Below are 46,341 nucleotides of genomic sequence, written 5' to 3'. Positions count from 1 at the left end.
TAACAGTATACACAAAAACCCCCGCGTAAGCTCGTAAAAGCCAAGAGGCGGGGGCCGTGTTGCCATTAACAATAGAGCACAGCCATGAAAAGGTCAAATTTGCCCTTTCCAACCCAGACCTTCAAAACATAAGGCTCGCGGCTCAGCTCAATACAGCAGGAGCGCTTTGCAGCTCCTTACCTGTGCCCTTGATCAGATCGCCCCCGACACACCGGGCAGTCGGGATCTCTGGGGAGTTTGAAGTGGCGCCACTCACCGCTCAGGGCGTCGAAGGCGGCGAGGCCGCGATGTACGCGGCCCGCGCCGCTGAGCAGTTTGAAAGTTTCCACCGCCTGGAAGGTGCCGACCAGGCCGACCAGCGGGGCCATGACGCCGTTTTCCGCGCAGCTCATGGCTTCGTCGTCGCTGTTGTCGGGCGGGTAGAGGCAGGCGTAGCAGGGGCATTCCGAGTCGCGAGGGTCGAATACCGCGACCTGGCCGGAAAAGCGGATGGCAGCGCCCGAGACCAGCGGCACGCCGGTGGCCTGGCTGGCGGCGTTGATCGCGTAGCGGCTGGAAAAGCGGTCGGTGCAGTCGAGCACCACATCGGCGGTGGCGACCACGCTTTCCAGCGCTTCGCCCAGCAGATGATCGCCGATCGCCGTGACCTCGCAGCCGGGGTTGATGGCAGTAAAGCTGTCGCTGGCCGATTCGGCCTTGTTGCGGTCGATATCCGCCTGGCCGTGGGCGATCTGACGCTGCAGGTTGGACAGCTCGACGTCGTCGGCGTCGACCAGGGTGATGCGCCCGACGCCGGCGGCGGCCAGGTAAAGCCCGGCCGGTGAGCCCAGCCCGCCCGCGCCAATAATCACCGCATGGGCGTCGAGCAGGCGCTGCTGGCCGCCGATATCCACTTCGGGCAGCATGATCTGGCGGCTGTAACGCAGTAGCGCCTGGTCATCCATCATGGGTCACTTCTCCTCCAGATCAGCAATCTCGGGCAGGTGCAGGCTGCAGGTTTCCTTGACTTCTTCCATCACCACATAGCTTTTGGATTCCTTGACGCCGGGCAGCGTCAGCACCACGTCGCCCAGCAGCTGGCGATAGGCCGACATCTCGGGAATCCGGCATTTGAGGATATAGTCAAACTGGCCGGAGACCAGGTGGCACTCCTGAATTTGCGGCAGCTGCTCCACCGCGCGACGAAACTCGTCAAACACGGCGGGAGTCTGGGTTTCCAGGCTGATTTCCACAAACACCAGCAGGTCGGCGCGCAGCGCGCAGGGGTCGAGCATGGCCTGATAGCCGCGAATGACCTCGGCGCGCTCCAGCCGCTTGACGCGCTCCAGGCAGGGCGTGGTGGACAACCCGACCTCGGCGGCCAGGTCGACGTAGGAGATGCGGGCGTTTTCCTGCAGGCAGCGCAGGATCTTGAGGTCGATACGGTCCAGCGTCTTGTTTTTGGCTTTCATGGCGGGATTCCATAGCGTCAACGGTGGAAAGGAACGATCAGTCGCCGGGCTGCCGGCCCAGTGTCACGCGCTCGTGGCCGCCCAGATCGCGCAGGCTGGCCACCCGGGCATAGCCGGCCTGGTCGAGCATATCGCGTACCGCACGGGCCTGGGTATGGCCGTGTTCCAGCGCCAGCCAGCCGCCGGGGGTCAGATAGCCTCCGGCGCGGTCGACCAGGTGACGCAGATCGGCCAGGCCGGCCTCGGCGGCCACCAGCGCCGAGCGCGGCTCAAAGCGCACATCGCCCTGGCGCAGGTGCGGATCGGCGGCATCGATGTACGGCGGATTGGCGACGATCAAATCAAACGCCAGCAACGGGTCATCTGCCAGGGCCGAAAACCAGTCGCCGTGAACGAAACTGACATTGCCGATCTCCAGCCGGGCGGCGTTGTCCCGGGCCAAGGCGACGGCCTCCGGACCGATATCCACGCCGTCGACCTGCCAGCCGGGGCGTTCGCCGGCAAACGCCAGCGCGATCGCTCCGGTGCCGGTGCCCATGTCCAGCAGCCGGCCGCTGGCTGCTGTTGCACGCTCAAGCGCCGCCTCGACCAGAGTTTCGGTATCCGGCCGGGGAATCAACGTCTCCGGCGAGGTAGCAAGCGCAAGCCCGTGAAATTCACGCTCGCCGGTCAAATACGCCACCGGCATCCCCTGCGCCCGGGCGGCAATCAGCGCGTCAAAACGCGCCTGCTGCCAGCGCGCTTCGGCGCTATCGACTGCCGTGCGGTCGCCCCGAGTACGATCTCCCCAAGTGCGATCACCCCAGGTATATAGCCAGGTACGGTCGCGGCCGGTGACGTGCATCCACAGCACTTCGGCGTCCAGGCGCGGGCTGGGCGAGCCGGCAGCTTGCAGACGCAGCGCGGCGTGGCGCACCAGCTGATCCAGCGTCATGGGCGGCTTCCGGTGGTCATGCGCTGTCCTGAAGCGCGGCCAGCTGGTCGGCCTGATATTCGTGGATCAGCGGGTCGATAACGTCGTCCAGCTGCTCGCCGCCGATCACGTCGCCCAATTTGTACAGCGTCAGATTGATACGATGGTCGGTCACCCGCCCCTGGGGGAAGTTGTAGGTCCGAATACGGTCGCTGCGATCCCCCGTGCCGACCAGCGAGCGGCGCTCATCGGCCTGCTGCTGGCGCTGCTCGTCCTCGGCGTTCTGCTTGAGCCGGGCGGCCAGGTGCGACATGGCCCTGGCGCGGTTCTTGTGCTGGCTACGTTCTTCCTGGCACTCTACCACGACGCCAGTGGGCAGGTGCGTAATGCGAATGGCGGAATCGGTGGTGTTGACGTGCTGGCCGCCGGCGCCGCTGGCGCGGAAGGTATCCACGCGCATGTCGGCCGTCTGGAGGTCGATATCGCCGACGTCCTCGACCTCGGGCATCACCGCGACGGTACAGGCCGAGGTGTGAATGCGCCCCTGCGATTCGGTAGCCGGCACTCGCTGTACGCGGTGCGCGCCGGACTCGAACTTGAGCCGCGCATACACGCTGTCGCCCTTGATACGTGCAATGATTTCCTTGTAGCCGCCCATTTCACCGTGGTTGGCGCTCACCACCTCGACCCGCCAGCCGCGGGACTCGGCATAGCGCGAATACATGCGGAAGAGATCGCCGGCAAACAGCGCCGCCTCGTCGCCGCCGGTGCCGGCGCGGACTTCGAGAAAGACGTTGCTGTCGTCATCGGGGTCCCGGGGAACCAGCAGGCGCTTGAGGTCCTCTTCCAGCGTTTCCAGCCGTTCACGGCCGTCGCTGATTTCCATCTCCGCGAGTTCGCGCATTTCCGCATCGCTATCCTGGCGCATGGGCTCGGCGGCCTCGATGTCGCCTTCAATGCCGCGATAACGCTGCCAGGCGGCCACCAGCTCTTCCAGCTCGGCGTATTCTCTTGAATAGTCACGGAAGCGGCGCTGATCACTGATCACGTCGGGGTCGGCCAGCAGCATGGCCAGCTCCTCGAAGCGTTCCACAAAGCCGTCCAGACGTTGGCGCAGCGTGTCTTTCATACGGGCTTTTCATCCTGTTGGCAGGGCGCATCCGCAGCGCGGGACGCGGCCGTCGTTTCCTGGGTTTCGAACGCGGGCCTGGGCGGCATCAGCAGGCGCGGGACCGCGTCAAGCAGACCATGCTCCTCATTCGAGGCGGCATCGCGGATGGCCTGGGTGGGCTGATGCATCAGCCGGTTGCTCAGCTGGTACGCCAGACGCTCGATGATTCTGGCCGGGTCTTCTCCTCGTGCCAGACGCGCCAGCGCCTGATCCCGGGACAGGTCGCGCAGCGCCTCGCCATGCTGGCGGTAGGCCTGAATCAGCTGGCCGCCGCTGCGAATGCGCCGTTCATGCAGCCAGCTGCTGACGCCGTGTTCAATGATCGATTCGGCCTGGTCGGCGGCCATCTGGCGGTGGCGGCGGTTTTCCTGGATAACCACGTCGAGGTCATCCACGGTGTACAGAAACACGTCGGCCAGGTCGCCGACTTCGGGTTCGATATCCCGTGGCACGGCGATATCCACCATGAATACCGGGCCGTGACGACGGCTTTTCAGCGCGCGCTCCATCATGCCCTTGCCCAGAATCGGCAGCGGTGACGCGGTGGACGAAATCACGATATCGGCGTTTTCGAGCGCGTCGGGAATATCCGGCAGGGCGATGGCCTCGCCGCCCAGCGCCGCCGAGACCGTCTCGGCGCGCTCGCGGGTGCGGTTGGCGACTGTCAGCTGGCGCACACCGGCTTCGTGCAAGTGCCGTGCGACCAGCTCGATGGTCTCGCCCGCGCCGATGAGCAGCGCCCGGGCGCGGCTGAAATCGTCGAAGATGCGGCTGGCCATGCTTACCGCTGCGTAGGCCACCGACACCGGATTCTTGCCGATGCCGGTTTGCGTGCGTACCTGCTTGGCCACGGCAAAGGTGTGCTGGAACAAACGATCCAGCTCGCCGCCCAGGCCGTTGGCGTCGCGCGCCTGCTGGTAGGCCTCCTTGAGCTGCCCGAGGATCTGGGGCTCGCCCAGTACCATCGAGTCCAGCCCCACGGCAACGCGCATCAGGTGGCGAGCGGCGTCGTTATCCAGGTAGTGGTAGGCACAGCGCGTCAGGTCGTCGATATCCAGCTGATGAAAGCGCCCCAGCCAATCGAGCACGACCTGTTCGCCGGCGGCATCGGTAACGCAGTAAAGCTCAGTACGATTACAGGTTGACAGCACCGCCGCTTCTTCAATCTGCGGCAGCTCGTGGAGCTCTTCAAGCGCCTGCGATAGCTGTGTCGGCGTAAAGGCCACCTGCTCGCGCACGGCAACCGTGGCGGTACGATGATTTATTCCCAGGGCAAGAAGCGTCATGCGTTATGCGTCTTCGCTAGTGTATCGGTCATCCGGTTTGACGCCCGACAGGGCGATGCCAGTCAAGTTAATCCGGTATTCTATCACAGCCGCATCGGCTCTGACCCACACCGCTTTGGTGCAGCAGGACTATCGCCTTTATCACTCGGGCTGAACCGTCATCACCCGGGTTGAGCCTTCAACCGGTCGGCGAACTGCAGCGCAGGCGTTGAGCGGATCAAGGCGCTGAGCGGATAAAAGCCCCTTTGCCATCATCCGGCAAACGGCTATGCTGAGCCCCCTGCCAACGGATCGAGGGCTGCATGCCACTTCGCGCGACGTTACCTTTATCGGCCCTTGTGCCATCTGCCATTCGGCGGCTGCCGTCGGTGCCCGGGCGCCCGGCGGTGCTGGCGACGCTGGCGGCGGCTGCCCTGGCGGGTGGCTGCCAGGCGGTGCCGCCCGATGCGACCGGCGATCACTCTTTGCTGTCCTCGGCTCCGCCCGTCACTCGCGGGCTCGACGCCGACGGCCTGAGCACGCTGTTGACCGCCGAGCTGGCCGGTCAGCGCGAGCGCTATCGCGAGGCCACCCGGGGCTACCTCAAGGCGGCCGAACGCTACCCGGACCCCGAGCTGGCAAAGCGTGCCACCTTCGCCGCCCGCTTTGGCGATTCTCCCGACCTGCTCAAGACGGCGGCCACCCGTTGGCAGGCGCTGGCCCCCGACAGCGCTACCCCCAACCGGCTACTTTCCGCCCTGGCAGTCCAGCGGGGCGACTGGCCGGAAAGCCTCGACCGGCGTCTGACGCTGGCTGCCCGGGGAGAAAGCGCCGGCCTGACCAAACTCGCCGAGCAGGCGATTGCCCAGGGCGCTGCGCCGGCCCCGCTGTTGCAGCGCCTGGACGACGCCCTGGCCGACGATAACAACCTACCCGCCGCCGGCCGGGCCGATGCCCACCTGGCCGCCGCGCAGCTGGAAAAAGCCGCGGATCATACGGCCAGTGCCCGGCGTCACCTGAACCGCGCAGAGTCGCTGGTGCCGACGTCCCCGGCGCTATGGCGCACCCGAGCGCACCTGGCGCTGGAACAGGGCGATAATCGCGCGGCACGCCGGGCCGCCCGCCAGGGCATGCAGCATGCCCCCGACGACGCCCGCTTCAACCTGTTGCTGGCACAGGCCGAGATCCGCCTCGACAACCTTGACGCCGCGGTGGCGCAGACGGATGCCCTGCTGGAGCGTCACGACGGCGGCAGCGAACTCCGCCTGGCACTCGCCCGGCTGTATCTGCAGGAAGGTGAGCCCGGCGCCGCCCGAGAGTTACTGCGCCCACTGGCAAGCAATGACGACCTTTCCGCCACCGGCTACTTCCTGCTGGGCAGCGCCGACAAGGCCCTCGGCAACGTCGATAGCGCCCTTTTATACTTCCGCCAGGTCGAGGAAGGCGACGAATTTCTGCCGGCCCGCGCCGGGGCCGCCTGGATGCTGGTCGACGCCAACCGCCTGGCCGATGCCCGCACGTTTCTCAAGGCTCAGCGTCAGCGCTTCAGCGGGCACTACAACGCCCTGCTGATGCTGGAGGCCGAGCTGCTCGACGACCGGGGCCGGCATGCCGACGCCGATGCGCTGCTGGCCCGGGGGCTGGAAAAGACCCCGGACACCGCCGGGCTGCGTTACCGGCGGGCCATGCGCGCCTGGCGGGCCGATGATCTGGCCGGCATGGAGCATGACCTTCAGCGCGTACTCGAAGACGACCCCGACAACGTCATGGCGCTCAACGCCCTGGGCTACACGCTGGCCGACGAGGAAGTGCCCGGCCGCCTGGACGATGCCCGGGAGCTGGTCGAGCGCGCCCACGAGCTCACACCGGACAATCCGGCAATACAGGACAGCCTGGGCTGGGTCTATTTTCGTCAGGGGCAGCCGCAAAAAGCCCTGCCGCCGCTGGAGCGCGCCCACGACAGCATGCCGGACCAGGAAGTGACCGCTCACCTGGCCGAGGTGCTGCACGCTCTGGACAAGACCGCGCGTGCCCGCCGGCTGGTACGCGCGGCCCTGGCCGGCGCCGATGAACACCCGGCGATCGACGCGCTGCTCGAGCGCCACCCGGAACTGTCACCCGACGACCGCGAATAGAAAGCATTCAGAACAGAAAGTACCGAGAATAGAAAGTACCGAGAATAGACAGCAGCGACAATAAAGGATGCCGGCTGCCCAAAAGCTTACGCCGTCATCCATTCACGACACCGCACAGCCAAGATCACCATCAACACTAAATACCGTATTGAGTCCTGGAACCCATCATGCAACGACTTGCTTCCCCACGCCCGGGGCTGAAAATGCTCTTTCTTTCCGGCCTGGCCTCGCTGGCGCTGCTCGCCGGCTGTGCCAGCCAAACTCCAATGGACAGCGACGGTCGCCAGCGCGGCGACTGGGACGATCAGCAAACCACGCTCGAGGATCTGCAACGCTGGTCGCTGGTGGGCAAGGCTTCATTGCGCACCAGCGACGAACGCCATAGCGCCAACCTCGACTGGAACCAGTTTCCCCACTATTTCCGTATGCTGGTCAGCGGGCCCTTTGGCAGCGGCCGCACCGTTCTCAAGGGGCGCGAGGGGCGTTTCTCACTAACCAACGGCGACGGCCGCTTTGAGGCCGAAACCCCCGAGGCGCTGATGAACGATCAGCTGGGCTGGTCGCTGCCGGTGCGCGACCTGCCCTCCTGGGTACGCGGCCTGCCCGGCGAAGACGACAGCTACCGTCTGGAAACCGATGCCTTCGGCTTCCCTGCCCACCTGGCGCAAAACGGCTGGACGATCGATTACCGCGACTGGGTCAACGTCAGCCGTAAAGCAAAAGCCGGTCGTGAAGAAGACACTCTATGGCTGCCGCGCAAGTTAACGCTGACTTACGACGACATGCGGGTGATTCTGGTGGTCAATCGCTGGCAGCCCGATCCCGACGCCCCGCAGACCGGCGATTGATCCCATGACCGACTCCCGGCTTCCCGCGACCCTGAAGCTGCCCGCACCGGCCAAGCTGAACCGAATGCTGCATATTATCGGCCGCCGCGCCGACGGCTATCACGAGTTGCAAACTCTCTTCCAGTTTGTCGACCTGAGCGATTCGATCACCCTGACCTCGCGCCAGGACAGCAAACTGCAGCTGGACAACGCCCTTGACGGAGTGGCCGACGACGACAATCTGGCGCTGCGCGCCGCCCGGCTGCTGAAAAGCCGCGTACCGGCCGCTGCGGGCTGCGGCGCTGGCATCCACATTGACAAGCACCTGCCCCAGGGCGGCGGCCTGGGCGGCGGCAGTTCCAACGCGGCCACGGTACTGGTCGGGCTCAATTCGCTCTGGCAGCTCGGGCTGTCTCCCGCCAAGCTGACGGCGCTCGGACTGACGCTGGGCGCCGACGTTCCGGTTTTTGTCAAAGGCCACAGCGCCTGGGCCGAGGGTGTCGGTGAAAAGCTCACGCCGGTGACTCTGGATATCCCCTGGTTCGTGATCGTTCACCCCGGTGTGAGCGTGTCGACGCCCGGGGTGTTTGGCGATCCGCAATTGACACGCCATACCCCGCGCATTAGTATGGCGCGCGCACTGCAGGGGGGAGCGACTGCATGGCGTAATGACTGCGAAGCCGTGGTCAAGGCACAGTACCCGCCGATCGCCAGAGCCTTGAGCTTTCTTGCCCGTTTTGCCCCCGTCCGGCTCACCGGCACGGGCGCCTGCGTCTTCGCCGCCTTCGAGGGAACACCCCGGGGCCGACAGGAAGCCGGGCGCGTCGCGCGGATGGCCGGCCAATACGGTGCAGTATGGATCGCTCAAGGGCGTAACGTCTCTCCTCTCCACGATGCTCCGGGCGGCCAGACGCCTCCCGTTAATGCTGGAAGCTCTTTTGGGGTATAGCCAAGTGGTAAGGCACCGGTTTTTGGTATCGGTATGCGCAGGTTCGAATCCTGCTACCCCAGCCAGCCAACGGTAGAAAAACCCGGATTTACCAACACTGCAAAGGTGGCTGCGCGTGTCAAAATTGATGGTTTTCGCCGGGAACGCCAATCCCGAGCTCGCTCACAAGATTGCCGATAGTCTGGACAGCCGCATGGGCAATGCCACGGTTGGTCAGTTCAGCGACGGTGAGACCGCAGTCGAAATCAACGAAAACGTACGCGGCAAGGATGTCTTCATCCTCCAGTCCACCTGTGCCCCGACCAATGAAAACCTGATGGAGATGATCCTGATGGTTGACGCCCTGCGTCGGGCGTCGGCAGCGCGCATTACCGCCGTTCTGCCGTATTTCGGCTATGCCCGCCAGGATCGCCGGGTGCGCTCATCGCGCGTGCCGATTTCCGCCAAGGTAGTCGCCGACATGATGGTCAAGGCCGGTGTTGACCGGGTCATGACCATGGACCTGCACGCCGACCAGATCCAGGGATTCTTCGACGTGCCGGTCGACAACGTCTACGGCTCGCCGATCCTCCTCGACGATATCGAGCGCCAGAACTATCGCGATCTCGTCGTCGTGTCTCCCGATGTGGGCGGCGTGGTGCGCGCCCGGGCCATTGCCAAGGCGCTGAACGTGGACCTTGCCATCATCGACAAGCGTCGCCCCCAGGCCAATCAGGCGCAGGTGATGCACATCATCGGCGACATCCAGGACCGCACCTGCGTGGTGGTCGACGACATGATCGATACCGCCGGCACCCTGTGCAAGGCCGGCGAAGCGCTGAAGGAGCGCGGCGCCACCAATGTCGTGGCCTACGCCACCCATGCGATTCTCTCCGGCCCGGCGGTCGACAACATTACCGGCTCGGTTCTCGACGAAGTCGTCGTGGCCGATACGATCCCGCTGTCCGAAACCGCACGCCGCAGCGGGCGCATCCGCCAGCTGAGCGTGGCCGGCCTGATCGCCGAAGCGATCCGCCGTGTCAGCAACGAAGAATCCGTCAGCGCAATGTTTCACTGATTGCCTGACCCCGTAGCGGACAAGCGCTCCCGGCGCCCCTGCCGCTTTTGAAAGCGCCGTTGCCTGGTCGCGGGCGGCGGCGCTTTCCGACTTTAACCCAAGAGGCACATTTCATGTCCGATTTTATCCTTAACGCCAGCGTTCGTTCCGACCTGGGGAAAGGTGCGAGCCGCCGCCTGCGTCGTGCAAACGAACAGATTCCCGCCGTGGTTTACGGCGGCGACAAGGCCCCGCAGTCCATCGCCGTGGAAAAGACCGTTTTCTACAAGGCGATTGAAGACGAGGCCTTCTTCTCCTCGGTGGTTGATCTCAACATCGAAGGCACCAAAGAGCAGGTTGTCGTGCGTGACCTGCAGCGCCACCCCTTCAAGCCGCTGGTGACCCACGCGGATTTCATGCGCGTAGACGCCAATCAGGAAATCACCATCAATGTGCCGCTGCACGTCGTCGGTGAAGATCAGTGCGTGGGCATCAAGGACCAGGACGGCGAGCTCCATGCTCTGGCCGTTGAAGTCCAGGTCTACTCGCTGCCCAAAGATCTGCCGGACTATCTGGAAATCGACATTGCCAACGTGGAAGTGGGTACCACGCTGCACCTGTCCGATATCCGTATGCCGCAGGGCGTTCGCTCGGTTGAGCTGTCCCACGGCGAGGATCACAACGCCGCCGTCGTCAACATTGCCAAGCAGAAGGTTCGCGGCAGTGACAAGGACGATGACGACGCCGAAGACGCCGGCGAAGGCGAAGACAACAGCGCCGAGTAACCCGGCATGCTCCCGCGGGCCGTGCCCTCGCACGGCCCGCACCATGTTACGATCAAGCGCTCCGGCGCTTGATTTTTTTTGGAGGTGACAAAATGAGCCAGGTTATGGCGCTTATCGGCCTGGGCAACCCCGGGCCCAAATACGCCGCCACGCGACACAACGCCGGTGCCTGGCTGGTCGACGCGGTGGCGCGGGACATGCATACCGAGCTGCGCCCGGAAAAGAAGTTTTTCGGCCTCCATGCCAAAACCCGGCTGGGCGGCGTCGAACTGCACCTGCTCAACCCCACCACCTTCATGAATCGTAGCGGCGCGTCGGTGGCGGCCCTGTGCCAATTCTTCAAGCTCAGCCCCGACCAGCTGCTGGTCGCCCACGACGAGCTTGACCTGCCCGCCGGCCAGGCGCGCTACAAGACCGGCGGCGGCCACGGCGGCCACAACGGTCTGCGCGACACCGTCAGCGCGCTGGGCAACCGCAAGGATTTTCACCGCCTGCGCATCGGCATTGGCCACCCCGGGGATGCCAACCGGGTCGTCAACTACGTCCTCAACCGGCCGGGCAAGACCGAGCAGTCCGCCATCGACACGGCGCTGGACGCCTGTCTGACTACCCTGCCGCTTGCCGTCGGCGGCGACTGGGCTCAGGCCATGAACCGGCTGCACAGCTTAAAATGACGCGCCCCTGACCGGCACCGTCCTGGCCCGCGTCGCACTTCACATCAGTTTTCAGGAATCATCGTTATGGGTTTCAACTGCGGTATTGTCGGCCTGCCCAACGTCGGCAAGTCCACGCTTTTCAACGCGCTGACCAAGACAGGCATCGACGCCGAAAACTTCCCCTTCTGCACCATCGAGCCCAACGTCGGCATTGTGCCCATGCCCGACCCCCGGCTGGACGCGCTCTCGGCCATCGTCAAGCCGGAGAAGGTGCTGCCGACCACCATGGAGTTTGTCGATATTGCCGGGCTGGTGGCCGGCGCTTCCAGGGGCGAGGGGCTGGGCAACAAGTTTCTCGCCAATATCCGCGAGACCCAGGCGATCGCCCACGTTGTGCGCTGCTTTGACAACGATAACGTGATTCACGTCTCCAACCAGGTCGACCCTCGCGCCGATATCGAAATCATCAACATGGAACTGGCGCTGGCCGATCTGGATACCGTGGAAAAAGCCATCCAGCGGCTGGCACGCGCGGTGAAAGGCGGCGACAAGGATGCCGTGGCCACCAAGGCTGTGTTGGACAGGGTCCAGCCACACCTGGCCGAGGGTCAGCCGCTGCGCAGCGCCGGGCTGGATGACGAGGAGCAGCATCAGGTCAAGAGCTTCGGCTTTTTGACGCTGAAGCCCACCATGTACATCGCCAACGTCAACGAAGACGGCTTCGACAATAATCCCTATCTCGACGTGGTCAACGAGATTGCCGCCGAGGAAGGCGCGGTCGTGGTACCCGTCTGCAACCAGATCGAAGCCGAAGTGGCCGAGCTCGACGATGAGGAACGCGCCATGTTCCTCGACGAAATGGGCATGGAGGAGCCGGGCCTCGACCGCGTGATCCGCGCCGGCTACGGACTGCTGGGCCTGCAGACCTACTTCACCGCCGGGGTCAAGGAGGTCCGCGCCTGGACGGTACGCGAAGGCGCATCGGCGCCGGAAGCCGCAGGCGTCATTCACTCGGACTTCCAGAAGGGCTTTATTCGCGCTGAAGTGGTTGCCTACAACGACTTTGTCAGCCTGAACGGCGAGCAGGGTGCCAAGGATGCCGGCAAGTGGCGCCTGGAAGGCAAGGACTACATCGTCAAGGACGGCGACGTCATCCACTTCCGTTTCAACGTCTAAGCCAGTACAGCATACTTGACGTTGCTACCCCCGCCGGGTAGCATCCGCCTCCGTTGAATGGCTACGTAGCTCAGTTGGTTAGAGCACATCACTCATAATGATGGGGTCCCCTGTTCGAATCAGGGCGTAGCTACCAACCCGATTACCGAAAAAAGCCCGCCCTTGAGCGGGCTTTTTTGCGTGGGCGATCAGCGAGTCAGCGAAAGCGACGGCCGATCGAGAAATGTCCGCAGCGCCCGGGTCAGATGGTGGATATCCCGGGCGCCGGCGGTTTCGCGGATGGAGTGCATGGCCCACTGGGGCACGCCGACGTCGAGCGTGGGTACGCCCACCTCGGTGGCGGTGATCGGCCCGATGGTGCTGCCACAGCCCATGTCGGCGCGGGTGACAAACGCTTGCACCGGCACATCGGCGTCGCGGCAGACATCGCGGAACAACGCGCCGGTGGCGCTGTTGGTGGCGTAGCGCTGGCTGGCGTTGATCTTGATCACCGGCCCCTGGTTGATGGCCGGGCCGTGGTTGGCATCGTGCTTGTCCATGAAGTTGGGATGCAGCGCGTGGGCGTTATCGCAGGAGATCATGCACGATGACTGGATCAGCTGGATCAACGACGCTTCGGTACCGCCGCCCACCTGTTCGTTGAGACGCCGCAACACGTCTCCCAGAAACGGCCCCTGGGCGCCGCAGGCGCTGGCGCTGCCGACTTCTTCGTGGTCGTTGGCTACCAGCAGGGCCCCCTGCTCGCCGTCACACTCGAGCAGGGCTTCCACGCCCATGAAGCACGACAGCAAATTATCCAGGCGCGCGCTGGCCACCAGCTCCTGTTCAACGCCGACCAGCGCGGGCGGCTGAACGTCATAGAACGCCAGTTCGAAATCCACCACCTCAACGTCTTTCAGGCCGTGCTCCCGGGCCAGCCAGGTCTGCACCAGCGACGTCAGTGTGGCGCTCTCGCCTTGCATCAGCACCGGCGCCATTTGCGTCTGCGGGTTGATCGCCCGCCCCTTGTTGGCCTCACGATCAAGATGAATGGCCAGGTTGGGAATAGTCGCCACGGGCCGATCGACGTTCATCAGCCGGCTTTCCAGACGACCGTCGGCGTGGCGTACGTGGACGCGCCCGGCCAGCCCCAGATCACGGTCAAACCACGGCGCCAGCAGCGCGCCGCCGTAGACCTGCACGCCCAGCTGCAGCCAGCCGGCGGCGTGCTCGGTGGCGTTGGGCTTGACGTGCAGGCCGGGACTGTCGGTATGCGCGCCGATCATGCGCAGCGATGCCAGCGAGGCAGCCGGCAGCTGGAAGGCAATGATCGAGGAGTCGTTGCGCGTCACGTAGTAGCGCCCGCCCGGCGTCAACGCCCAGTCGCGGATTTCTTCCAGCCGCTGAAAGCCGGCGCTTTCCAGCCGCGCGGCCATGTTGCGGGTGGCGTGCCACGGCGTGGGGGAATCACGCAGAAAATCCTGCAGACGGCTAATGGCATCGGCATCGCGGCCTTCGGACATGATAATCTCCCTGAGAGGAATCGATGTTGGAGTCTCGGCGAGGCAGGCGACCTGCTACAATGCCTGTTCGGTTCACGCGACACCTCTGCCGCTTGCCGTGCAAGGGCATGAGTCTACCTAACCCCGGGAGAGCTTGATTGATGAGCTGGTTTGCCACCCTTTCGCGTCTGGTCGTCCTTACCCTTGTGCTGGTACTGACCGGCCCGGCGGCCCTGGCGCTGGAATCGACCGATAAACAGCGTCAAGCCGCCGTGGAAATCGCGGACTCGCTACGCTACGGGCACTATGCCGACGTCACCTTTGACGCGGCGTGGTCCAAAGACACCTTTGATCGCTATCTGGATATTCTAGACGGTCAGCGTGCCTACCTGCTACAGGCCGACATCAAACCGTTCAACCACCTGCGTAGCGAACTCGACCGGGTGCTGGAAAACGGCGAGCTGGACGAGGTCTTTGCCCTGCACGAACGCGCCACCCAGCGGCGCAAGGCACGCCTGGAGTGGCTGCTCGACCGCCTGGACAGCGGGCTGGATTTCAGCTTCGACAGCCATCAACGGCTCGCCCTGGACCGCGAAGACTCTGCCTTTGCCCGCAGCGAAGAGGCACTCGACACGCTCTGGCAAAAACGCCTGCAAAACGATGCGCTGACGCTGGCGCTGACCGACCAGGATCAGGAACAGGTAGAAGACACCCTGCGCCAGCGCTACGAAGGCCAGCTGTCGCGTCTGGAACAGACCGAGCCGGAAGACGTCTTCGGCCTTTTCATGTCGGCGGTCACCGGCAGCATTGAGCCGCACACTGCCTACCTGTCGCCCAGCCAGGGCGAGTCGTTCGACATCCAGATGAGTCTCTCGCTGGAAGGCATCGGGGCGCTGCTCCAGGCCGACGGCGAATACGTCAAGGTCGCCAGCCTGGTGCCCGGCGGCCCGGCCGAGCGTGCCGGGGTTCTCAAGCCTGCCGACCGCATCATCGCCGTGGGCCAGGAAGACAACGAAGACATGACCAACGTCATCGGCATGCGCCTGGATAACGTCGTCGATCTGATTCGCGGCCCCAAGGGCTCTGACGTCCGGCTGGAAGTGATCCCCGCCCAGGCGGTGGATACCACCCGCTCCCACGTCGTTACCATCACCCGCGATACCGTGGACCTGGAAGACCAGGCCGCCAGCAGCGAGGTCATCGAGGTCGAGCGCGACGGCGACACCCACCAAATGGGCGTTATCACCGTGCCCACCTTCTACGTGGACTTTGACGCCTGGCAGGCCGGCGAGGACGACTATCGCAGCACCACCCGCGACGTGGCCGATGAAATCAAAAAGCTCAAACAGCAGGATGTCGACGGCATCATGCTCGACCTGCGCAATAACGGCGGCGGCGCCCTCCAGGAAGCCAACTCGCTGATCGGTCTGTTTATCGACCGCGGACCCACCGTGCAGGTGCGCGATGCCCAGAGCCGCATCCAACTGTACGGCGACAGCGACGCCGGCACCCTCTATGACGGCCCGCTTGCCGTGCTGGTCAACCGCCTTTCCGCCTCGGCATCGGAGATTTTTGCCGGCGCCATCCAGGATTACGGCCGCGGCCTGATTCTCGGTTCCGGCACCTTTGGCAAGGGCACGGTGCAAACCCTCGACGAGCTCAGCCACGGCGAGCTCAAGCTGACCCGGGCCAAGTTCTACCGGATTTCCGGAGAAAGCACCCAGAACCGTGGTGTCACGCCGGATATCACCTTCCCCGGCCTGACCGACCCCGAGCGTATCGGCGAAAGCAGCCTGGACAACGCCCTGGCCTGGGATACCGTCAGCGACGTGCAATACCGCCGCTACGGCAACCCGGACGCCTCGCTGCCGAAGCTGAAAAAACGCCACGCCGAACGCGCCGATAGCAACCCCAACTTCCGCTACCTTGAGCGCCAGTCCAAACTGGCCCGCAAGCTGCGCGAGCAGCACACCAGCGTCAGCCTCAACCGCGAACAGCGGCAGAAGGAAATGCAGGCCCAGGAAGCCGAGCAACTCTCGCTGGAAAACCAGCGCCGCCGGGCGCTGGGCATGGACGAGCTGGAGGATTGGATCGACGCCCGGGAAGACAGCGATGACGACGCCATGCCCGCGGAACGCGCCCAGGTGATCGAAGCCGTCAGGATTCTGCTCGACTACGCCGGCATGGCGGACGACATCCGCCTGGCCAACGACTGACCCGCTGACGGGCAACGCCACGCCGGCACAGCACAACTCGCCGGCATACTACGCCCCGCCCCGGCGGGGCTTTTTCATGCCGCGCACTCAGGCAGCGCATTCAGTCGCGCACAGGAACAGCCGCCTCGGTCGTCGGCGCGCTCGGCCAGCAGCAGGAAGGCACGACGAACACAAAAGCAGACGCCAGACACAAAAGCAGGCGTTTAAAACGGCTATGTGCAATATCCGGTTGAACATCTAGAGCGCTCGCTTTCGCTCAATATGTCCGTCATGTGCAATATATGGTTGAAGCTATAGCAGTGTGCTAGGCTGTGCCGTGCAATAACCGGTTGGAGAACTGCATGGCAAACGGGAAGAGTTTTGGCGCCTCACTGGCAGCCGAGTGCTGGAAAAACGCTGACGACCTGTGGGGGGATTTCAAACACACCGACTTCGGCAAGATCATCTTGCCGTTTACACTGCTTCGGCGTTTGGAATGTGTCCTGGAACCGACCCGAAAGCAAGTGCGTGAGAAATACGCCGAGCATAAGGACAGTGGCATCGACACCGATCTGATCCTGCGACAAACCAGCCAGTATCCGTTCTACAACACCTCCAACTATTCGCTGGCCACGTTGGGCAGCACCAAGACCCGGCAGAATCTCCAGGACTACGTTGCTCGGTTCTCGGAAAACGCCCGTGTAATCTTCGAGCAGTTCGATTTCAGCAACACGCTTGTTCGACTGGACAAGGCCAATCTGCTTTACCGAATCACGCAGAACTTCGCCAACATCGACTTGCATCCGGAGGCCGTGCCGGATCGGGTGATGAGCACCCTGTACGAGCACTTGATTCGTCGCTTTGGCGCCGAAGTCAACGAAGGCGCTGAGGATTTCATGACGCCGCGTGACGTGGTGCATCTAGCGACAACTTTGGTGCTCGATCCTGATGCAGAGTTGTTTGAGGCCAAGCCCGGTTTGATTCGCACGTTGTACGATCCCACTTGTGGCACGGGCGGTTTCTTGTCCGATGCCATGGCGTATGTGGCCGACTACGGCAACACAGAGAAGGTGCCGCCGGTACTGATACCGCACGGTCAGGAGCTGGAACCGGAAACCCATGCCGTTGCCCTGACCAGCATGCTGCTGCGCCAGCACCCGTCCGATCCCAGCCGGGATTTGAGCCAGAACATCGCCGGGCCGTCGAGCACGCTGTCCCGCGATGCCTACGCCGGCCAAAAATTCCACTATGGCTTGGCTAATCCGCCGTTCGGCAAGAAATGGGACAAGGACAAGGAAGCAGTCACATCCGAACACGATGAGAAAGGCTACGCCGGGCGCTTCGGGCCGGGTCTGCCGTCGGTCAGCGACGGCTCGATGCTGTTTCTCATGCACCTGGCCGACAAGCTAGAAACACCCGAGAACGGCGGTGGCCGAGCGGCCATCGTGCTGTCGGGTTCCCCATTGTTCAATGGTGGCGCCAACTCTGGTGAATCCGAAATCCGGCGCTACCTGCTGGAAAACGATCTTGTCGAGGCCATTGTGGCGCTGCCGACAGAGCTGTTCTTCCGCACCGGGATCGGCACCTATCTGTGGATTCTGACAACCAAGAAGGCCGAATCTCGCCAAGGCAAGGTGCAGTTGATCGACGCCACCGACCAGTGGGTGCCGATGAAAAACGAAGGCAACAAGCGTCGCCGGATCAGCAGCGAACAAATGCGCACCATTGCCGACATCCACGCGGCCTTCGAGGAAGGCGAACACAGCCGCGTCTACGACTACCAGCACTTCGGCTATCGCCGGATCAAGGTGCTGCGCCCGCTGCGGATGCACCTGGAAATTACGGAGTCCGGGTTGGACGCCTTGACGCAAAACAAGCAGTGGCAGAAGCTGCCCGAAGATCAACAGGATACATGGCACAGCGTTTTGTTGGAACATCTGGGCAAAACGTACCGCTACGGCTGGGCCGAGGAATTTGCCAAGGCCACGGAAAGCGCCGTCGCCACAGGTTCGGTCAAGGCAACCAAACCGTTCATCAACGCCATGCGCAAGGCATTCGGTGTGCGTGACCCCGGTGGCACGCCGGTCACCGACAGCAAAGGCGACGTCCTGTCCGACAGCGACCTGACGGACTACGAAAACGTGCCGCTGGACGAGGCCATCGAGGACTACTTCGCCCGCGAAGTGCTACCTCATGTGCCTGATGCGTGGATTGACGAATCCTACACGGACAAACGCGACGAAAAGACAGGCCGCGTGGGCTACGAGATCAACTTCAACCGCTACTTCTACCAGTACGTGCCGCCGAGATCGCTGGAGGAAATCGACGCCGATTTGGACAAAGTAGAAGGCGAGATTGCCGATCTACTGGCGGAGGTGACGGAATGAGTCGTTACAAGGCGTATCCCGAGTACAAGGATTCCGGGGTTGAGTTGGTTGATTCAATCCCCGAGGAGTGGGACATAAAACCATTTTGGACTTTGTATAGCCCGATAAAATTGACCGGGTACGCGGAAGAAACGCTATTGTCTGTCTACCGCGATCATGGAGTTGTATTCAAACACTCGCGAGATGATAACCGGAATAGAGCTTCATTAGACCTGTCTCCGTATCAGCTTATAAAGCCGGGTTTTTTGGTGACGAACAAAATGAAGACTTGGCAGGGATCAATCGCTGTCAGTGAAATACGCGGTATCGTTAGCCCAGCATATTTCGTATATGAGCCAGTCGGCGGCATGTATGGCAAATACGCACACTATTTATTGAGAAGCCTTCCTTACATCGCTGGATACATTTCGATTTCAAAGGGGATCAGAGTTGGACAATGGGATTTAGACCCCGATCATTTTCGAGTATTTCCCATTCTTGTTCCCTCTAAGAATGAGCAGATCAGGATCGCAAACGAGATTGACCGCGAAACCACCCGCATCGACACCCTGATCGAAAAGAAAACCCGCTTCATCGAACTGCTCAAGGAAAAGCGCCAGGCGTTGGTTCACAAAGCACATGTTCACCCCGAAACATATCGCGATCGGATCCAGTGGAATGTGGTTCGCATTGACAGGCCTGTTTGCCGAGTCGATGACCAGTCCTATATACGTCTCGGGCTTTATAACTGGGGACGGGGCATATTCCAGAAGCCCGAAGCAGCAGGCGATGAGCTTGGATCATCCTCATTCCTTTGGGTTGAAAAAGACGATTTAATTTTAAGTGGACAATTCGCTTGGGAAGGAGCCGTAGCATTGGTTACTTCAAATGAAGATGGCTGCATTGTGTCCCATCGCTACCATGTATATCGCGGAAAGCCCGATATTCTTAACACGCGATATTTATGGGCGTACTTCACTTCGCATGAGGGGCATTTTCTTCTCGACGATTGCTCCCACGGGTCGGCAGGGAGGAACCGCCCATTAAACATCGACGATCTGGCGAAGAAAAGAATCCCCATCCCGCCGATGGCATTACAAAACGAAATCGCCCGATTGGTAGAAATGGAATATCGCTTCAAAGAGCTAGAAAAACGATCTATTCGATTACTCAAAGAAAAACGCTCGGCCCTGATAACCGCTGCCGTCACCGGCAAGATTGACGTGCGCGACCAACAAACGGAGGCCGTATGAACGGCGACACCGCCCACCGGGAAAAGCACTTCGAGAACTACATCGTCAGCCAGCTCGAACAGCAAGGCTGGAAGGTCGGCACCACGTCCGAGTACGACACCGAAACCGCCCTCTATCCAGCCGACCTGATGGCCTGGCTCAAGGCGACCCAGCCGGACAAGTGGGACAAACTGTGCGAGGACTACCCGGACAGCCCGCAAGGCGCGCTCATGTCGCGTCTGGCCCAACATCTGGATCAGAAGAACACCAGCACAGTGCAGACGTTGCGCCGAGGCTTCAAGATCGCCGGTTGTGGCCACATTGACTTATCCGAAGCGGCGCCCGAGGACAAGCGCAATGAGGACGTGTTGCACCGGTATGAGGCCAATATCCTGCGGGTGGTGCCCCAGCTTCAATACCACCCGCCCCGCAACCTGGCCATCGACCTGGTGTTCTTTATCAACGGCCTGCCGGTGGCCACAGTCGAGGTCAAGACCGACTTCACGCAGTCCGCGGATGCGGCGGTTCAGCAGTACAAGGAAGACCGGCTACCCCAAGACCCCAAGACCAAGCGGGTCGAACCGCTGCTGACCTTCCAGCGCGGCGCAGTAGTGCATTTCGCGGTGTCCGAGTCGGACATTCAAATGACCACGAAACTGGATGGAGCCAATACCACCTTCCTGCCGTTCAATCAGGGCAACGACGGCCATGCCGGGAACCCGGCCCGTGACGATGGCGAGTACCCGGTGGCCTATTTCTGGGAACAGGTTTGCCAACGGGATGCCTGGCTGCGTGTCTTTCACAGCTTCGTGTATCTGGAGAAAAAGGACGTTGTTGACCTGAAAGGCAATTGGAAGAAGAAGGAAACGCTCATCTTCCCACGCTTCCACCAGTGGGATGCCGTCAACAAGATGATCGCCGACGCCGATGTCAACGGCGCAGGTATGAATTACCTGTGCGAACACAGCGCCGGTTCCGGCAAGACCAGCACGATTGCCTGGACGGCGCATGATCTAGTCAAGCTGCGGCACGACGATGGCACCCCGAAGTTCAACAGCGTGGTCATCGTCACCGACCGCACGGTGCTCGACAGCCAGCTCCAGGATGCGGTCAAACAGATTGACCACCAATCCGGCATGATTGCCGCGATTGATCGCAGCAAGGGTAGCGAATCCAAGAGCAAGAAACTGGCGAAGGCCCTGACCCAAGGCACGCCGATTGTGGTCGTGACGCTGCAAACCTTCCCGTATGCGATGGAAGCCATGGTCACGGATGACCGGCTCAAGGACAGCCGTTTCGCGGTCATCATCGACGAGGCGCACAACTCGCAGACCGGTACGGACGCCGCCAAGCTGCAAGCTGCTTTGTCGTTGTCCAGCCAGGACGACATGGCCAACATGGACGTGGAGCAGTTGCTGGAACGCTTGCAACAAGCCCGGCACCGGCCCGACAACATCAGCTATTTCGCTTTCACGGCCACGCCCAAGCACTCGACGATGATGCTGTTCGGACGCACGCAGGATGGTCGCCGCGCCAGTGACGATAATCTGCCGGTGTCGTTTCATCGCTACCCCATGCGTCAGGCCATCGAGGAAGGCTTCATCCTGGATGTGCTGACCGGCTATACCCCTTACGAAACCGCCGTGAACCTGTCCACGCAGTTGCTGGACAGCAAACGTGTCGGCAACAAGGCGGCTCGTCGGGCATTGGCGCAGTGGATCGACCTGCACCCGACCATCATTGCGCAGAAGGTGCAGTTCATCATCGAGCATTTCAGCCGCAACGTGGCCCACCGGCTGGATGGCAAAGCCAAGGCCATGGTCGTGACCAGCTCCCGAGCCGCTGCGGTGCGTTACAAGATGCACTTCGACAAGTACATCGAAGGGCACTCCGAACACCGGCATATTCATTCCCTGGTGGCGATTTCCGGCAAGTTGACCGGCAGGCAGCTTCAACATGCCGAGGACGACGGATCGTTGGCCATAGATGCAGACGCCGAGTTCAACGAAAATAACCTGAACCCGGCCGTGGCCGGCCAGGATTTGCGTAACGCGTTCGAGCGGCCCGAGTATCGGGTCATGCTGGTGGCCGACAAGTTCCAGACCGGCTTCGACCAGCCGAAGCTGGTTGCGATGTACGTGGACAAGAAGATCGCCAACGATGTCGAGATCGTGCAAACACTGTCACGACTGAATCGTACCGCGCCCGGCAAGGACGAAACCTTCGTCATTGATTTCGTGAACGAACCGGAAAGCGTGCGGGCAGCGTTTGCCAAGTACGACGACGGTGCCGAGATCGAACAGGTGCAAGACCTCAATGTCGTGTACGACATCGCCAAGCAGCTCGATGACCACGATCTGTACGACGAATCCGACCTCGACGCCTTCAAGCAGGCGCGCTTCAAGACGCTGCGAGACATCACATCGGCCAGTGAACCGCAACACAAAGCCATGTATGCGGCGACGGAACGACCCACACGACTTTTCAATGAACAGTTGAAAATGCTGCGTGACGCGGTGGCGACGTGGGAAGATGCCTATGAAAAGGCGCATCACAGCGGCGACGACGCAGGCATGAAATCCGCCGATCACCAGCGTAATGAGTATGCCGAGCAGGTCGCCAATTTGATGACGTTCAAGAAAGGATTATCCCGGTTTGGCCGAACGTATGCCTATGTCGCCCAGTTGATCGACTTCGGCGACCCGGAGCTGGAGAACTTCGCAGCCTTTGCCAAGTTGCTTGCCAAGCGACTCGACGACGTGCCGCCCGAAACCATCGACCTATCCGGTTTGGTGTTGACTGGGTTCGACATCAAGGACAAGGAAGACGCCGGCGAAGATGATGACGAGGCACCTGTATTGCAGCCAGGCGGTGCTGGCGGTGGTGGCCGGGCTGACAAGGCAAATTACCTGCAAGAGATCATTGACCGCCTTAATCGAATTTTCGGCGAGGCCACGCCGATTAAAGACCGGGCTACTTTCGTCAATCAAATTGCGGGCATCTCCAGGGAAAACGATGTCGTCATGGCCCAGGTGGAAAACAACACGCGCGAGCAAGCATTGAAAGGGAATCTGTCGAGCACGGTACAACAGGGTGTTGTACGTGCTTTGAACTCCCACCAGGACTTGGCCACACAACTGCTCAAATCGGATACGCAGGCGATGACTGCCTTGACCAACTTGGTATATGACCTGCTGGCCAAAGGGGAAGACATCGATCTGGACGACCGGGATGCTTGATTTACTGAATCTGCCCGGCGTCCAACCTGTTGACCTGCAATACGACGAAGGCGTCATTATTATTGATGCACAAGTCGATGCCGCGCAGCCGCCGGCCTGCCCCTCATGTGGCAATACGCTTTACCGCCATGGCCATCGACAAATCATGTTTGCGGATACGCCGCAACAGATGATGCCCGTCCGGCTGAAAATCGACCGGCCGCGCTACCGCTGCGCGGACTGTGGCAAGACGCTCATGCCGGAGTTGGCGTTCCTCGACGAGAAACGCCGGGTCACAAAGCGTCTGGTAGGGGCCATCCGTGAACGCTGTCTCTCGCGCACCTTTCATGGTTTGGCAGACGAAACCGGGCTGGCCGTCAATACGGTCAAGAACATCGCGCAGGATTTGATCGACGAACTGGATACCACAGTGCGGTATGAAACGCCTGTCATCATGGGCATTGATGAGTTGAATCTGGCGGGCAGCTACCGTTGCATCATTACCAATCTGGCCACCAACAGCATTTACGACATGCTGGAAAAGCGAACGCAAAATCATATGAAGCCGTTTTTCCGGAAGCTGCCCGACAGCGAGAACGTGGAGTGGGTGTGTACCGACATGTGGCGCCCCTTCAAGCGGTCTTTTGGGCCTTACTTGCCCAATGCCAAGCTAGTTATCGACAAGTTTCATGTGGTCAAAATGGCGTCAGAGGCGCTTGAGCATGAGCGCAAGCAACATCAGGCGCAGCTCGGTCGCAAGGAGCGCCTGAGATTGAAGAAGTCGCTCCGCTGGCTCACCCTCAAACGACCACACGCGTTGACTGTGGATGAACAGCAGGACATGGCGCTGTTACGCCAGAACATGCCAGCACTTGCCGAGGCATACGACTTCAAGGAACTGTTCTACCAGATATATGACGAGCCTGATAAAGCGTCCGCCATGCAGGCATTCGAGGCATGGGAAAACACGCTGCCGGAAAGCAAATGGCCCAGGTTTCATGCCCTGGCGCGCACAGTCCATAACCACTATTCCGACATCTTTGCCTATTGGGATGCGCCGGCAAGAATCACGAATGCCTACACAGAAGGTCTGAACGGGATCGTCAAAATGGCGAACCGATTGGGGCGAGGATACAGCTACGACATGATCCGCGCTCGGGCACTCTATGCAGATCATGCAAGAAAGGTTGGCAGAGGATCAGTGCTGCCAGATTCAACCACCACGCCGCAGAAACATGTGGAGTATGGCCCCTACATTCCAACCTTGGCGGATGAAAATGGGGAATAATTGCGGACGGTTTGTAATGAGTGTTACAACCACTTATTGCACATAGCCTTTAAAACAGAGTGTTATAAGCAGGGTAGATGTTTCAAGCGGAACAAGAGGAAAATCCGCTGGCTCCCCGAACAGGACTCGAACCTGTGACCCAATGATTAACAGTCATTTGCTCTACCAACTGAGCTATCGGGGAAGCGAGAGGGGGAACGCTTGCAGGCTGTGACTGGCTCCCCGAGCAGGACTCGAACCTGCGACCCAATGATTAACAGTCATTTGCTCTACCAACTGAGCTATCGGGGAAGCATGCGCGTACAAACGCCGTGTCTGGCTCCCCGAACAGGACTCGAACCTGTGACCCAATGATTAACAGTCATTTGCTCTACCAACTGAGCTATCGGGGATCTGCCGAAACACGCTGCGTAGTATACGGATAACGCCAGGCGGGTCAAGTACGTTTTGGCGCGATGCTGGCAGAGTCCCGGGCCTGTCCGTATAATGCCCTGTCACTACACGCGGTATGGCCGCGTCACCATTCATCTCGTCCCGTTCGATGCTCGTCCCCCTGACGACACATCGTCCCCGACGATACACAGCGACCCCAGGTACCGATGGCGAAAAAGCTTTTCATCAAAACGCACGGCTGCCAAATGAACGAGTACGACTCGGCGCGCATGGCCGACATGCTCGGCGAGTCGCACCGGCTGGAACTCACCGACGACGAGCAGGATGCCGATGTCATTCTGCTCAACACCTGTTCGATCCGGGAAAAGGCCCAGGAAAAGGTGTTTCACCAGCTGGGCCGCTGGAAGAAGCTCAAGCAGGCCAACCCTGACCTGGTCATTGGCGTGGGCGGCTGCGTGGCCAGCCAGGAAGGCGAGGCGCTGCGCAAGCGCGCGCCCCAGGTCGACATGGTATTCGGCCCCCAGACCCTGCACCGGGTCCCCGGCATGCTCGACAAGCACCGCGACAACCAGATCGCCGCGGTGGACGTGACCTTCCCCGAAATCGAGAAGTTCGACCACCTGCCCCAGCCCCACGCCGACGGCGCCACGGCGTTTGTCTCGATCATGGAAGGCTGCTCCAAGTACTGCAGCTTTTGCGTGGTGCCCTATACCCGCGGCGAAGAGGTCTCGCGGCCCTTCGATGCGGTAATGGATGAGGTCATGCACCTGGCCGACCAGGGCGTGCGCGAAGTCAACCTGCTGGGGCAGAACGTCAACGCCTACCGCGGCGAAGACGACCTGGGCGACGAGATCGACCTGGCCGAGCTGATCGCCAGCGTTGCCGCGGTCGAGGGCATTGACCGCATCCGCTTTACCACCTCGCACCCGGTGGAATTCAGCGACAGCCTGATCGATGCCTTTGCCGAGATTCCCGAGCTGGTCAGCCACCTGCACCTGCCCGTGCAGTCCGGCTCCGACAATATCCTGGCGGCCATGAAGCGCGGCCACACGGCGGAAGAATACGTCGACAAGATGGAGCGTATCCGTGCCAACCGCCCGGACATCAGCTTCTCGTCGGACTTTATTATCGGCTTTCCCGGCGAAACCGAGCAGGATTTCACCGACACCATGGACCTGATCGGCCGTATCGGCTTCGACCACTCCTTCAGCTTTGTCTACTCTGCCCGTCCGGGCACGCCGGCGGCCTCGCTGGAAGACGAAACGCCGGAAAGCGTCAAAAAGGAGCGGCTGGCGATTCTGCAGCAGCGCGTGCTCCAGCAGGCGGGGCAGATCAGCCGGCGCATGGTCGGCTCCACCCAGCGCATTCTGGTCTCGGGCTTCTCGCCCAAGGACCCAGGCAAGCTCTCCGGGCGCACCGAGAACAACCGTGTGGTCAACTTCCGCGCCGCCAACCCTACCGAGCTGATCGGCTACTTCGTCGACGTGGATATTCTCGAAGCGCTGCCCAACTCGCTGCGCGGCGAGCTGGCCTCGGCCGAGCGCTTCTGATCCCGGCGGGCTCAAGCATATTCAGGCGCTATAGCATTTAACCGCAATGACTCGGTTTGAGCCGGGGACAGGTCGAAGAGAGGGGCTACCGCCAGGGATGGCGTAGATAGCGTCCAGGGAGGGATTGATAGCGCTCCCTCGCCGATCTGTCCCCGGCTCCCTGGTCATCGCCAACGTCGATAAATCCGGGCTGCACCCTTGTCAGCAGCCCCCGGCAATTGCCCCGATACCGTCCGGGGCATTAAGCTGGGGGCGAACCCATCAACCGACGAGTTTTCCCCTTTTGAGCCAGCCATCATCTCAGGCCCATCGCATCATCTCCCTCAGCCTTGAACCCAACGATCCCCAGCGGCTCGCCAGTCTTTGTGGCCAGCAGGATGAACACCTCAAGCTGATTGAAAGCCGCCTGGACATTACCCTGCGTAACCGCGGCAACGTCTTTCAGCTGGCCGGCCCGGCCAACCGCATCAAGGCCGGCGCCAACGTGCTGGAGCACCTCTACCGCGAAACCGAGTCCCGGGATCTGGAAGCCGATACGGTGCACCTCTTCCTGCAGGAATCCGGTCTGGAAGCGCTTGCCGAGGAGGAAAACGAGGCCCCCGCCGAGGGCGTGGTTATCCGCACCCCGCGCACCATGATCAAGCCGCGCGGACCCAACCAGCAGCGCTACGTGGCCAGCGTGCGCGAGCACGATATCAACTTCGGTATCGGCCCGGCGGGCACGGGGAAAACCTACCTGGCGGTGGCCGCCGCCGTGGAAGCGCTCAACCAGCAGGAAGTGCGGCGTATTCTGCTGGTCCGCCCGGCGGTGGAAGCTGGCGAGAAGCTGGGCTTTCTGCCCGGTGATCTGGCGCAGAAGATCGACCCCTACCTGCGCCCGCTCTACGATGCGCTGTATGAAATGATCGGCTTCGAGCAGGTCGCCAAGCTCATCGAACGCCAGATTATCGAGATTGCCCCGCTCGCCTATATGCGCGGGCGCACGCTTAATAACGCCTATATTATTCTCGATGAAAGCCAGAACACCACGCCCGAGCAGATGAAGATGTTTCTGACCCGCATCGGCTTTGGCTCCACCGCGGTGATTACCGGCGACGTGACCCAGATTGACCTGCCCCGGGGCCAACGTTCCGGGCTGCTTCAGGTGCTCGACGTGCTCAAGGGCACGCCGGGGATCGGCGAAACCCGCTTTGAAGCCCGGGACGTGGTGCGCCACCCGCTGGTGCAGCGGATTATCGAGGCGTACGACGCCTTTGAATCGGCCAGGGAAGCCGAAGAACAGCAGCGTCACCAACAGCGCCAACAGGAACGCGAGTCCCGTCCCGGGGCGCGCCCGTCATGACCCCGCCCGACCACCAGGCGCCGCACGGCGCCATTATTGATCGCCAGGTCGCCGTGGAGGCCGAGGCCCTGCCGTCTCAGGCGGCGCTTGAACGCTGGGTTGACGGCGTGCTCGCCCGCCACCCGTCTCAGGCCGGAGCCGAGCTGACGGTGCGCTTTGTGACCCCGGACGAGAGCCAAACGCTCAACCGCGACTATCGCGGCCGGGACAAGTCCACCAACGTGCTGTCGTTCCCGTTCGAGGCGCCCCCGGGGATACCCCTGGAGCTACTCGGCGATCTGGTGATCTGTCACGCGGTGGTCAACGACGAGGCCTGCCACCAGCGCAAGGCGCTCGACGAGCATTATGCCCACATGGTGGTACATGGCACCCTGCACTTACTCGGGTATGATCACATCGAGGACGATGAAGCCGACAACATGGAACAGCTGGAGCGTGACATCCTGGCCGGGTTCGGTATCAGCGATCCCTACGCTTCCGGCGGTTAACGTGACGCGAGACAACAAGAGACCCCCGCATGAGCGATGACCGATCGAGCACGCCGCCTGCCAGAAACTGGATGGACAAACTCTTTGGCGCTTTTTCCGGCGACAGCGAGGACCTGAATTCACGCGATGAGCTCATGGCCTTTTTGCGTGACAGTACCGGGCGGCTGAAACTCGACCAGGATGCCCTGACGATTATCGAGGGCGCGCTGCATATCAGCGACAAGCAGGTACGCGAAATTCTCATCCCGCGCTCCCGGGTCGTGGCGATCACCCTCGACCAGACCAGCGATGGCTACCTGCCGCTGATCCAGGAAACCGGCCACTCGCGCTACCCGGTGATCGGCGACAACATCGACGACGTCAAGGGGATTCTGCTGGTCAAGGATCTGCTGCCGCTGCTGCTGCAGTCGCGCCAGCAGCGGGAAGTTTTCACCCTCGACAGCGTGCTGCGCCCGGCCATGTTCATTCCCGAGTCCAAGCGGCTCAACAGCCTGCTCAAGGAATTCCGCGACACCCACAACCACATGGCCGTGGTCGTGGATGAATACGGCGGCACGGCGGGCATTATTACCATCGAGGATATTCTCGAACAGATCGTCGGCGACATCGAGGACGAGCACGACTCGGACGGCGACGAGGATATTCGCTCGCTCGACGACGGCGGCTTTGCCGTGCGCGCGCTGACGTCGATCGACGACTTCAACGAGCGCTTTGCCACGACCTTTGCCGACGACGAGTTCGACACTCTGGGCGGGCTGCTGATGCGCCGGTTCGGCCACCTGCCCCGGCGCGGCGAGCAGACCCGGCTGGGCGGCTGGCACTTTACCGTGCTCAACGCCGATAACCGCCGCATCCGCCTGCTGGATGTCCGCCAGGACGAAGACAGCCAGCCCGGGGATAGCCACTGACGACTCGCCGCCGTGCGGCGCCTGCCCTTGCAAGGACTACCTGATGACGGGATTGTTTCCGGCCCTCGCGGCAAAGCCGCTGTGGGGGCAACTGCTCGCCGCGCTGATCGCCGGCGGTTTCACCACTCTGACCGCCTCACCGTTCGGCCTCTGGTGGCTGGGACCTCTGGCAGCGGGTCTGATGTACGTTGGCCTGCACCGGCTGACGCCCCGGCAGGCGGCGCTGAAAGGCTGGGTCTACGGCGTCGGGCTCTTCGCCAGCGGCACATCCTGGGTCTACGTTTCGATTCACGACTACGGCTACACCGGCGTCCCCCTGGCGGTGTCCCTCACGGCGCTGTTCGTCGCCGTCCTCGCGCTGTTTTTCGCTGCCACCTTCTGGCTTTACCGCCGTTTGACCACGCCCCGAGGGGCATTTTTGTCCTTTGCCGGCGTCTGGGTACTCGGCGAAGTGCTGCGCACCTATCTCTTTACCGGCTTTCCCTGGCTGCTGCTGGGCACGGGCCAGATAGACTCGCCGCTCGCCGGCTGGGCGCCGGTGGGCGGCGTTTACCTGCTCTCGCTGCTGGTGGCGCTGAGCGGCACTCTGCTGGCCGAGCTGCTGCTCTGCCGCCGGATCTGGACGCTGGCGCCGCTCGCGGCTATCTGGCTGGCGCCGCTGGCCCTGCCCGGGCAGTGGACAGAGCCGGCAAGCGACACGCCGACCCGGGTGGCACTGCTCCAGGGCAACCTCTCCCAGCTGACCAAGTGGACAGCCGAAGGGCAGCGCAACGCGGCCAACACCTACGCCCGCCTGACCCGGCAGGTGGCAGACGACGCGGACCTGATCCTGTGGCCGGAAACCGCGCTGCCCATGACCGAAGACAACGCCCGCCGGGTGCTGTCCCGGGTGCAGAGCAACCTGCCCGGGGACACCGCGCTGGTCACCGGTATCGTCCAGCGCAACGCGGCCGGGCAATACTTCAATAGCGTGATCGGCACCGGCGACGTGGAAGGCAGCTACCGCAAGGAACACCTGGTGCCGTTCGGCGAATATATCCCGCTGGAAAGCGTACTCCGCGGCGCCATCGACTTCTTTGACCTGCCCATGTCGGCCTTTGCCTCGGGCGACGGCAAGCAGCCGCCCATGCAGGCGGCCGGCGTGGCACTGGGCAACGCCATCTGCTACGAAATCATTTATCCGCAGCTGGTTGCGCGGCGCGCCCGCACCAGCGATGCGCTGATCACCGTCTCCAACGATACCTGGTTCGGCGGCTCCATCGGCCCCCACCAGCACCTGCAGATGGCGCGGTTGCGCGCCCGGGAAAACGGCCGCTACGTGCTGCGCGCCACCAGCAACGGCATTACCGCGATCATCAATCCGCAGGGGGATATCCAGGCTCGAGCGCCGCAGTTTGAAACCGCAACGCTCAACGGCGAATTTTACGCCATGCAGGGCGTTACGCCCTTTACCCGGCTGGGCAGCTGGCCCACCTGGCTACTGGCCGGGGGAATGCTGCTGCCGGGGCTGATACGCCGCCGGTCAGCGGTTTAACGCTGGCCAACGCCGCCGTTCTGGCCGCGCTGGCGCAGCCAGTGGTCCATCAGCGTCAACGCCATCATCGCCTCGGCGATGGGCGTGGCGCGGATGCCCACGCAGGGATCGTGGCGGCCTTTGGTAACCACCTCGACCGCCTCGCCGTGGACATCAACCGAACGTCCCGGCGTGGTAATGCTGGACGTGGGCTTGAGCGCCAGCCGCGCCACCACCGGCTGGCCGCTGGAAATACCGCCGAGGACGCCGCCGGCGTTATTGGATAGAAAGCCGTCTGCCGGCGTCATCTCGTCGCGATGTTCGCTGCCGCGCTGGCTCACCGCGGCAAAGCCCGCCCCCATTTCGACGCCTTTCACGGCGTTGATGCCCATCAGCGCGTGGGCTATATCCGCATCGAGGCGGTCAAACACCGGCTCGCCCAGCCCCGCCGGCACGCCCTCGGCAATCACGGTCACTTCCGCGCCCACGGAGTCCTGATCCCGGCGCAGCTGATCCATATAGGCTTCGAGCTCGGGCACGCGCTCGGCATCCGGGCAGAAAAACGCGTTGTGTTCCACCGCTTCCCAGCCTTTGAAGTCCATCGCCAGCGGCCCCAGCCGGCTCATGTAGCCGCGCACGCCAACGCCGCGGGCGGCCAGGTACTGCTTGGCAATGGCGCCGGCGGCCACGCGCATGGCGGTTTCCCGAGCGCTCGAGCGCCCGCCGCCGCGATAGTCCCGACGGCCGTACTTGTGGTGGTAGGTATAGTCGGCGTGGGCCGGGCGGAACTGATCCTTGATTTTCGAATAGTCCTTCGAGCGCTGGTCGGTATTTTCGATCAGCAGCCCGATGGGCGTGCCGGTGGTTTCCCCCTCGAACACGCCGGACAGAATCCGCACCCGGTCGGCTTCCTTTCGCTGGGTGGTATGGCGCGAGCTGCCCGGGCGGCGGCGGTCCAGATCGCGCTGGAGATCGGCTTCGCACAGCGCCAGCCCCGGCGGGCAGCCGTCCACTATCGCGCCCAGCGCTTCGCCGTGGCTCTCGCCAAAGGTAGTGACGCTAAACAGTTTGCCAAAGGTATTGCCTGACATGGGCGTTATGTCCTCACGCAAAAGACGCCGCGCAGGCGTCAAGTTCAGCGGCGGAGAGCACAAAAACGCCCTGCCCGCCGCGTTCGAATTCCAGCCACATGAACGGCACGTCGGGGAAGGCCGCCGCCAGGTGGCAATCGGAGTTGCCGACTTCCACCATCAGCCAGCCGTCATCGGTCAGATGCTCGCGCGCCTCGCGGAGCATCTGCCGCACAATATCCAGGCCGTCGTGCCCGGCTCCCAGCGCCAGCGCCGGCTCGTGACGATACTCAGCCGGCATGGCCGCCAGATCGCGCGCATCGACGTAGGGCGGGTTGGCGACGATCAGCTCGAAACGCTGGCCGGCGAGGCCGGCGAACAGGTCGGACGCCACCGCCCGCACGCGATCGCCGACGTCGTGGCGAGTGATGTTTTCCTTCGCCACCGCCAGCGCGTCCTGGCTGATGTCGGCAAGCGTTACCTCGGCGGTAGGCAGATACAGCGCCGTGGCAATGCCGATACAGCCCGAGCCGGTGCACAGGTCCAATACCCGCGCCGGGGGTTCATCGCCGAACCAGGCGGCAAAGCCGTCCTCGATGAGCTCGGCGATGGGCGAGCGGGGAATCAGCACGCGCTCATCCACGTTGAAGGCCAGCCCGGCAAAAAAGGCCTCGCCGAGCAGATACGGCAGCGGCTCGCGGCGGGTAATCCGCTGACGTGCCAGCGCCACGATCCGCGCCCGCTCCACCGGCAGCAGCCGCGCATCCAGCACCGCCGGGTCCACGTCCCAGGGCAGGTGCAGCGCTCCCAGGGTGAGCCCCACGGCTTCATCCCAGGCGGAGGCGGTGCCGTGGCCGTAATGCAGCCCGGCCAGGTGAAATTCGCTGGTTACCCAGCGCATACAGTCGCGCAGGCGGGGGAGCTCGGCGGCGAGCTCGGCGTCGGACTGAGCAAGCGTTGAAGCAAAACGGGGCGAACGACGGGCGGTGAATGACAAACGGGACTCCTCGGGCGGTACCCTCCAACGAGGGCGGTCTCACGGAACACAGGCGGGACGCACCATGCCGCGGCGCGACAGGCGTTGATTGTACCTGCCGCGCGGTCCGGTTCACAGCAGCGCCAGGACCGCTATACTGTGCATCTGCCATCGGCTTTCACGTTTTTTACCCTGTTGCGTTTTTTGTATTTTCCGACGACGAGCTTGCCATGACCCGCCGCCACGACCCCGATAACGACCTTTCCGACGACGTCAGCGCCTTCCGTCAGGCGCTCGAGGCCGCCGGCGTGCGGCGCATTCAGACGAACCAGGCCAATACCGGCAAGCCACGCCCCGCCATTGTCGACAAGTCGGTCCGGCGCCAGGCGGCGGTGGAAAGCCAGACGCTGAACACCACCGGCCGCACCTCGGACGGCCGGGTGGAAGCCGTGCGCCCGTCGGAATATCTGGCGTTTTCGGTGCCCGACCTGCCCTGGCGCACGTTTCGCCAGCTCAAGCGCGGCAAGACCGGCTGGCAGGCGGGGCTTGATCTGCACGGCTACACCCTGGAAGAAGCGCGCATCGAGCTGGAGAGCTTTTTGCACGACGCCAGCGCCCGGGCGATGCGCTGCGTGATGGTGGTACACGGCAAGGCCCGGGGCGGCATGGCCGACTTTCCCGTACTCAAAAGCCATACCAACGCCTGGCTGCGCGAATGGCCGGGAGTGCTGGCGTTCTGCTCGGCGACGGACGCCGACGGCGGCACCGGCGCACTCTACGTGCTGCTGCGCAAGCCCGGGCGCGGCCAGGACTAATCGGGCTCGTCGGGGGGATTATCGACGCAGGGCGAGTCGTGCCGCGCCTCGCTGCGCAGATGCTGTTCCAGCGCCTCGTCGGCCAGAGTGCGTCCCAGCCGTATCAGGGCGTCCGCGCGATGAAATTCGTAGGCGCTGCATACGGTCTTGGGCACTTCCACGAGCACATCCGGCGGGTAGCCGGCTACCTTGTACCTGGCGAGCGCGGCCTGGGTAATATCAAACGATTGCAGGATCATGTCGAGCTTGCCCCACTCGCGTTTGCCGCGCGCCTCGGCATCCGGCGCTTCTGCCCCGGGCAGCTCGGCGTCGGACCTGTCCTCGGCACAGCCCAACCCGCCCCATAGCCGCCGGGTCGCGCTTTTCACTTCGCTAACCCAGTGGCCCATGGTGTCGGCGCCCTCCCGGGTAGCTGCCGGCGGCTCGGCCGGGGCGGCATCGGCGGGCAGCATCTCATCCAGCGTGACCGGCCGGGGCGTATGCGCCGTGGCGTTGACCGCCATGACGATATCCGCTTCGTGCGCCGCGAGCACCGGCATGATCGGCAGCGGATTGAGCAGCCCACCGTCGACCAGCACCTGGTCGCCCAGCGTTACCGGGGTAATCACACCGGGTACGGCAATGGAGGCGCGAATGGCACGCAGCAGCGGCCCGTGCTGAAACCAGACTTCGCGCTGGCGGGTCATGTCGGTGGCAACGGTAGTCACCGGCACCGACAGGTCCTGCAGTTCGATGTCGTCCACCAGGCCGGCCAGCTTGTCCATGACCTTGTTGGCACGCATGGCGCCCATGGGGCTCCAGGTGACGTCCACCAGCCGCAGCACGTCCAGGTAATCCAGCCGGCACACCCAGTCGCGGTATTCGGGCAGCTTGCCCGCGGCGTACACGCCACCGACCACAGCGCCCATTGAGCAGCCGGCGATGGCGATAATCTCGAAGCCGCGCGCTTCCAGCGCTTCAATCACGCCAATGTGTGCATAGCCGCGTGCGCCGCCGCTGCCCAGCACCAGCGCGACCTTGCACCCACGGCTTTTCATGGCTTCGTCCATACGCCCTCCTGCGGCGGGCTACTCGCCCTGGCGGTGGTTAACCACCGCCTCCAGCACGCTGTCGACGCCGTCGCGCTCCAGGTGCAGGTGGTGCCCGCCGGGCAATACACAGCGGGTCAGATCCGGCACCGCAGCGCGAGCCTGCTTCGCCCAGGCGCGTTCGCCCAGAATGCCCTGGTCGCCTTCGATCAGCTGAACCGGGCAGCCAATATCGCCCAGCAGCGCCAGTACCTGGTCCCGGGTAAAGCGCACCAGCGACGGCTTGAGCAGCCGGCTGTCGGTGCGCAACGCGATCCGCCCGCTATCCAGCCGCTGACAGTTACGCGCCACCAGCGGCGCTACCGTATCGGCATCGATGGGCGTCACGCTGCCGGCCACCCGGGCGGCCACGGCGGCGTCGGCATCCGCATAGCCGGGCATCCGCGAGGGGCGCATACGGTGTGCCAGAAGGCCGCGCCGCAGCTGATCCGAGGCCTGTTCCGCCGACGTGCTGAGCATGCCCAGCCCATCCACCAGGACAAGACGCTCGACCTTTTCGGGAAACGCCGCCGCCAGCAGGCATGCCACCGCCGCGCCCATGGAGTGCCCCATCAGCACCGCCCGCGCCACGTCCAGCTCGTCCAGGGCGTCCAGCACGTCGTGGCAGTAGTCCCAGAGGGCATAGTCGCTGCCGCCCGCGACATGGGGCGCTGATAAGCCGTGGCCGCGAAAATCCAGCGCCACGATGCGCACGTCCAGCCGTTCGGCCAGGCCCGGGGCCAGCCGCGAAAAGCTGGCGGCATTATCCAGCCAGCCGTGCAGCGCCAGCCACACCGGGGCGTCGGAGCGCCCCCAGGCAAGCGCCCCGAGACGCCCCTCGGCCAGCGTCAGGGAAGTGACGCCGGGAGCCTCAGCGGCTACCATGCCAGGATCAATGTCTTGCATTACCGTTTACCTTTTCTGCATCGCCAGGGGGCGCCATGAAGCCACACCGGGATACCGTTGCGCGCAATCGCATCTTTTTTATTACCCTCATCGCCGCCATTGCCGTGGGCGCCTGGCTGGTACGCTAACGCAGCGTCCGGGCCAGCCGAGGGCTTGACAGCTCTCCGGCCACAACCATCGCCACCAGAATCGCCAGCAGCCAGGGCCAGTGAGCGGCAAAGGATACCTGGTAGAGACCCAGCGCATCGATAAACACCACCAGAATCCCCAGCGGGCTGACGTAGCGCACCATGAACAGCCAGACGGCGTGCATCAGCGGCGACAGCGCCAGCTCCTTGCGGAAGATCTCGCCTTTCAGCACAAAGCCGGCGAGCACGACCATGCCCAGCCCGCCCAGCGGCATCATCAGGCGCGAGGTCAGATAGTCCAGCCAGTCAAAAAAGTTCTTGCCGAACAGCGTCCAGTCGGCGCCGACGTTGAACGACAGCATCGCCAGAGTGCTCACCAGCCACAGCACGATACCCGCGCCCCAGGCCGCCTGAGGGCGTGAAAGCCCCTTGTTGTCGCACAGCCAGGAGAGCGTCGCCTCGATCATGGAAATCGACGACGTCAGCGCGGCCATGGACAGCATGGCGAAAAACAGCACGCCGAACAGCGTCCCCAGCGGCATCGACTGGAACGCCAGCGGCAGGCTCATGAAGATCAGCCCCGGGCCTTCACCGGGGTCCATGCCGTTGGCAAAAATCGCGGGAAAAATCGCCAGCCCCGCCATCAGCGCCACGACCGTATCGGCAATGGCCACGCCAATGGCGGTACGCCCGATGGAGGCGCTACTGGGCAGATAGCTGCCGTAAGTCAGAATGGCCCCGGATGCCAGCGACAGGGTGAAAAACGCGTGCCCCAGCGCCGCCAGCATGCCGGCGCTCGACAGGCTGCCGGCGTCAAAGGCGAAGAGAAAATGCACGGCCTCGCCAAAACCGCCGGAAAACGCGCCGTAGATGATCAACAGCAGCAGCATCAGCACCAGCCCCGGCATCATCCAGCCGACGCTTTTTTCGATGCCCTTTTGCACCCCCTTGCCGACGATGAACATCGTCGCCAGCGTAACCAGGGTGCTCCAGAAACCCAGATTCAGCGGGCTCTGGTTGTTGGCCGAGAACACCGCCACCATGTCATCGACGCTGGAGCCGGTGATGCCGCCGCTGAGCATTTTCCACAGGTAGGAAAACGACCAGCCGGCGACCACCACGTAAAACGACAGCACCATGAAGCCGCAGAGCATGCCCATCCAGCCCAGCAGCGACCAGAGCGAACCACGGCCGGATTCGTGAATCACGCGGCGGATGGCATCCACCGGGCTCCCTCGCCCGCGCCGGCCCAGCGAGATTTCGGTCATCATCACCGGCACGCCGACGGCAAAAATACATACCAGATACACCAGGACGAAGGCGCCGCCGCCAAACTCGCCGGTAATATAGGGGAACTTCCAGATGTTCCCCAGCCCCACGGCCGAGCCTGTCGCCGCCAGCAAAAAGCCCCAGCGGCCCAGCCACTGCGCGCGAGGTTGTTGTGAAGTTGTCATTGGCACCCCATCCCTTTAACTCGTGACATCATCATGTGGCGCGATTTTACCCGACGCACCGGGCTCCCGCATCCCGACACCGCCGGGGCAGCATGACACAATCGACGGCCGACGGGCGTCAGACCATCAGCCAATAGCGGGCAATGGCGACGCCATAAGCGCCCGCCGCCGCCTCAGCCCTTGATTTGGCCGGCCCGTGACAGAATATTACGATATACGGCTTATTCTTCGCGCAATCGATCCGCCTCCGCCCGACGCCGGGCTTACCCCGACGCCTGGGCCGATCCCGTGGGCGGCGCCGCCCGTGCGCACGGCCTTTTGGCCACAAACGACGCAGCCGACCGGCAACCAACACCGGCAACCAACCAGTAAGGTATCACCATGAGCACAACCCAGGCCCCCTGGCAACACAGCATGCCCGACGCGCAATTCTCCCTGATGCGCGACATTCTCGCCGCTCCCAGCCCCGTGGGTCTGGAAGCGGCCATGACCTATGGCGTGCTCAAGCCGCACTTTGAGAGCTTTGCGCCCAAGGACTGGCAGCTGCACCAGTTCAAGGGCAACGCCGGCGTGGTGCTGGACACCCATCCCGGCCGCGACGATATGTTCAAGCTGATGCTTATCGGCCACGCCGACAAGATCCGTATGCAGGTGCGCTCCATCGGCGAGGACGGCAAGATCTGGATCAACACCGACTCCTTCCTGCCTTCGGTACTCATCGGCCACGAGGTCAAGCTGTTCAGCGAAGACCCGGACGCGCCCGGCGACTACCGCTGTCTGGAAGGCGGCACCGTGGAGGCGCTGGGCGCGATCCACTTCTCCGCGCCGGCACAGCGCAGCGGTGAAAAAGGCATCAAAAAGGAACAGATCTACCTCGATCTGCAGATTCACGGCGAGAACAAAAAACAGCAGGTGGAAAACCTCGGCGTGCGTCCTGGCGACTCGATTATCTTCGACCGGCCCATCCGTGAAGGCTTCAGCCCGGACACCTTCTACGGCGCCTACCTGGACAACGGCCTGGGCTGCTTTGCTACCGCCGAGATCGCCCGGCTGATCGCCGAGGCCGGCGGCACCGACCAGGTACGGGTCATGTTTGCGGTGGCCAGCTACGAGGAAATCGGCCGCTTTGGCAGCCGCGTGCTGGCCGGCGAACTCAAGCCCGACGCGCTGATCGGCGTCGACGTCAATCACGACTACGTGGCCGCACCCGGCATCGGCGACAAGCGCATGCAGCCGCTGGAAATGGGCAAGGGCTTCACCATGTCGGTGGGCTCGATTGCCAGCGAACAGCTCAACCGGGTGATTGCCCAGGCCGCTCAGGCGCACGAGATTCCGTTTCAGCGCGATATCGTCGGTGTGGATACCGGCACCGACGGCATGGCCGGCGTGCTGGCGAGCGTCGACTGCGCGGCGACGTCCATCGGCTTTCCCATCCGCAACATGCACACCATCTCGGAAACCGGCAACACCCGGGACGTGATGGCGGCGATCCACGGCCTGACCCAGGCCATTCAGTCGCTGGACAAGATGCCCGATCTCGCGCGTGAATTCCTCGATAACCACCCGAGACTCGATCACGCCAGGCCGCTGGCCCACCAGGGCAGCGACAAGCCCGACGACGACGCGTCGTAAATTCAGGGAAACGCCCCCGGGGCGGCCTGCCCGCCTCGGGGGATAAAAATAGCGGACCCATCGCCAGGCTGGTAAAGTAGCACTCGCCGGTTCTCAAACGGTGTTTTTATCGGCAGACATTTGCTCCTGCCGCGGTACACCGTCCACAGAGCCGGCGAGTTTTTTCAGCCCGCTGCCGCGCCCCGGAGTCTGCCATGCTGTCCCGCCGAATCATCATCCTCAACACCCTGGGCATTGCTCTGCTACTGAGCTGGGCGATGCCGTCCTTTACCGTCTGGACGTATCTCGACGACGCCGTGTTCTGGTTCTTCAACCAGACCATCGGCGACGAAAATCCGCGCTGGAGCGTGGTACTGGCCGCGCTCAACAACCGCAAGTACGACATAGTGATCATGGTCGCCATGCTGGCCACGATGATACTGGCAAGCTATCGCGACCGGCAGGGCGGGTTCCGGCGCTGGTTCGGTAGCGGTGTGACCATGTTGATCACCGCGGGGCTGGTCAACGAGCTGGTACGCAACCTGATCACCTACTCGCATCCCAGCCCCACCAGGGTATTCGACGATGCCAACCTGCTCTCGCAGTTCGTGCACTTCGCTACCAAGGATCAGTCGGGCGGCAGCTTTCCCGGGGATCACGGCATCATGTCGATGATTTTTGCCGCTTTCATGCTCACGTTCGGTGATCGGCTGACGCGAATCGTCAGCCTGGCGCTGGTGGCCTGCGCGGTCGCGCCCCGGGTCATGGTGGGCGCCCACTGGCTGAGCGACATCCTTGTCGGCTCGCTTTCGATTGTGCTGTTGCTGTTGCCCTGGGTGCTGTGCACGCCGGTCGCGCGCAAGAGTAGCGCGGCTATCGCCGGGGGGATGGAGCGCAGCCAGCACAGGCTCAAGGCATGGCTGCTGAAGCGCCCGCACTAACAGGCGGCGGGCTTGTCAGCCTGTTGCGGCGGTTAAAACCAGGCCATCAACGCCTCGGCCGTGGGCGCCGAGGACGGCGGGTTCTGTCCGGTAATCAGCTGGCCGTCCACGCGCACAAAGGGCGCGAAATCCTCGGCCTTGGCATATTCACCGCCCTGCTGCTTGAGAGTGTCCTCTACCAGATGCGGCACCACCTCGGTCAGCCCCACGGCGTCTTCTTCACCGTTGGTAAAGCCAGTCACTTCGCGGCCCTTGACCAGCGGCTCGCCGTCGGCATTGCGGGCATTGGCGAGCACAATCGGCGCGTGGCACACGCTGGCCACCGGTTTGCCCTGGGCGATGAAGGCTTCGATCAGGCGGCGGGAGTCGTCGTCACCGGCCAGATCCCATAGCGGGCCGTGGCCGCCGGGGTAGAACACCGCGTCGAAATCGTCCGCGTTCATCTCGGCCAGGCGGTGCGTCGCGCTCAGCGCCGCCTGGGCGTCGCTGTCCTGCTTGAAGCGGCGGGTGTCATCGGTCTGGCCGTCTTCGCTATCGCTGGCGGGGTCCAGCGGCGGCTGCCCGCCCGCGGGTGAGGCCAGCGTCAGCTCGGCGCCGGCGCGCTGAAAGACATAGTAGGGCGCGGCCAGCTCCTCCAGCCAGAAGCCGGTGGGATTGCCGGTATCGCCCAGCTGATCGTGGGACGTGAGTACGATCAGGATACGTTGGCTCATGATGAGGCTCCTCGCTTTTTCGTTATCCGCGTTGGCATGCCGCTTCAGCAAGCTGCTGGAAGATGCCCTTCCCGCGCCTGCTGTGCTGGTGCATGCCGCTATTGAAAAGGCCGTTCCCGGAAAAATCATTTCTGAAAAGACCCATGATGACATGCCGGGTTGGTTGACAATATCCAGAGAGGTGATACTAACGCAGCAAAAACTCCACAAAAAGCGTATATTGCATCGCTTTTGTAAAAGCGCGTTACACCGCCATCACGCCGGGCCTATACCAGCTTGAACGGGTCTATCCCGCGGAAAATACCGGTTTTGGTCATGTCCCGGCGCAGGGTAAACGCTTCCACGGCGGCAACCGGGTCGACCTCTTCCAGCGCATCGAAGTGAATGCGCTCCCAGCGCTCCCGGGTCACCTTGATGCTGTACAGATACTGATCATGCCTGCTGCCGGTCGCCGCATCGACGGACTCGCGATATCCCGATACCCGCGCCTCCTGTACCGCCGGCAGCCGTGCAAACACCGCCCCGAGCACGCGGAAGGCAATGCCGTGAACGTGGTCGCGGTACAGTTTGCGCTGGCGTGTGGCGCTGAGGTTTTTGGGGGTCAGCTTGAGCCGCTTGGGCGGCATGCTCCATTCGCGGTCGGGCATTTCGTCTTCGCCCGGCAGGTCAATGTCCAGGGCGATGGTGCGTTCATCGGTGCCCAGGTCAAAATCCACCTCGGTTTCCCGGGGCCAGTCGATTTCTTCCAGGCGCTCGTGGAGGGTTTTGGCCATGGCGTCAAAGTCGTCCCAGACGCCCCTGTTCTCGCGTTGCTGGCGGGCAAACTCGGCGGCATCAAACTCGCCCTTGCGCCATTCCCAATCGCGATAGGCGGCATCAAAGTCGGCACGACGACGAGCGTTATCCTCGGCCCGACGACGCCCGGCCGGCGGCCAGAGGCGTTGCCACCAGCGCAGAGGGCGCAACGTTGGTGCCGTGGGCGGCAGCTCGTCAAACGACCGGGGCTCATAGCCCTCCGGCCCCGGCGGCGGCGTATCCTGATGCAGTTCGCCCAGCGCCACCAGGTCAGCATTACGCTTCTCGCAAAGGGCCTGCAGGCGCTCGCGAATCTCCGCCTCGGCTTCGCGGCGCAGGGTCCGGGCATCCGTATCGCTCATGGGTGTGCCGTCGGCGTACCGGTACGCGACCTGCCCCGAATCGCTGACCTGAAGCTCAACCGCCAGGCCTCCTTCCCCCGAAGGCGCCGATGCCGACGCTCCGGTTTGGGCACTCCCGGCCTTGTTCAGCTTGGTCCGATACCCCAGGCCGGTGCCGGGAATACCCGCATGACCGTAGGCTCCGTTCGGCCCCAGGCTCACGCTGGCCCCGCGCGGCCCCACGGAAATCCCCGCGCCGCTTTTGCTTACATTGAGGCACAAACCGGGGGCCAGGGTCATGCGCCGCTGAAATCGAAATCCCATAAAGCTCCCTTTTCATCCGGCTGTTCTAACGAAGCAAAAAGGCCACCGAAGCAAGGACGCTGCCGAAGCAAAGACGCCGCTGCTGACTGACAGCGCCTGCCGGCACGGCGGCATTCGCTCATGCCGGCCCGCCGGGGGCGGACTTCCGGGCCGCGACCCGTTCGCGCTGATCCTTGATCGCCACCGCCAGGGCGGCGATAACCACCAGCGCGATAATAGCAAAGCCGCCGGCTGCTGCCACCGGCCAGGAAGCCACCTCCACCAGCGTGAACACCGCCGCAGTAATCATGGCGATGCCCACCGACGTGCCGATCCGCTGACCGGTCTGCATGATCGCCCCGGAGCTGCCGGCATAGGCCAGCGGCACTTCGGCCAGCGTCAGCGTCTGGTTGGGGCTGATCACCGAGCCCTGGGCCAGCCCGACCAACGCCAGCGCCGGCATCAGCCACCAGGGGCTGATATAGCCACCGGCGTGAAGCAGAATTACGCTGATGCACAGCGACAGCCCCAGCACAGCGCAACAGAGCCCGCCAATAACCACCTTGCGGCCGTACCGAGCAACGCGCTTGCCCGCCCAGTTGGCGGAGACCGCCGAGAGCAGCGCCGAAGGCATGCTCACCAGCCCCGCCTGCAACGCCGTTTTGCCCACGCCTTCCTGTATATAAAGGGCGACCAGCACCCAGATGCTGGTCATGCCCGTGAAGTACAGCATCATGATCAGCGAGCCGTTGGTAAAGCTGCGGGTGGCAAAGATATTCAGGTCGACCATCGGGCTGCGCCCCAGGCGCGCGTAAAAACGCTCCCAGCGGACCCAGACGGCCAGCAGACCCAGCCCCGCCGCCAGCCACAACCAGCTCAGCGGCGTGGTATGCGCTTCCATGAAGGGCAGCAGCATGGCAAATACCGCAAGCCCCAGCAGCAACGAACCGATGGGGTCCAGCGAGCGCCAGAGATAGCGCACCTGATGGGCGACGCCTCTGCCACTGCCGGGCGCGCCGCGCAACAGCGGCCGCGGGAACCAGGCAAACGCCATGATCAGCGTGATGATTCCCAGGGGCACATTGACCAGAAACGTCAGCCGCCAGCCGATATCGGGGCCGCCCAGCCCGATCAGCAGGCCGCCCAGTACCGGGCCAATGCCCACCGAGACCCCGACCACGCTACCGAAAAAACCGAAGGCGCGGCCACGTTCGCTACCGCGAAAATACTGCTGGATCATGCCCACACCCTGAGGGTTGAGCAGCCCCGACCCAACGCCCTGAATAAACCGCGCGGTATTCAACGCGGTGGCATTGGGCGCGAGCCCCGACGCCACCGAGGCCAGAGTGAACACCATGACGCCGATGATGAAAATGCCGCCGCGCCCCATGATGTCCCCGGCGCGGCCGGCCGCGACCAGCACCACGCCAAAGGTCAGCGCATAGCCGGAAAGCACCCATTGCAGATCCGACTGCGAAGCGTCCAGCCCTGCCTGTACCGACGGCAACGCCACGTTGACAATGCTGACGCTGATCAGGGACATGGCAATGGCCCCCAGCAGCACGATCAGCACCCGCCAGCGTATCGGATCGCGGCCCACCTCATCCTGCGTCTTGCCTGATTCAGCCTGACTCTGCACGAATCGCTACCCTCGTCATGCCGACCCTCGGCCGGCGCCCGTGATCCACCATGAAATGAGGGAGCGCGCCGTCCATCAGCAGCGCTCCCTCTGTGCGTGTTCTACCAACGCCGCCCGACAGAGCGGTCACTTATCAGGCTGCCCGCCCGAGCGGGCAGGGCCTGCAACGCATCAGGCGCCCGGCAGCGACGGCGGATTGTCCGGCCGCTCGGACTGCCCCGAGGCGGGCAGGGTAAATTCGCTCACCGATGCCATCATGGTATCCGCCGTGCCGGAGAGCTGATTGGCCATGTGGTGCGCATGCTCGACCGCCTCGCGCGACTGCTCCAGGGCGTTGTAAATTTCGGTGACGCTCTGCTCCAGCTCTTCCACGCCCTGGTGCTGCTGCTGTATTGCGCCATCCATGTTGCTCAGGCGCTCGGATACCTGCGCAAAGCTGCGGGTCAGCGAGCCGGTGGTCTCCGAGACGGCGTCGGTCTGCTTGACCCCCTGGGCGACCTGTTCGCTGGTCATGCCGATCACGTCGCGTATCCGCGCCGCCGTCTGCCGGGTATTGCTCGACAGGGTGCGTACCTCATTGGCGACAACGGCAAAGCCGCGACCGTGCTCACCGGCGCGGGCCGCCTCGACCGAGGCATTCAGCGCCAGCAGATTGGTCTGGAACGTAATGTTGTCGATCTCTCCCAGCATCTGGTGTACCTGACCGGCGTAGTCGCTCAACACGCCCATCATCTCGCGCATTTCATCCACCTGCCGACGGTTCTGCTCCACCATCTCTTCCGCCTGACTGGCCAGCTGCTGTACCTGGCGTGACTCGTCTGCGGTTTCACGGGTAGTCGCCGCAAGCTCGGTGGTATTGCTCGACATTTTCTCCGTTTGGGTACTGTTACGCGTGGTTTGCTGGCTCAGGCGCTCCTGGGAGTCAAACAGGTTCTGGCTGTATTCCGATACCTGGCCGGCGGCCTCCCGGGTCTTGCGCAGGCTGGCCACGACCTGGTCGCGCATGTTGAGTACGGCCGCCACCGCAGGCAGCCGGCGCTGCTTGGGGGTAAAGTCCATATCCAGCTCACCGGCGCCGGCAGCGACGGCAAAACGGCTCACATGCAGCCCTTCCATCACCATTCTTTTCAACACAATAGCCAGGTACCCGAGAATAACGACCTGCACCACAACCGCACCGCCGTGCATAAGCAGGCACTGGAAAAGATCCATGGCGGTCTCGTATTCGCCGTGTCCCCCGCTGCCCATATTGCGATAAATCTCGACCACGCCCTGTTGCTGCAACCAGGTAAACACCACGTGGTGCACCGTAATCACCAGGCCGCCGCAGCCGATAACTCGCCAGTCGCTATACAGGATGAGCGCCGAAAGCAGGATAAAAATGCTGAAGTGCGCCTCGATCAGGCCGCCGGTCTGATCAATCAATACCGCCGACCACACCATCATCACGGCCGCCTTGAGAAAACCGTTTGCCAGGTGCCCCGGCGCCCAGCGCTGCAAGGCAAGGGTCGGCAGAAGCGTCACGACGCCCGTGACCAGTGCCAGCGGCAGCGTCCGGGTAAAAATTCCCACAATCAGGCAGAACACAACAATCGAGACCAGAGGCAGCCACATGATTCTGTCGGTACGCGCCACATGATCCCGGAAAGATACATTCGGCATCGGGTTGATCCTTTATTACCTGTTACCTTGATGTAAAGCGACTCTGTCTCGCCACGCGTGCTTTTCGCCGCACCCTTCCCCTTTCACTACACGGCCCCCTCTCCACCACACGGCGCTTGCGCGCACGCTCATTCCCACGGCCCGGGTTCAGCTTCTGCCGGCAAGCCGTTGATTGCAACATTCTGATTAAGCGTCACAGGCATCCATGAAGGGTCAAGTTTTCAACCTGCCTGGCGTAAACCCCGGCTGCCAGCGAATGCTGTTGTTGTTGAGAGTGACGAATTTGGCGCGCTGCTTTTCCGGTGTGGCGCCCCGAAGGGTCATGATATGACAGTGGCAAACGGCTCGAACGCAGCTTGAATATCCTCTGCCATATCGAAAACATCGAGAACGACAATACCTCGGTGCGTTTTTCAAGCTGAGGCACGGCGTGTGGGGAATCTCATATCAGATGCCGAAGAGCCAAAAATGACAGAATCAATGAGATTTTTCGCCCTGCTCATGCTGGACGTTCACTTCTTGAGCCAGCGCATCATCGCCGGCCAACACTGGCTTACCATCCTGCCAGATCACGGCATACTGCCCCAGGCGACGCTTACGCTCCAGCGTATCAGCGACGGCAGTGCGGAGGCTTTTGAGCATTTCTTGGGTATCCGGTGCCAACTGAGTCATGGCTGCGCCTCCCTGACGAGTCGACTGTAGTGTTGATTATCGAGAACCTGGCGCTCCTGCCCAACCTGTTCAAAAACCGGCTGTGGTGTATCTCCGGCGTTCATAAAACAGCGCGCTCGGGAAACACTGGGCGCATAGAGCATCAGCAAATTGTAAAGGCTCCGCGGAAAGCGGCGCTGAATATCCTTCAACGGAATGAGGTGACCACCATGGGAGACTCGCTCTGCCACGCGTAAACGCGACATTTCTGCCGAAGGAAGTGCCAAGTATACCAGTTCAACTCGCCAGCCCCGATCAACCAGCCGCCTCACCAGGTTCAGATATCCTCGACCCGAAAGGGTCGTTTCAAAGCCGAAATCCTCACCCTGTTCAACGGCATTTTCAATCTCGCGAAGAAAAATACGGCTGGCAGAGAGAAGCTCTCTTTCCGGTGCCAGGGGCGATAATCCGGCGGCAATCAAGTCGGCGTTGATAAAGCGCGAGCAGTTCGCTACCTGAGGTAAATAGTGAAGCGCAAACGTTGTCTTACCGGCTCCGTTAGGGCCGGCAACGATCCAGCAGGTCGGCATTCGCCTTTCAGAACTCATCGTCACCTACTCCCTCACACAGGCATGAAAAGCCTTTTCAGCCATGCGCTCGATTATCCGTGCGAAGGATCAGTTTCAGCGATGGAGAGCGTTAATTCAAATAGCACTTGTCGGGCCATAGCAGCGTGAATTAACCGCACGATCGAGTAGGAGGGGGAGTTGCCTCCCCCGTCCTCTCACACCACCGGGCATACGGTTCCGTACCACGGCGGTTCACGAAGAACGACTGGGCCCTCTTGCCGTATCCAATACCGAGACTAACCCACGCTGAGCGAACCAGCGGTTGGGCAAGGCGTGGCGCAGGTGCAGCGCACCGGCATTCC

38 protein-coding genes and 5 tRNA genes are annotated in these 46,341 nt (G+C 62.8%); 23 read left to right on the top strand and 20 right to left on the bottom strand.

From position 1 onward, the window contains the following. Positions 1–176: 176 nt before the first annotated feature. Genes C793_RS0105540 through hemA form a run of 5 tightly spaced genes read right to left on the bottom strand, consistent with a single transcriptional unit; the run spans position 177 to position 4,821 of the window. A complete protein-coding gene (locus C793_RS0105540) occupies positions 177–947 on the bottom strand; it encodes a HesA/MoeB/ThiF family protein (RefSeq protein ID WP_017429948.1) in 771 nt (256 codons plus the stop codon). A 3-nt stretch (positions 948–950) separates the two neighbouring features. Further along, the gene (locus C793_RS0105535; protein ID WP_017429947.1) at positions 951–1,451 is read right to left on the bottom strand and encodes an Lrp/AsnC ligand binding domain-containing protein; all 501 of its coding nucleotides are present in this window, start codon (positions 1,449–1,451) and stop codon (positions 951–953) included. Between the two features lie 37 nt (positions 1,452–1,488). Next, positions 1,489–2,385 (bottom strand): peptide chain release factor N(5)-glutamine methyltransferase, encoded by an 897-nt coding sequence (gene prmC / locus C793_RS0105530; RefSeq protein ID WP_017429946.1) that lies wholly within the window; start codon positions 2,383–2,385, stop codon positions 1,489–1,491. Positions 2,386–2,401: 16 nt separating this feature from the next. Further along, positions 2,402–3,493 (bottom strand): peptide chain release factor 1, encoded by a 1,092-nt coding sequence (prfA, locus tag C793_RS0105525; RefSeq protein ID WP_017429945.1) that lies wholly within the window; start codon positions 3,491–3,493, stop codon positions 2,402–2,404. Next, a complete protein-coding gene (hemA, locus tag C793_RS13565; RefSeq protein ID WP_017429944.1) occupies positions 3,490–4,821 on the bottom strand; it encodes a glutamyl-tRNA reductase in 1,332 nt (443 codons plus the stop codon). Before hemA ends, prfA begins: the two co-directional genes overlap by 4 nt. 302 nt (positions 4,822–5,123) lie before the next feature. Here hemA and C793_RS0105515 point away from each other — a divergent pair, with 302 nt between their 5' ends. The 9 genes from C793_RS0105515 to C793_RS0105475 all read left to right on the top strand — a co-directional run bounded on the left by C793_RS0105515 (position 5,124) and on the right by C793_RS0105475 (position 12,500). Then, positions 5,124–6,935: a tetratricopeptide repeat protein gene (locus tag C793_RS0105515; protein ID WP_083871899.1), complete on the top strand. Its 1,812-nt coding sequence runs from the start codon at positions 5,124–5,126 to the stop codon at positions 6,933–6,935. 167 nt (positions 6,936–7,102) lie between these two features. Beyond that, positions 7,103–7,783: a lipoprotein insertase outer membrane protein LolB gene (lolB, locus tag C793_RS0105510; protein WP_026106131.1), complete on the top strand. Its 681-nt coding sequence runs from the start codon at positions 7,103–7,105 to the stop codon at positions 7,781–7,783. Between the two features lie 4 nt (positions 7,784–7,787). Next, a complete protein-coding gene (ispE, locus tag C793_RS14065; RefSeq protein WP_051038338.1) occupies positions 7,788–8,711 on the top strand; it encodes a 4-(cytidine 5'-diphospho)-2-C-methyl-D-erythritol kinase in 924 nt (307 codons plus the stop codon). Beyond that, positions 8,702–8,776: transfer RNA gene (locus tag C793_RS0105500), tRNA-Gln, on the top strand. The genes ispE and C793_RS0105500 overlap by 10 nt, the downstream gene beginning before the upstream one ends. A 50-nt stretch (positions 8,777–8,826) precedes the next feature. Continuing rightward, on the top strand, positions 8,827–9,768 hold the full coding sequence (locus tag C793_RS0105495; protein ID WP_026106130.1) for a ribose-phosphate pyrophosphokinase: 942 nt from the start codon (positions 8,827–8,829) through the stop codon (positions 9,766–9,768). A 113-nt stretch (positions 9,769–9,881) separates the two neighbouring features. Further along, positions 9,882–10,532: a 50S ribosomal protein L25/general stress protein Ctc gene (locus C793_RS0105490; protein WP_017429940.1), complete on the top strand. Its 651-nt coding sequence runs from the start codon at positions 9,882–9,884 to the stop codon at positions 10,530–10,532. A 92-nt stretch (positions 10,533–10,624) separates the two neighbouring features. After that, entirely contained in the window at positions 10,625–11,206 is a 582-nt protein-coding gene (gene pth / locus C793_RS0105485) for an aminoacyl-tRNA hydrolase (protein WP_026106129.1), read from the top strand. A gap of 66 nt (positions 11,207–11,272) precedes the next feature. Next, positions 11,273–12,364 (top strand): redox-regulated ATPase YchF, encoded by a 1,092-nt coding sequence (gene ychF / locus C793_RS0105480; RefSeq protein ID WP_017429938.1) that lies wholly within the window; start codon positions 11,273–11,275, stop codon positions 12,362–12,364. Between the two features lie 59 nt (positions 12,365–12,423). After that, positions 12,424–12,500, top strand: a tRNA-Met gene (locus C793_RS0105475). A gap of 52 nt (positions 12,501–12,552) precedes the next feature. Here the strand turns inward: C793_RS0105475 and C793_RS0105470 are convergent. Next, positions 12,553–13,866, bottom strand: a complete 1,314-nt coding sequence (locus C793_RS0105470; RefSeq protein ID WP_017429937.1) for a M18 family aminopeptidase — start codon at positions 13,864–13,866, stop codon at positions 12,553–12,555. Between the two features lie 140 nt (positions 13,867–14,006). Here C793_RS0105470 and C793_RS0105465 point away from each other — a divergent pair, with 140 nt between their 5' ends. From C793_RS0105465 to C793_RS0105445, 5 genes are all read left to right on the top strand, one after another. Then, positions 14,007–16,061 (top strand): carboxy terminal-processing peptidase, encoded by a 2,055-nt coding sequence (locus tag C793_RS0105465; RefSeq protein ID WP_017429936.1) that lies wholly within the window; start codon positions 14,007–14,009, stop codon positions 16,059–16,061. A 341-nt stretch (positions 16,062–16,402) separates the two neighbouring features. After that, complete coding sequence (locus C793_RS0105460) at positions 16,403–18,427, top strand: type I restriction-modification system subunit M (protein WP_017429935.1); 2,025 nt, start codon at positions 16,403–16,405, stop codon at positions 18,425–18,427. Then, on the top strand, positions 18,424–19,659 hold the full coding sequence (locus C793_RS0105455; RefSeq protein ID WP_017429934.1) for a restriction endonuclease subunit S: 1,236 nt from the start codon (positions 18,424–18,426) through the stop codon (positions 19,657–19,659). The genes C793_RS0105460 and C793_RS0105455 overlap by 4 nt, the downstream gene beginning before the upstream one ends. Continuing rightward, positions 19,656–22,877: a type I restriction endonuclease subunit R gene (locus tag C793_RS0105450; protein WP_017429933.1), complete on the top strand. Its 3,222-nt coding sequence runs from the start codon at positions 19,656–19,658 to the stop codon at positions 22,875–22,877. The genes C793_RS0105455 and C793_RS0105450 overlap by 4 nt, the downstream gene beginning before the upstream one ends. Then, entirely contained in the window at positions 22,870–24,144 is a 1,275-nt protein-coding gene (locus tag C793_RS0105445) for an ISL3 family transposase (protein WP_017429932.1), read from the top strand. The genes C793_RS0105450 and C793_RS0105445 overlap by 8 nt, the downstream gene beginning before the upstream one ends. Positions 24,145–24,252: 108 nt before the next feature. On the opposite strand, the gene C793_RS0105440 is transcribed toward C793_RS0105445, so the two are convergent. The 3 genes from C793_RS0105440 to C793_RS0105430 form a co-directional block, all read right to left on the bottom strand. Further along, positions 24,253–24,328, bottom strand: a tRNA-Asn gene (locus C793_RS0105440). Positions 24,329–24,359: 31 nt separating this feature from the next. Beyond that, positions 24,360–24,435 (bottom strand) — tRNA-Asn (locus C793_RS0105435). A 25-nt stretch (positions 24,436–24,460) separates the two neighbouring features. Beyond that, positions 24,461–24,536: transfer RNA gene (locus C793_RS0105430), tRNA-Asn, on the bottom strand. A 207-nt stretch (positions 24,537–24,743) separates the two neighbouring features. Between C793_RS0105430 and miaB the strand changes: the two genes are divergently transcribed. The 5 genes from miaB (at position 24,744) to lnt (ending at position 30,359) form a co-directional block, all read left to right on the top strand. After that, on the top strand, positions 24,744–26,087 hold the full coding sequence (gene miaB, locus C793_RS0105425; protein WP_017429931.1) for a tRNA (N6-isopentenyl adenosine(37)-C2)-methylthiotransferase MiaB: 1,344 nt from the start codon (positions 24,744–24,746) through the stop codon (positions 26,085–26,087). 283 nt (positions 26,088–26,370) lie between these two features. Beyond that, the gene (locus C793_RS0105420; protein WP_017429930.1) at positions 26,371–27,429 is read left to right on the top strand and encodes a PhoH family protein; all 1,059 of its coding nucleotides are present in this window, start codon (positions 26,371–26,373) and stop codon (positions 27,427–27,429) included. Then, positions 27,426–27,917 (top strand): rRNA maturation RNase YbeY, encoded by a 492-nt coding sequence (gene ybeY / locus C793_RS0105415; RefSeq protein ID WP_017429929.1) that lies wholly within the window; start codon positions 27,426–27,428, stop codon positions 27,915–27,917. Before C793_RS0105420 ends, ybeY begins: the two co-directional genes overlap by 4 nt. Before the next feature lie 29 nt (positions 27,918–27,946). Next, entirely contained in the window at positions 27,947–28,825 is an 879-nt protein-coding gene (locus tag C793_RS0105410; protein ID WP_026106127.1) for a CorC family transporter, read from the top strand. A 43-nt stretch (positions 28,826–28,868) separates the two neighbouring features. Further along, positions 28,869–30,359 (top strand): apolipoprotein N-acyltransferase, encoded by a 1,491-nt coding sequence (lnt, locus tag C793_RS0105405; RefSeq protein WP_017429927.1) that lies wholly within the window; start codon positions 28,869–28,871, stop codon positions 30,357–30,359. On the opposite strand, the gene aroC is transcribed toward lnt, so the two are convergent. Together aroC and prmB are read right to left on the bottom strand one after the other, a co-directional pair. Continuing rightward, positions 30,356–31,429 carry a chorismate synthase gene (gene aroC, locus C793_RS0105400; RefSeq protein WP_017429926.1) on the bottom strand — a complete coding sequence of 358 codons (1,074 nt, stop codon included), beginning with the start codon at positions 31,427–31,429 and terminating at the stop codon, positions 30,356–30,358. The two genes, lnt and aroC, sit on opposite strands and share 4 nt — an antisense overlap. Before the next feature lie 13 nt (positions 31,430–31,442). Continuing rightward, entirely contained in the window at positions 31,443–32,309 is an 867-nt protein-coding gene (prmB, locus tag C793_RS0105395) for a 50S ribosomal protein L3 N(5)-glutamine methyltransferase (RefSeq protein ID WP_217994463.1), read from the bottom strand. 305 nt (positions 32,310–32,614) lie between these two features. Here prmB and C793_RS0105390 point away from each other — a divergent pair, with 305 nt between their 5' ends. Then, on the top strand, positions 32,615–33,199 hold the full coding sequence (locus tag C793_RS0105390) for a Smr/MutS family protein (RefSeq protein WP_017429924.1): 585 nt from the start codon (positions 32,615–32,617) through the stop codon (positions 33,197–33,199). On the opposite strand, the gene C793_RS0105385 is transcribed toward C793_RS0105390, so the two are convergent. The 3 genes from C793_RS0105385 to C793_RS0105370 form a co-directional block, all read right to left on the bottom strand. Continuing rightward, positions 33,196–34,248: a patatin-like phospholipase family protein gene (locus C793_RS0105385; protein ID WP_017429923.1), complete on the bottom strand. Its 1,053-nt coding sequence runs from the start codon at positions 34,246–34,248 to the stop codon at positions 33,196–33,198. The genes C793_RS0105390 and C793_RS0105385 overlap by 4 nt on opposite strands. An 18-nt stretch (positions 34,249–34,266) precedes the next feature. Then, entirely contained in the window at positions 34,267–35,172 is a 906-nt protein-coding gene (locus C793_RS0105380) for an alpha/beta fold hydrolase (RefSeq protein WP_017429922.1), read from the bottom strand. Between the two features lie 124 nt (positions 35,173–35,296). Beyond that, on the bottom strand, positions 35,297–36,754 hold the full coding sequence (locus tag C793_RS0105370; protein ID WP_017429920.1) for a sodium-dependent transporter: 1,458 nt from the start codon (positions 36,752–36,754) through the stop codon (positions 35,297–35,299). A gap of 381 nt (positions 36,755–37,135) precedes the next feature. On the opposite strand from C793_RS0105370, the gene C793_RS0105365 reads away from it, so the two are divergent. Both C793_RS0105365 and C793_RS0105360 read left to right on the top strand, forming a co-directional pair. Continuing rightward, positions 37,136–38,386: a M20/M25/M40 family metallo-hydrolase gene (locus C793_RS0105365; protein ID WP_017429919.1), complete on the top strand. Its 1,251-nt coding sequence runs from the start codon at positions 37,136–37,138 to the stop codon at positions 38,384–38,386. 194 nt (positions 38,387–38,580) lie between these two features. Beyond that, positions 38,581–39,306, top strand: a complete 726-nt coding sequence (locus tag C793_RS0105360; RefSeq protein ID WP_017429918.1) for a phosphatase PAP2 family protein — start codon at positions 38,581–38,583, stop codon at positions 39,304–39,306. A 32-nt stretch (positions 39,307–39,338) separates the two neighbouring features. Here C793_RS0105360 and C793_RS0105355 read toward each other — a convergent pair whose 3' ends face one another. Then, a complete protein-coding gene (locus tag C793_RS0105355) occupies positions 39,339–40,019 on the bottom strand; it encodes a type 1 glutamine amidotransferase domain-containing protein (RefSeq protein WP_017429917.1) in 681 nt (226 codons plus the stop codon). On the opposite strand from C793_RS0105355, the gene C793_RS14445 reads away from it, so the two are divergent. Then, on the top strand, positions 40,018–40,299 hold the full coding sequence (locus C793_RS14445) for a hypothetical protein (protein ID WP_156804916.1): 282 nt from the start codon (positions 40,018–40,020) through the stop codon (positions 40,297–40,299). The two genes, C793_RS0105355 and C793_RS14445, sit on opposite strands and share 2 nt — an antisense overlap. Here the strand turns inward: C793_RS14445 and C793_RS0105350 are convergent. From C793_RS0105350 to C793_RS0105330, 5 genes are all read right to left on the bottom strand, one after another. Further along, the gene (locus C793_RS0105350) at positions 40,286–41,479 is read right to left on the bottom strand and encodes a DUF4236 domain-containing protein (protein ID WP_017429916.1); all 1,194 of its coding nucleotides are present in this window, start codon (positions 41,477–41,479) and stop codon (positions 40,286–40,288) included. The genes C793_RS14445 and C793_RS0105350 overlap by 14 nt on opposite strands. Before the next feature lie 118 nt (positions 41,480–41,597). After that, on the bottom strand, positions 41,598–43,097 hold the full coding sequence (locus C793_RS13555; protein ID WP_217994462.1) for an MFS transporter: 1,500 nt from the start codon (positions 43,095–43,097) through the stop codon (positions 41,598–41,600). Positions 43,098–43,268: 171 nt separating this feature from the next. Continuing rightward, positions 43,269–44,759: a methyl-accepting chemotaxis protein gene (locus tag C793_RS0105340; RefSeq protein ID WP_017429914.1), complete on the bottom strand. Its 1,491-nt coding sequence runs from the start codon at positions 44,757–44,759 to the stop codon at positions 43,269–43,271. A 477-nt stretch (positions 44,760–45,236) separates the two neighbouring features. Next, positions 45,237–45,431, bottom strand: coding sequence for a hypothetical protein (locus C793_RS0105335; protein WP_017429913.1), 195 nt, complete (start codon positions 45,429–45,431; stop codon positions 45,237–45,239). After that, entirely contained in the window at positions 45,428–46,018 is a 591-nt protein-coding gene (locus tag C793_RS0105330; protein ID WP_217994461.1) for an ATPase, read from the bottom strand. Before C793_RS0105330 ends, C793_RS0105335 begins: the two co-directional genes overlap by 4 nt. Positions 46,019–46,341 lie beyond the last annotated feature (323 nt).

The organism is Vreelandella jeotgali Hwa (genome assembly GCF_000334215.1).
In the GTDB taxonomy this organism is placed as follows: Bacteria; Pseudomonadota; Gammaproteobacteria; order Pseudomonadales; family Halomonadaceae; genus Vreelandella; species Vreelandella jeotgali.
This window is presented reverse-complemented; position numbering and strand designations above follow the sequence as displayed.

Excerpts from the sequence above, each read along its gene's own strand:
- C793_RS0105540 (WP_017429948.1), bottom strand. The coding sequence starts at position 947 with ATGATGGATGACCAGGCGCTACTGCGTTACAGCCGCCAGATCATGCTG.
- C793_RS0105535 (WP_017429947.1), bottom strand. The coding sequence starts at position 1,451 with ATGAAAGCCAAAAACAAGACGCTGGACCGTATCGACCTCAAGATCCTG.
- prmC (WP_017429946.1), bottom strand. The coding sequence starts at position 2,385 with ATGACGCTGGATCAGCTGGTGCGCCACGCCGCGCTGCGTCTGCAAGCT.
- prfA (WP_017429945.1), bottom strand. The coding sequence starts at position 3,493 with ATGAAAGACACGCTGCGCCAACGTCTGGACGGCTTTGTGGAACGCTTC.
- hemA (WP_017429944.1), bottom strand. The coding sequence starts at position 4,821 with ATGACGCTTCTTGCCCTGGGAATAAATCATCGTACCGCCACGGTTGCC.
- C793_RS0105515 (WP_083871899.1), top strand. The coding sequence starts at position 5,124 with ATGCCACTTCGCGCGACGTTACCTTTATCGGCCCTTGTGCCATCTGCC.
- lolB (WP_026106131.1), top strand. The coding sequence starts at position 7,103 with ATGCAACGACTTGCTTCCCCACGCCCGGGGCTGAAAATGCTCTTTCTT.
- ispE (WP_051038338.1), top strand. The coding sequence starts at position 7,788 with ATGACCGACTCCCGGCTTCCCGCGACCCTGAAGCTGCCCGCACCGGCC.
- C793_RS0105490 (WP_017429940.1), top strand. The coding sequence starts at position 9,882 with ATGTCCGATTTTATCCTTAACGCCAGCGTTCGTTCCGACCTGGGGAAA.
- pth (WP_026106129.1), top strand. The coding sequence starts at position 10,625 with ATGAGCCAGGTTATGGCGCTTATCGGCCTGGGCAACCCCGGGCCCAAA.
- ychF (WP_017429938.1), top strand. The coding sequence starts at position 11,273 with ATGGGTTTCAACTGCGGTATTGTCGGCCTGCCCAACGTCGGCAAGTCC.
- C793_RS0105470 (WP_017429937.1), bottom strand. The coding sequence starts at position 13,866 with ATGTCCGAAGGCCGCGATGCCGATGCCATTAGCCGTCTGCAGGATTTT.
- C793_RS0105465 (WP_017429936.1), top strand. The coding sequence starts at position 14,007 with ATGAGCTGGTTTGCCACCCTTTCGCGTCTGGTCGTCCTTACCCTTGTG.
- C793_RS0105460 (WP_017429935.1), top strand. The coding sequence starts at position 16,403 with ATGGCAAACGGGAAGAGTTTTGGCGCCTCACTGGCAGCCGAGTGCTGG.
- C793_RS0105455 (WP_017429934.1), top strand. The coding sequence starts at position 18,424 with ATGAGTCGTTACAAGGCGTATCCCGAGTACAAGGATTCCGGGGTTGAG.
- C793_RS0105450 (WP_017429933.1), top strand. The coding sequence starts at position 19,656 with ATGAACGGCGACACCGCCCACCGGGAAAAGCACTTCGAGAACTACATC.
- C793_RS0105445 (WP_017429932.1), top strand. The coding sequence starts at position 22,870 with ATGCTTGATTTACTGAATCTGCCCGGCGTCCAACCTGTTGACCTGCAA.
- miaB (WP_017429931.1), top strand. The coding sequence starts at position 24,744 with ATGGCGAAAAAGCTTTTCATCAAAACGCACGGCTGCCAAATGAACGAG.
- ybeY (WP_017429929.1), top strand. The coding sequence starts at position 27,426 with ATGACCCCGCCCGACCACCAGGCGCCGCACGGCGCCATTATTGATCGC.
- C793_RS0105410 (WP_026106127.1), top strand. The coding sequence starts at position 27,947 with ATGAGCGATGACCGATCGAGCACGCCGCCTGCCAGAAACTGGATGGAC.
- lnt (WP_017429927.1), top strand. The coding sequence starts at position 28,869 with ATGACGGGATTGTTTCCGGCCCTCGCGGCAAAGCCGCTGTGGGGGCAA.
- aroC (WP_017429926.1), bottom strand. The coding sequence starts at position 31,429 with ATGTCAGGCAATACCTTTGGCAAACTGTTTAGCGTCACTACCTTTGGC.
- prmB (WP_217994463.1), bottom strand. The coding sequence starts at position 32,309 with ATGCGCTGGGTAACCAGCGAATTTCACCTGGCCGGGCTGCATTACGGC.
- C793_RS0105390 (WP_017429924.1), top strand. The coding sequence starts at position 32,615 with ATGACCCGCCGCCACGACCCCGATAACGACCTTTCCGACGACGTCAGC.
- C793_RS0105385 (WP_017429923.1), bottom strand. The coding sequence starts at position 34,248 with ATGGACGAAGCCATGAAAAGCCGTGGGTGCAAGGTCGCGCTGGTGCTG.
- C793_RS0105380 (WP_017429922.1), bottom strand. The coding sequence starts at position 35,172 with ATGCAAGACATTGATCCTGGCATGGTAGCCGCTGAGGCTCCCGGCGTC.
- C793_RS0105370 (WP_017429920.1), bottom strand. The coding sequence starts at position 36,754 with ATGACAACTTCACAACAACCTCGCGCGCAGTGGCTGGGCCGCTGGGGC.
- C793_RS0105365 (WP_017429919.1), top strand. The coding sequence starts at position 37,136 with ATGAGCACAACCCAGGCCCCCTGGCAACACAGCATGCCCGACGCGCAA.
- C793_RS0105360 (WP_017429918.1), top strand. The coding sequence starts at position 38,581 with ATGCTGTCCCGCCGAATCATCATCCTCAACACCCTGGGCATTGCTCTG.
- C793_RS14445 (WP_156804916.1), top strand. The coding sequence starts at position 40,018 with ATGATGAGGCTCCTCGCTTTTTCGTTATCCGCGTTGGCATGCCGCTTC.
- C793_RS0105355 (WP_017429917.1), bottom strand. The coding sequence starts at position 40,019 with ATGAGCCAACGTATCCTGATCGTACTCACGTCCCACGATCAGCTGGGC.
- C793_RS0105350 (WP_017429916.1), bottom strand. The coding sequence starts at position 41,479 with ATGGGATTTCGATTTCAGCGGCGCATGACCCTGGCCCCCGGTTTGTGC.
- C793_RS0105340 (WP_017429914.1), bottom strand. The coding sequence starts at position 44,759 with ATGCCGAATGTATCTTTCCGGGATCATGTGGCGCGTACCGACAGAATC.
- C793_RS0105335 (WP_017429913.1), bottom strand. The coding sequence starts at position 45,431 with ATGACTCAGTTGGCACCGGATACCCAAGAAATGCTCAAAAGCCTCCGC.
- C793_RS0105330 (WP_217994461.1), bottom strand. The coding sequence starts at position 46,018 with ATGAGTTCTGAAAGGCGAATGCCGACCTGCTGGATCGTTGCCGGCCCT.